Source organism: Aurantimonas sp. A3-2-R12, assembly GCF_036016755.1.
Taxonomy (GTDB): domain Bacteria; phylum Pseudomonadota; class Alphaproteobacteria; order Rhizobiales; family Rhizobiaceae; genus Aurantimonas; species Aurantimonas coralicida_A.
On the sequence record NZ_JAYXIH010000006.1, the window covers coordinates 110,712 to 151,667 of the forward strand.

39 protein-coding genes and 1 tRNA gene (1 of these 40 cut by a window edge) are annotated in these 40,956 nt (G+C 64.4%); 34 read left to right on the forward strand and 6 right to left on the reverse strand.

From position 1 onward, the window contains the following. On the reverse strand, positions 1-995 hold the 5' portion of the coding sequence (locus VSX60_RS05245; RefSeq protein WP_327623096.1) for an NAD(P)-dependent alcohol dehydrogenase. Its footprint begins 88 nt before the window's first position; 995 of the gene's 1,083 nt are visible here — the first part of the coding sequence; it begins with the start codon at positions 993-995; its stop codon lies beyond the left edge, outside the window. A gap of 151 nt (positions 996-1,146) precedes the next feature. On the opposite strand from VSX60_RS05245, the gene VSX60_RS05250 reads away from it, so the two are divergent. From VSX60_RS05250 to VSX60_RS05260, 3 genes are all read left to right on the forward strand, one after another. Next, positions 1,147-2,310 (forward strand): isovaleryl-CoA dehydrogenase, encoded by a 1,164-nt coding sequence (locus tag VSX60_RS05250; protein ID WP_327623097.1) that lies wholly within the window; start codon positions 1,147-1,149, stop codon positions 2,308-2,310. 71 nt (positions 2,311-2,381) lie between these two features. Then, positions 2,382-3,137, forward strand: coding sequence for a flavodoxin family protein (locus VSX60_RS05255; protein ID WP_327623098.1), 756 nt, complete (start codon positions 2,382-2,384; stop codon positions 3,135-3,137). A 68-nt stretch (positions 3,138-3,205) separates the two neighbouring features. Continuing rightward, entirely contained in the window at positions 3,206-4,813 is a 1,608-nt protein-coding gene (locus VSX60_RS05260) for a carboxyl transferase domain-containing protein (protein ID WP_327623099.1), read from the forward strand. 48 nt (positions 4,814-4,861) lie between these two features. Here the strand turns inward: VSX60_RS05260 and VSX60_RS05265 are convergent, their stop codons facing one another. After that, positions 4,862-5,719, reverse strand: a complete 858-nt coding sequence (locus VSX60_RS05265) for a DMT family transporter (protein WP_327623100.1) — start codon at positions 5,717-5,719, stop codon at positions 4,862-4,864. A gap of 275 nt (positions 5,720-5,994) precedes the next feature. On the opposite strand from VSX60_RS05265, the gene VSX60_RS05270 reads away from it, so the two are divergent. Genes VSX60_RS05270 through VSX60_RS05285 form a run of 4 tightly spaced genes read left to right on the forward strand, consistent with a single transcriptional unit; the run spans position 5,995 to position 9,368 of the window. Beyond that, positions 5,995-6,258, forward strand: a complete 264-nt coding sequence (locus VSX60_RS05270) for a type II toxin-antitoxin system RelB/DinJ family antitoxin (protein ID WP_327623101.1) — start codon at positions 5,995-5,997, stop codon at positions 6,256-6,258. Between the two features lie 34 nt (positions 6,259-6,292). Beyond that, positions 6,293-6,526, forward strand: coding sequence for a type II toxin-antitoxin system YafQ family toxin (locus VSX60_RS05275; protein WP_442873055.1), 234 nt, complete (start codon positions 6,293-6,295; stop codon positions 6,524-6,526). A 23-nt stretch (positions 6,527-6,549) separates the two neighbouring features. Next, positions 6,550-8,574: an acetyl/propionyl/methylcrotonyl-CoA carboxylase subunit alpha gene (locus tag VSX60_RS05280; RefSeq protein WP_327623136.1), complete on the forward strand. Its 2,025-nt coding sequence runs from the start codon at positions 6,550-6,552 to the stop codon at positions 8,572-8,574. Next, positions 8,571-9,368, forward strand: coding sequence for a crotonase/enoyl-CoA hydratase family protein (locus tag VSX60_RS05285; protein ID WP_327623103.1), 798 nt, complete (start codon positions 8,571-8,573; stop codon positions 9,366-9,368). The genes VSX60_RS05280 and VSX60_RS05285 overlap by 4 nt, the downstream gene beginning before the upstream one ends. A gap of 48 nt (positions 9,369-9,416) precedes the next feature. Here the strand turns inward: VSX60_RS05285 and VSX60_RS05290 are convergent, their stop codons facing one another. Next, positions 9,417-10,364 (reverse strand): zinc ABC transporter substrate-binding protein, encoded by a 948-nt coding sequence (locus tag VSX60_RS05290; protein ID WP_327623104.1) that lies wholly within the window; start codon positions 10,362-10,364, stop codon positions 9,417-9,419. Positions 10,365-10,487: 123 nt separating this feature from the next. Between VSX60_RS05290 and VSX60_RS05295 the strand changes: the two genes are divergently transcribed. The 7 genes from VSX60_RS05295 (at position 10,488) to VSX60_RS05325 (ending at position 15,862) form a co-directional block, all read left to right on the forward strand. Next, entirely contained in the window at positions 10,488-11,393 is a 906-nt protein-coding gene (locus VSX60_RS05295) for a metal ABC transporter ATP-binding protein (RefSeq protein WP_327623105.1), read from the forward strand. Next, positions 11,383-12,210, forward strand: a complete 828-nt coding sequence (locus tag VSX60_RS05300; RefSeq protein ID WP_327623106.1) for a metal ABC transporter permease — start codon at positions 11,383-11,385, stop codon at positions 12,208-12,210. Before VSX60_RS05295 ends, VSX60_RS05300 begins: the two co-directional genes overlap by 11 nt. Next, positions 12,207-12,617: a Fur family transcriptional regulator gene (locus VSX60_RS05305; protein ID WP_327623107.1), complete on the forward strand. Its 411-nt coding sequence runs from the start codon at positions 12,207-12,209 to the stop codon at positions 12,615-12,617. Before VSX60_RS05300 ends, VSX60_RS05305 begins: the two co-directional genes overlap by 4 nt. Before the next feature lie 166 nt (positions 12,618-12,783). Further along, positions 12,784-13,764 (forward strand): TRAP transporter substrate-binding protein, encoded by a 981-nt coding sequence (locus VSX60_RS05310; protein ID WP_327623108.1) that lies wholly within the window; start codon positions 12,784-12,786, stop codon positions 13,762-13,764. Between the two features lie 78 nt (positions 13,765-13,842). Then, positions 13,843-14,376 carry a TRAP transporter small permease gene (locus tag VSX60_RS05315; RefSeq protein WP_327623109.1) on the forward strand — a complete coding sequence of 178 codons (534 nt, stop codon included), beginning with the start codon at positions 13,843-13,845 and terminating at the stop codon, positions 14,374-14,376. Positions 14,377-14,385: 9 nt separating this feature from the next. Then, a complete protein-coding gene (locus VSX60_RS05320) occupies positions 14,386-15,657 on the forward strand; it encodes a TRAP transporter large permease (RefSeq protein WP_327623110.1) in 1,272 nt (423 codons plus the stop codon). Between the two features lie 128 nt (positions 15,658-15,785). Then, positions 15,786-15,862 (forward strand) — tRNA-Pro (locus VSX60_RS05325). 44 nt (positions 15,863-15,906) lie between these two features. Here the strand turns inward: VSX60_RS05325 and VSX60_RS05330 are convergent. Further along, positions 15,907-16,107, reverse strand: coding sequence for a hypothetical protein (locus VSX60_RS05330; RefSeq protein ID WP_327623111.1), 201 nt, complete (start codon positions 16,105-16,107; stop codon positions 15,907-15,909). A gap of 11 nt (positions 16,108-16,118) precedes the next feature. Between VSX60_RS05330 and VSX60_RS05335 the strand changes: the two genes are divergently transcribed. Beyond that, positions 16,119-16,367 (forward strand): hypothetical protein, encoded by a 249-nt coding sequence (locus VSX60_RS05335; RefSeq protein WP_327623112.1) that lies wholly within the window; start codon positions 16,119-16,121, stop codon positions 16,365-16,367. 47 nt (positions 16,368-16,414) lie between these two features. Here the strand turns inward: VSX60_RS05335 and VSX60_RS05340 are convergent, their stop codons facing one another. Next, on the reverse strand, positions 16,415-17,233 hold the full coding sequence (locus VSX60_RS05340; RefSeq protein WP_327623113.1) for a ferritin-like domain-containing protein: 819 nt from the start codon (positions 17,231-17,233) through the stop codon (positions 16,415-16,417). Between the two features lie 321 nt (positions 17,234-17,554). Between VSX60_RS05340 and VSX60_RS05345 the strand changes: the two genes are divergently transcribed. Genes VSX60_RS05345 through VSX60_RS05375 form a run of 7 tightly spaced genes read left to right on the forward strand, consistent with a single transcriptional unit; the run spans position 17,555 to position 26,429 of the window. Beyond that, a complete protein-coding gene (locus VSX60_RS05345; RefSeq protein WP_327623114.1) occupies positions 17,555-19,786 on the forward strand; it encodes a 4Fe-4S binding protein in 2,232 nt (743 codons plus the stop codon). A 23-nt stretch (positions 19,787-19,809) separates the two neighbouring features. After that, positions 19,810-21,735, forward strand: a complete 1,926-nt coding sequence (gene nosZ, locus VSX60_RS05350) for a TAT-dependent nitrous-oxide reductase (RefSeq protein ID WP_327623115.1) — start codon at positions 19,810-19,812, stop codon at positions 21,733-21,735. Positions 21,736-21,739: 4 nt separating this feature from the next. After that, a complete protein-coding gene (locus VSX60_RS05355) occupies positions 21,740-23,116 on the forward strand; it encodes a nitrous oxide reductase family maturation protein NosD (protein ID WP_327623116.1) in 1,377 nt (458 codons plus the stop codon). Continuing rightward, positions 23,116-24,036, forward strand: a complete 921-nt coding sequence (locus tag VSX60_RS05360) for an ABC transporter ATP-binding protein (protein WP_327623117.1) — start codon at positions 23,116-23,118, stop codon at positions 24,034-24,036. The genes VSX60_RS05355 and VSX60_RS05360 overlap by 1 nt, the downstream gene beginning before the upstream one ends. After that, complete coding sequence (locus VSX60_RS05365; protein ID WP_327623118.1) at positions 24,033-24,860, forward strand: ABC transporter permease subunit; 828 nt, start codon at positions 24,033-24,035, stop codon at positions 24,858-24,860. Before VSX60_RS05360 ends, VSX60_RS05365 begins: the two co-directional genes overlap by 4 nt. After that, complete coding sequence (locus VSX60_RS05370; protein WP_327623119.1) at positions 24,857-25,381, forward strand: nitrous oxide reductase accessory protein NosL; 525 nt, start codon at positions 24,857-24,859, stop codon at positions 25,379-25,381. Before VSX60_RS05365 ends, VSX60_RS05370 begins: the two co-directional genes overlap by 4 nt. A 43-nt stretch (positions 25,382-25,424) precedes the next feature. Beyond that, complete coding sequence (locus VSX60_RS05375; protein ID WP_327623120.1) at positions 25,425-26,429, forward strand: FAD:protein FMN transferase; 1,005 nt, start codon at positions 25,425-25,427, stop codon at positions 26,427-26,429. Here the strand turns inward: VSX60_RS05375 and VSX60_RS05380 are convergent. Next, positions 26,394-26,822, reverse strand: a complete 429-nt coding sequence (locus VSX60_RS05380) for a hypothetical protein (protein ID WP_327623121.1) — start codon at positions 26,820-26,822, stop codon at positions 26,394-26,396. The two genes, VSX60_RS05375 and VSX60_RS05380, sit on opposite strands and share 36 nt — an antisense overlap. A gap of 265 nt (positions 26,823-27,087) precedes the next feature. On the opposite strand from VSX60_RS05380, the gene VSX60_RS05385 reads away from it, so the two are divergent. From VSX60_RS05385 to VSX60_RS05445, 12 genes are all read left to right on the forward strand, one after another. Further along, a complete protein-coding gene (locus VSX60_RS05385; RefSeq protein ID WP_327623122.1) occupies positions 27,088-28,215 on the forward strand; it encodes a transporter substrate-binding protein in 1,128 nt (375 codons plus the stop codon). Continuing rightward, positions 28,212-28,826 carry an ANTAR domain-containing response regulator gene (locus VSX60_RS05390; protein WP_327623123.1) on the forward strand — a complete coding sequence of 205 codons (615 nt, stop codon included), beginning with the start codon at positions 28,212-28,214 and terminating at the stop codon, positions 28,824-28,826. Before VSX60_RS05385 ends, VSX60_RS05390 begins: the two co-directional genes overlap by 4 nt. After that, positions 28,804-29,715: an ABC transporter permease gene (locus VSX60_RS05395; protein ID WP_327623124.1), complete on the forward strand. Its 912-nt coding sequence runs from the start codon at positions 28,804-28,806 to the stop codon at positions 29,713-29,715. The genes VSX60_RS05390 and VSX60_RS05395 overlap by 23 nt, the downstream gene beginning before the upstream one ends. After that, positions 29,712-30,632, forward strand: a complete 921-nt coding sequence (locus tag VSX60_RS05400; protein WP_327623125.1) for an ABC transporter permease — start codon at positions 29,712-29,714, stop codon at positions 30,630-30,632. The genes VSX60_RS05395 and VSX60_RS05400 overlap by 4 nt, the downstream gene beginning before the upstream one ends. Positions 30,633-30,679: 47 nt before the next feature. Then, positions 30,680-32,380 carry an ABC transporter substrate-binding protein gene (locus VSX60_RS05405; protein ID WP_327623126.1) on the forward strand — a complete coding sequence of 567 codons (1,701 nt, stop codon included), beginning with the start codon at positions 30,680-30,682 and terminating at the stop codon, positions 32,378-32,380. Beyond that, on the forward strand, positions 32,370-33,314 hold the full coding sequence (locus tag VSX60_RS05410) for an acetamidase/formamidase family protein (RefSeq protein ID WP_327623127.1): 945 nt from the start codon (positions 32,370-32,372) through the stop codon (positions 33,312-33,314). Before VSX60_RS05405 ends, VSX60_RS05410 begins: the two co-directional genes overlap by 11 nt. Before the next feature lie 56 nt (positions 33,315-33,370). After that, complete coding sequence (locus VSX60_RS05415; RefSeq protein ID WP_327623137.1) at positions 33,371-35,134, forward strand: ABC transporter ATP-binding protein; 1,764 nt, start codon at positions 33,371-33,373, stop codon at positions 35,132-35,134. Next, positions 35,131-36,153: an ABC transporter ATP-binding protein gene (locus VSX60_RS05420; RefSeq protein WP_327623128.1), complete on the forward strand. Its 1,023-nt coding sequence runs from the start codon at positions 35,131-35,133 to the stop codon at positions 36,151-36,153. Before VSX60_RS05415 ends, VSX60_RS05420 begins: the two co-directional genes overlap by 4 nt. Next, the gene (locus VSX60_RS05425; RefSeq protein ID WP_327623129.1) at positions 36,153-37,274 is read left to right on the forward strand and encodes an ABC transporter ATP-binding protein; all 1,122 of its coding nucleotides are present in this window, start codon (positions 36,153-36,155) and stop codon (positions 37,272-37,274) included. Before VSX60_RS05420 ends, VSX60_RS05425 begins: the two co-directional genes overlap by 1 nt. Before the next feature lie 2 nt (positions 37,275-37,276). Further along, entirely contained in the window at positions 37,277-38,782 is a 1,506-nt protein-coding gene (locus tag VSX60_RS05430) for an ABC transporter substrate-binding protein (protein WP_327623130.1), read from the forward strand. A gap of 222 nt (positions 38,783-39,004) precedes the next feature. Next, a complete protein-coding gene (locus VSX60_RS05440) occupies positions 39,005-39,889 on the forward strand; it encodes an ABC transporter permease (RefSeq protein ID WP_327623138.1) in 885 nt (294 codons plus the stop codon). 1 nt (position 39,890) lies between these two features. After that, the gene (locus tag VSX60_RS05445) at positions 39,891-40,799 is read left to right on the forward strand and encodes an ABC transporter permease (RefSeq protein ID WP_327623132.1); all 909 of its coding nucleotides are present in this window, start codon (positions 39,891-39,893) and stop codon (positions 40,797-40,799) included. Positions 40,800-40,956: the final 157 nt, after the last annotated feature.

Sequence of the window (40,956 nt, forward strand, 5' to 3'; positions counted from 1 at the left end):
AAGGTCCGGGTAATCAGCGGCGCGACGTCGATCGTTCCCGAAGCCAGCATCGCGACGCAGCGGTCGAAGACATGGGCATAGCGGAACACATGCTCGACCCGCGCTTCGCGCAGCATCGCCGCCGCGACATCGTAGGCGGCGGGTTTCAGCGGAATGCCGACGAAGACCACCGTACCGCCCGGACAGAGCGGCTCGAAAATGCCGGCGATCGCCCGCTCCGCGCCGGAGCATTCGTAGATGACGTCCGCACCCCAGCCGCCGGTCTGGGCCATCACCGCCTCGACGAGGTTGTCCCGCGCCACATTGACGGTTGAGACCGGTCCGAGCGTGCGGGCAAGGTCCAGCTTGCTATCGTCGATATCGCTGACGATCACATGGGCGCAGCCGGTGGCGAGAGCGGCGAGCACGGTGACCAGGCCGATCGGTCCGGCGCCGATGACGATGGCGACATTGCCGGGCGCCGCGCGCGCCTTGGTCACGGCGTGGACGCCGACGGCCAGCGGCTCGACCATGGCGCCGGCGGCGAAGGAGACATTGTCTGGCAGCTTGAAGGTGAACGCCTCCGGATGAACGACGCTGGATCTCAGAACGCCATGCACCGGCGGCGTCGCCCAGAAGCGCACGGCCGGATCGAGATTGTAGAGCCCGAGGCGCGTTGCGCGGCTGTCCAGGTCGGGGATGCCGGGTTCCATGCAGACGCGGTCGCCGATTTGGAGCGTTTCGACCCGATCGCCGACTTCGGTAACGATGCCCGATGCCTCGTGGCCGAGGATCATGGGGGCCTTGACCACAAAGGGGCCGATCGCGCCATGCGTGTAATAGTGGACGTCCGAGCCGCAGATGCCGACGGTGTGGATAGCGACCCGCACGTCGCGGCGACCGAGTGGTTCGTCGACCGGCATCTCGCGAAGCGAGAGTTCGCCCTTTTTCTCCAGCACCAGGGCCCGCCGCTCGCCTTGGTCGGAAGCTTGGGGTTTGATCGCTGCCTGGCTCATCTCATCCTCCGGACTTTCAAGGCTCTTCGATCGCCAGACTAGCCCTTTGATCATCATTCGGCGATGCTGCGCGGGTCTGGGGCCGGAAATAATGTTGCCGGTTATCCCCGATGTCGCCAAATTGGCTCCGGCGGGATTTTAAGGAGCAGACATGTTCGACAAGGGGATGAATTTCGCGCTTGGCGAGGAGATCAACGCGCTGCGCGAGATGGTGCACCGCTTCGCGCAGGAGACGATCGCGCCGCGCGCTGCCGAGATCGACCGCACCAACGAATTCCCGAACGAGCTCTGGAAGGAACTGGGCGCGCTCGGCCTGCTCGGGGTGACGGTCGAAGAAGAGTATGGCGGCTCGGCCATGGGCTATCTGGCGCATTGCGTCGCAATCGAGGAGATCTCGCGTGCCTCGGCTTCGGTGGGCCTGTCCTACGGCGCCCATTCCAACCTTTGCGTCAATCAGATCCGTCGCAACGGCACCGAGGACCAGAAGCGGAAATACCTGCCGAAGCTCGTCTCCGGCGAGCATGTCGGCTCGCTGGCGATGTCGGAGAGCGGCGCCGGGTCGGACGTCGTCGGCATGCGGCTCAAGGCCGACAAGCGCAACGACCGCTTCGTCCTCAACGGCACCAAGATGTGGATCACCAACGGCCCGGACGCCTCGACACTGATCGTCTACGCCAAGACCGACCCGGACGCCGGGCCGCGCGGCATCACCGCCTTCCTGATCGAGAAGCAGATGGCGGGATTCTCGACCGCGCAGAAGCTCGACAAGCTCGGCATGCGCGGCTCGAACACCTGCGAGTTGGTCTTCGAGGATTGCGAGGTGCCTTATGAGAATATTCTCGGTGAGGAGGGCGGCGGCGCCAGGGTGCTGATGAGCGGCCTCGATTACGAGCGGGTGGTGCTGTCGGCCGGCCCGCTCGGCATCATGGCCGCCTGCCTGGATGTGGTCGTTCCCTATGTCCATGAGCGCAAGCAGTTCGGCCAGCCGATCGGCGAGTTCCAGCTGATGCAGGGCAAGCTCGCCGACATGTATGTGACGATGAACGCCTGCCGGGCCTATGTCTACGCGGTGGCGGCGGCCTGCGACCGCGGCGAGACCAGCCGCAAGGATGCCGCCGGCTGCATCCTCTACGCCGCCGAGAAGGCGACGCAGATGGCGCTGGAAGCGATCCAGGCGCTCGGCGGTAATGGCTATATCAATGACTACCCGACCGGACGGCTGTTGCGCGATGCCAAGCTCTACGAGATCGGCGCCGGCACCAGCGAGATCCGGCGGATGCTGATCGGCCGCGAGCTGTTCCACGAGACGGGTTGACCTTGCGGGCGGATGCCCGATTTTCCGCGTTCCGCGCAGTTGCGCGAAAACTGTGACCGAAAGGAACTCCCATGCCCCTCAATGACCGCCAGGAAGCGCTCTGCAAGGGGCATGATTTCGACTTCAGCGATTTGAAGGCGGTGATTATCAATTGCACGCTGAAGCGCAGTCCCGAGCGCTCGCATACGGACGATCTGCTGTCGGTTCCGCATCAGATCATGGAGCGAAACGGCGTCGCGGTCAGCCAGTTCCGCCCCGTCGACCATCCCATCGCCTACGGGGTCATGCCCGACATGACCGAACACGGCGCTGCGACGGATGCCTGGCCGGAACTCTGGGAGACGGTGAAAGAAGCAGAGATCCTCGTTCTCGGCACTCCGATCTGGCTTGGCGAGGAAAGCTCGGCCTGCCGGCTGGTGATCGAGCGGCTCTACGGCATGAGCGGGCTGAAGAACGACAAGGGTCAGAGCTTCTTCTACGGCAAGACCGGAGGTTGCGTCGTCACCGGCAACGAGGACGGCATCAAGCATGTCGCGATGACCTGCCTCTACGCCCTCGGCCATCTCGGCTACACGATTCCGCCGCAGGCCGATTGCGGCTGGATCGGCGAGGCCGGGCCGGGGCCGAGCTACGGCGACGAGACGGACAACGGGCCGCTGGGATACGACAATGATTTCACCCAGCGCAACGCCACCATCATGACCTGGAACCTGATGCACATGGCGCGGATGCTGAAGGATGCCGGCGGCCTGCCACGGCACGGCAACGACCGCGACGCCTGGGAGGCCGGCTGTCGGTTCGATCATCCCAATCCGGACTACCGGTAGCAGGGCAGGGACTTCTATGGCTATGGTCCGGGACGACCGCGTCGCCCGCAGCCAATCTTGAGCACCTCATGTCCGTCCTGACCTCCGCCATCTCGCCCCGCTCCGAGAGCTTTTCCGAAAATCGAGCGGCGATGGTCCGGCAGATGGAAGCGGTCGAGGCGGCCGCCGAAGCCGCGATGGCCGGGGGCGGCGAGAAGGCTCGCGAACGGCATCTGTCGCGCGGCAAACTCTTACCCCGCCACCGCGTCGAGGGGCTGCTCGATCCGGGTTCGCCGTTTCTCGAAATCGGCCTGTTCGCGGCGAACGGGATGTATGACGACGCGGTGCCGGCGGCCGGTCTGATCGCCGGCATCGGCCGGGTGTCGGGCCGCGAGGTGATGGTGCTGGCCAACGACGCGACGGTGAAGGGCGGCACCTATTTTCCGTTGACGGTGAAGAAGCATCTCCGCGCCCAGGAGATCGCCGCCGAGAACCATCTGCCTTGCGTCTATCTCGTCGATTCCGGCGGCGCCAATCTGCCGAACCAGGACGAGGTGTTTCCCGACCGGGACCATTTCGGCCGCATCTTCTACAATCAGGCGCAGATGTCGGCCAAGGGCATTGCCCAGATCGCCGTCGTCATGGGCTCCTGCACCGCCGGCGGGGCCTATGTGCCGGCGATGAGCGACGAGACCATCATCGTCGCCAAGCAGGGCACGATCTTCCTGGCCGGCCCTCCGCTGGTCAAGGCCGCGACGGGCGAGGTGGTCAGCGCCGAAGATCTGGGCGGCGGCGACGTCCATACGCGGCTGTCGGGCGTCGCCGATCATCTGGCCAAGGACGATCTGCATGCGCTGGCGCTAGCCCGCCACGCCGTCGCCCATCTCAACCGGGACAAGCGGCCGGCGGTGGAGTTCCAGACGCCGGAAGAGCCGGCCTACGACCCGGATGAAATCCTCGGGATCGTGCCCGCCGACGCCAAGACGCCCTATGACGTGCGCGAGGTGATCGCCCGCATCGTCGATGGGTCGAGGTTCCACGAGTTCAAGGCGCGCTACGGCCCGACGCTGGTCTGCGGCTTCGCCCATATCCGCGGTATGCCGGTCGGAATCATCGCCAACAATGGCGTGCTGTTTTCCGAAAGCGCCGTGAAGGGCGCGCATTTCGTCGAGCTCTGCTCGCAGCGCAAGATCCCGGTGGTGTTCCTGCAGAACATCACCGGCTTCATGGTCGGCCGGCAATATGAGGCGGGCGGCATCGCCAAGCACGGGGCGAAGCTCGTCACCGCCGTCGCGACGACGGCCGTGCCGAAGATCACCATGCTGATCGGCGGCTCCTACGGCGCCGGCAATTACGGCATGTGCGGGCGGGCGTATTCGCCGCGCTTCCTGTGGACCTGGCCGAACAGCCGTATCGCGGTGATGGGCGGCGAGCAGGCGGCCGGGGTGCTGGCGAGCGTCACGCGCGACGGCATCGAGCGGCGCGGCGGCGAGTGGTCTGCCGAGGAGGAAGCCGAATTCAAGCGCCCGACGATCGCGATGTTCGAGCGCCAGAGCCACCCGCTCTATGCCTCGGCGAGGCTGTGGGACGACGGCATCGTCAACCCGGCCAAAACCCGCGATATTCTGGCGCTGTCGCTCGCCGCCGCGCTGAACGCGCCGATCGAGGACACACGGTTCGGGTTGTTCCGCATGTGATGAAATCGGCCTCTGAGCAGGCCAAGGAGCTATCACGCGAGCCGCTCCTCACCCTGTGGCCAGCAGGACCACGCCGCCCAAGATGACCGCCGCCCAGAACAGACGATGCCGTAGCTGACCCTCCCGCAAGAGCAGGCTGCCCATCAGGACGGTGAGGACGACGCTGAGTTCACGGGTCGGTGCCACATAGATGATAGGCGTGAAGGTGAGGGCGTAGAGCACCAGAATGTAGGCGAGCGGGCTGAGAACGGCGATCGCAATGACGCTCCCCCGGTGGTGCGTCCAAAGCGCCGTCACCATCGCTCGGCGTCGCAGCGCGTAGGGCGTGAGCAACATCACCCGGCCGATACTGGAGGCATAGTCGAGCAGCAGCGGTGGAATCAGCAACGCTGTGACGGCATAGGCGTCCCAGACGGTGTAGCTGGCGATCAGCAAGCCGACGCTGACGCCGAACAGGATCGAGGCGGTGACGCTCTTGGAGCCACGCTTGAGCCCGCCCGACAGAAACAGGACGCCGGCGATGATGACGATCGCGCCGAGGGCGATCTGCCACGTCAGCGGTTCCCCCAGCATCGTGACGGCGAAGATCGTGGCCAGGAATGGTCCGGTGGCGCGAGCGGTCGGATAGACGATCGACAGATCGCCGTCGCGATAGCCGCGCTGCAGCAGCAGAATATAACCCAGATGCAGCCCGGTACTGCCGAGGATGAAGCCGATTTCCCATGGACCGAAATCGGGTGGGTTTGTGGCAACGACATAGACGGCGGGCGGCAGATAGAGGACGAGCGTAACCACCGTGAAGAGCCAGATCAGCTCGGGGCCGCCCCGGATTTTCTTGACCAGGAAGTTCCATGTCGCGTGGCAGAACGCCGCCGCAAGCACGAGAACAAAACCGGAAACTGTCATGAGGGCCCCTGAAGACGATGAGGATGAAACAGGCGCGCGCCAGCGCACCCAGCCATCCCCCCTAGTTTTTTCGTCTTTCAGGTGTCTGCCGTACACGGCTCGTAACGGCGCTCGGACCAGCTTGCGAAGGCAACGGAACCCTAGCCGCACATGGATGGGTGGAAATCACATTAGACCGGTCTCGACACGCGTGGAAGGATAAGGTTCCACCCGAATGGAGCGACCCTCGAATCCGATTGCCCAGTGTGCTACATTGTAGCCCAAAGGAGCGCATCATGGCCGAAAATGCCGTCGTTAGGGCCCGTATCAGCAAGGAAACCAAAGAAGAGGCCGCCGCGGTCCTCGCGACGATGGGGCTTTCGGTATCCGACGCATTTCGTATGCTGATGGTACGGGTGGCTAGGGAGAAAAGACTGCCCTTCGCGCCCTTCGTTCCGAATGCCGAGACAATCGCGGCTATTGAAGAGGCCCGCCGAGGCGACGGGGAGAAGTTCGACAGCATCGACGCCCTCATGGCCGATCTGAATGCGGACGATTAGACGTACGGCTCGCTTCCGACGAGACTACAAGCGGATGGCAAAGGGGCGGTACGGCGCAATATTGGATACCGAGTTGCGAACCGTGCTCGCGTTACTCATCGAGGACAACGATCTGCCGGAGACCTATCGCGACCATGCGCTGACGGGCGATTGGAACGGCTATCGCGATTGCCATCTGAGGCCGGATCTCCTGCTCATCTATGCTAAGCTGTATGATAAGGAACTGACCCTGGTGCGGCTGGGCTCGCACAGCGACCTCGGCTGGTAGGCATGGCACAGCATCGTCAACGACTGTTCACCACTCTGCTCATCGCCAATCGTGGCGAGATCGCCTGCCGGGTCATCCGCACGGCGAAGCGGCTGGGCATTCGGACCGTCGCGGTGTTTTCCGATGCCGACGCGCAAGCGCTGCATGTCGAAATGGCCGACGAGGCGGTGCATATCGGCCCGGCGCCGGTCGGCGAGAGCTATCTCAAGGGCGAGCGCATCATCGCCGCGGCGAAGCGGACCGGCGCGGAGGCGATTCACCCCGGCTACGGCTTCCTGTCCGAGAATCCGGATTTCGTCGCGGCGGTCGAAGCGGCGGGGCTGATCTTCGTCGGCCCATCGGCTTCGGCGATTCGGGCGATGGGCCTGAAGGACGCCGCCAAGAAGTTGATGCACGCGGCTGGTGTGCCGGTCGTTCCGGGCTATCACGGCGACGAACAGAATCCCGATTTCCTCGCCGGCGAGGCCGGTAAGATCGGCTATCCGGTGCTGATCAAGGCCCGGGCCGGCGGCGGCGGCAAGGGCATGCGCCGCGTCGACGATCCGGCCGCGTTCGCCGCTGCGCTGGAAGGCGCCCGGCGCGAGGGCGCGGCGTCCTTTGGCGATCCGCACTGCCTGATCGAGAAATATGTCGAAAAGCCCCGGCATATCGAGATCCAGGTGTTCGGCGACTGCCACGGCAACGCCGTGCATCTGTTCGAGCGTGACTGTTCTTTGCAGCGCCGCCATCAGAAGGTGATCGAGGAAGCGCCGGCGCCCGGCATGACGCCCGAAATGCGCGCCGCCATGGGCGAAGCGGCGGTCACCGCCGCCAAGGCGATCGGCTATGCGGGGGCGGGGACGATCGAGTTCATCGTCGACGCCTCCGATGGTCTCAGGCCCGACCGCTTCTGGTTCATGGAGATGAACACGCGGCTGCAGGTCGAGCACCCGGTGACCGAGGCGATCACCGGCCTCGATCTGGTCGAGCTGCAATTGCGCGTCGCGGCCGGCGAGGCGTTGCCGTTCACGCAGGAGGATCTGGCGATCCACGGCCATGCCTTCGAGGCGCGAATCTATGCCGAGGATGCGGCCCGCGGCTTCTTGCCGGCGACCGGCACGCTGACCCATCTCAGCTTCCCGAAGGGCGAGGGGGTTCGGATCGACACCGGCGTTCGCGCGGGCGACCGGATCACCCCGCACTACGACCCGATGATCGCCAAGCTGATCGTCCACGGCCCGGACCGCCCGTCGGCGCTCCGGCTCTTGCGCCGGGCTTTGGCCGGGACGCATATCGCCGGCTCGGTGACCAATGTCGCGTTTCTCGGACGGCTCGCGGCGCATGAGGGCTTTGCCGCCGGCGATGTCGACACCGGCCTGATCGGCCGCGACCAGGAGGCGCTGACGGCAAACGCGCCGGCCCCGCCGGAAATCGTGGCGACCGCTGCGCTGGCGCAACTCGGCCATCTGGAGGAACCTGTCCCGGTCAAGGCCGGCGACGATCCCTGGGCGCGTTTGCGCGGCTTTCGGATCTGGGGCACCGCGCGCCAGACGGCGCGGTTCGAGGCGGACGAGGGGGGGCGACGTGACGTGGCGGTCGCCGATCGCGGCGGCGGCCGTTTCGCCGTGGATGCCGGAGAAGAGCCGCTGAATCTTGCCGTCGTCGCGGTCGCTGGCGACGCTGTGCGCCTGTCGTTCGACGGCCGCATTTTCGGGGTGACGCTGGCGTGGGAGGTCGAAGCGGTCACGGTGTTCGCCAACGGTGCGGCGCATCGCTTCGCGCGCTGGAGCGCCAGCGCCCATGCCGAGGAAGGGGCTGGCGGCGACAGGATCGCGGCGCCGATGCCGGGCCTGGTCAAGCTGGTTCTCGCCAAAGCCGGCGACGCGGTGGAGAAGGGCGAGGCGCTGATCGTGCTCGAAGCCATGAAGATGGAACACACGCTGAAGAGCCCGCGCGACGGCATCGTCGCCGAGATTCTGGTTTCGCCCGGCGATCAGGTCGAGGACGGCGCGCTGCTGCTGGCGTTGCAGCCGGAGAGCGCCGCCGGGACGGCGGGGAGGGGCGAGTGACCGGGACGATCCGCATCGAGACCGACACGCGCGGCGTGGCGACGCTGACGCTGGCGCGGCCGGACAAGCACAATGCCATGAACGCGGCGATGATCGCCGACCTCACGCGGGCGGCCGAAGAGTTCGGCGCCGACCCCACCGTGCGTGTCGTCGTCCTCACAGGCGAAGGCCGGAGCTTTTCCGCCGGGGCGGACCTTGCCTGGATGAAGGCGCAGTTCGCGGCCAGCCGCGAGGAGCGCATCGCCGAGGCGACGGCGCTGGCGCGGATGCTCAAAGCCCTCAACGAGATGCCGAAGCCGCTGATCGGCCGCATCCAGGGTCAGGCCTTCGGCGGTGGGCTCGGGCTGATCGCGGTCTGCGACGTGGCCGTCGCGAGCGATGCGGCGCGCTTTGCCTTTACGGAGGCAAAACTCGGCCTGATCCCGGCGACGATCTCGCCTTACGTGCTGGCCCGGATGGGCGAGGGACGCGCCCGCCGCGTCTTCATGTCGGCGCGGCTGTTCGACGCCGATGAGGCGGTATCGCTCGGCCTTCTCGCCCAAGCGATACCGGCGGATGATCTCGACGCCGCGGTTGAGGCGGAGATCGCGCCCTATCTTGCCTGCTCGCCGGCGGCCGTCGCGGCGTCGAAGGCGCTCGCCCGCTCGCTCGGCCCGATCATCGACGAGGCGACCATTGCCGACACCGCCCGGCGCCTCGCCGATATTTGGGAGACGGCCGATGCCCGCGAGGGCGTTGGCGCCTTTTTCGACAAGCGCTTGGCCGCCTTTGTTGCGGCGGGGGACGAGGGCTGAAATTGCCCGGTGGCGGACGGAATGCTGCAGCGTTCCGCCTCAGTTTTCCTACGAAAGACAGTCTTTCAGCGACGCCGCGAGGTTGCCGATCAGTTCGAAATAGAGCTCCGGCCCATCCTTTAGCGCCGCGCCTTCTGGATCGAGCACGCCCGCCTTCGCCTCGGTGCCCTCGATGACCACATCGACGAGCGCCGGCTCGAATTGCGGCTCGGCGAAGACGCAGGTCGCGCCGACCGCCTTCACCTTGGCCTGAAGTTCGGTGATCCGCCTCGCGCCGGGGGGCGTCTCCGGGCTGACGGTGATCGATCCGGCGGCTGGCATGGCGAAGCGGCGCTCGAAATACTGATAGGCGTCGTGGAAGACGATGTAGGGCCGGCCCTTCACGCCGGCGAGGTCGGCCTCGATTGTGGCGATCAGTCCGTCCAGCCGTGCCTCGAGCTTGTCGGCGTTGGCCGCGTAGGTTTCTGCATGGGCCGGGTCGGTGGCGGCGAGGGTCGCCTCGATCGCGCCGACCATCGCCTTGGCGTTCACCGGGTCGAGCCAGACATGTGTGTCGAAGGTGCCGCCATCGTCTTCGTGCGCGGCCTCGCTGGCGGTTTCGTCCTCGTGCGCGTCGGCCTCGAACGCTCCGCCCTCGCGCAGCGGCAGCCTCTCGACGCCCGGCGCATCGACCAGCTCAACGCTTTTCGCCTTCGCTCCGAGCGTTGCGAGCGGCTTGACCAGAAACGCCTCCAGATAGGCGCCGGCCCAGAAGACGACATCGGCGGATTGGAGCGCCGCGGCCTCCGACGGCTTCATCCGATAGGTGTGCGGCGAGCCGGCCCCCTGAACGATCAGCATCGGTTCGCCGACACCCTCCATGACACCGGCGACGAGCGAATGGATCGGCTTGATCGAGGCGACCACGGCGGGCGTGGTGTCCGCGTCGGCTGCCTGGGCGGAAGAAGTCAGGACAGACAACGCGGCGGCGAGGAGCAACGAGCGGGTTGTCGGCATGCACAAATCCTTCGGCTCTGAATGACGCGGCGCCCATTGGCGCTAAATTGATATGTTATGTCATTACAATGATGTGCTATAGCGAGTGACATACGCTGCTGCAAGCGATGGTCCGGATAGCGAATGACCTCTTCCTCTTCTCTCGTAGACAATGTCCTCGTCGCAATGCGCGGCGTCGGTGTGCGGCGTTCCGGGCGCTGGCTCGTGCGCGGCGTCGACCTGACCTTGCGCCGGGGCGAGATCGTCACGCTGATCGGCCCCAATGGCTCCGGCAAATCGACAACCGCCAAGACCGCGATCGGAATATTGAAGCCCGACGAGGGAACAGTCCGCCGGGCGAACCGGCTGACGGTCGGCTACGTGCCACAGCAGCTGAGCATCGACTGGACGCTGCCGCTCAGCGTCGAGCGGCTGATGACGTTGACCGTGCGGGCTTCGCGCGCGGCGGTCACCGAGGCGCTGCACCGCGTCGGCATCGCCCATCTGGCCAAGGCCGAGGTGCATCGTCTGTCCGGCGGCGAATTTCAGCGGGCGCTGCTCGCCCGCGCGATGATCCGCAAGCCCGATCTTCTTGTCCTGGACGAGCCGGTCCAGGGCGTCGATTTCAGCGGCGAGATCGCGCTTTACGACCTGATCTCCGATATCCGTGATGCCGAAGGCTGCGCGGTGTTGTTGATCTCGCACGATCTGCATGTGGTGATGGCCAAGACCGATACGGTGATCTGTCTCAACGGCCATGTTTGCTGCGAGGGGACGCCGCAATCGGTTGCCAATTCGCCGGCGTATCAGCGCATGTTCGGCCCGCGCGCGGCGGAGACCCTGGCGATCTATTCGCACGATCACGATCACACCCATCTGCCGGATGGGCGGGTGCGTTTCGCCGACGGCACGATCGGCGACGAATGCAGTCCCCCGAAAGGCGGTGACGGGCACGATCATGATCACGGTCATGACCATGACCATGACCATGACCATGACGAACATCGTTCCGATCGTCCGAAGGACCGGGAGCCCGCCGATGTTCGATGACTTCTTCGTCCGCGCCATTCTGGCCGGCATCGGCATCGCGCTGGTCGCCGGCCCGCTCGGCTGCTTTGTTGTGTGGCGGCGCATGGCCTATTTCGGCGATACGATGGCCCATTCGGCGCTGCTCGGCGTGGCGCTGTCGACAGCCTTCGAGATCGACCTGATGCTCGGCGTCTTCGCAGTGGCCGCGGTGGTCGCCGTTGCCCTCGTCCTGCTCGAGCGGCGCGGCGCGCTGTCGACCGACGCGTTGCTCGGCATCCTTTCCCATTCGACCCTGGCGCTGGGACTGGTCATCATCGCCTTCATGACCTGGGTGCGGATCGACCTGATGGGTCTCCTGTTCGGCGACATCCTGGCGGTCTCCCGCATCGACCTTGTCGCGATCTTCGGCGGCGGCATCCTCGTCCTCGCCGGTTTGGCCGTGCTTTGGCGTCCGCTGCTCGCCGCGACCGTCAGCACCGAACTCGCAGAAGCCGAGGGGCTTCGGCCGGAACGCTCACGATTTCTTTTCATGCTGCTGATGGCGGTGGTCATCGCCATCGCCATGAAGATCGTCGGCATTCTCCTGATCACCGCGCTGTTGATCATCCCGGCGGCGACTGCGCGGCGCTTCGCTTCGACGCCGGAGATGATGGCGCTCCTCGCCGCGTTCATTGGCTCTGTCGCCTCGACCGGCGGCCTCTTCGCCTCGCTGAATTTCGACACGCCGTCCGGCCCGTCGATCGTCGTCGCCGCGCTTGCGCTGTTCCTTGTCAGCCTGCTGCCGATGCCGGCATTTGCCGACCGCCGGGCCGAACCTGCTGAAAAGGCACCGCGATGATCGCCGCGCCGAAACTGACGCGCAACCAGAGCCTCGTCTTCGACGCGCTGAAGGCGGCGGACGAGCCGCTGAGCGCCTATACGATCCTCGACCGGCTCCGTGACGACGGATTTCGCGCGCCGCTGCAGGTTTATCGCGCTCTCGATACGCTTCTCGATCGTGGTCTCGTCCATCGGCTCGATAGCCTCAAGGCGTTCGTGCCCTGCGCCCATCCCCACGATCATCACGAGAGCGCGACGATCGCCTTCGGCATCTGCGGACGCTGCGCGCGGGTCTGGGAGTTTTCCGACGCGGTGGTCGAGGAGCGACTGCGCGGCTGGGCTAAATCCGAGGGATTCTGCCCGCAGCGCACCGCGATCGAAATCAGCGGCCTGTGCGCCGACTGCGTCCGCGCCGGCGCTGCGTGACATCACCATCCGTCTCGGCTTACGCTGCCTTCGCCGCTTCGCGGCAACTGCCACCGCGCATCGCCTTGACAGGGTAAGGCATTCTCCCGCAAATCCGCTTCATCATGCGGCCTTACGGACAAGGGAGGAGCCCTTTTCGACGGTTGCCGCCATGTCGGGAGGAATCATGACCATCAGAACGCTCACCGCTGCCGGTCTCGCCGCGCTATTTGCCGGGTGGACCGTTTCAGCGGCCAATGCCGTCGAGTTGAAGCTCGGCTACTCGCTGTCCGAAACCTCACATTACGGCGTCGGCGCCACGGCGATGGCCGAGGAACTCGAAAAACTCACCGACGGCAAATTCACCATCAAGCAGTTCCCGGCGAACGCCCTCGGCGGCGAGCGCGAGATGGTCGAGGGTGCGCAGCTCGGTACGGTCGATCTCGTCATCACCTCGACCGGTCCGGTCGGCAATTTCGTGCCGGAGACACTGATCACCGACATTCCGTTCCTGTTCCGCGACTACGATCACGCCCATGCAGTGCTCGATGGCCCGATCGGCCAGGCATTGCTGGACAAGTTCCCCGAGAACGACCTGATCGCGCTCGCTTGGGGCGAGAACGGCTTCCGCAACCTGACCAATTCCAAGCGGCCGGTGAAAGAGCCCGCCGATGCCGAAGGCCTGAAGGTCCGCACCATGGAGAACCAGGTGCATATGGAGGCGTTCTCCGAACTCGGCGTTCTGCCGACGCCGATGGCCTTCCCGGAGCTGTTTACCGCGCTCCAGCAGGGTACCGTCGACGGCCAGGAAAACCCGATCGGGGTGATTCTCTCGGCCAAGTTCGCGGAGGTTCAAAAGTACCTCTCGCTGACCAACCATGTCTATTCGCCGGCCCTGTTTCTGATGTCGCCGACGGTCTGGGACGGCTTGAGCGATGAGGAGAAAGAGGCCTTCCGCGAAGCCGCCAAGGCGGGCGCCGCCGCGATGCGCGAGAAGGTTCGCTCCGACGCCGATTCGGGCGTCGCCACGCTGAAGGAGGCGGGCATGGAGGTGACCGAGGACGTCGACCGCGCCGCCTTCGAGAAAGCGCTGGAGCCTCTGATGGCCAAATACGCCGAGCAGTTCGGCCAGGACAAGCTGGACGCAATCCGCGACACCGGCAAGTGACACACTCGTAAGACGACGACAGGGCCGGGCGGCGACGTCCGGCCCTGTCGACTTCGCCACCAGCAACAGGGGCCATCGATGCTGACTGTCCTGCGCGCCATCGATCGCTGGGTCCTGCGCCTGTCGCTATGGACCGCCATGGCGCTTCTCGCGCTCATGTCGGTCATCACCTTCTGGCAGGTTCTGACCCGCTTCGTGCTGGAGCGCCCGTCCACCTGGTCCGAGGTGACGGCGCGCTCGCTGATGATCTGGATGGTTTATCTCGGCCTGGTCGCTTGCCTGCGCTCCGGCGCACTGATTTCGGTGGACCTTTTGATCGCGCGCGTGCCGCCGTCTGCGCGTAAATTTCTTGCCGTTCTCCTCGCGGGCCTGACGCTCGGCGTTCTCGGAGTCATGGTCTGGTACGGCTGGGCGATGACCGAGCGAACCGCACGGCAGACGATCGCCGGCGTCAGCGATCCGTTCTTCGGCCAGAAGATATCCATTGGCTTCATCTACGCGGCGATTCCGGTCGGAGCGGCGCTGTCGATCGTCGCGACGCTGGCGCGCCTCTTCGAGGAACTGGCAGGCATCCTGGTTCACCGGCAGGGCCCTGCCACCCACGACGTCTGAGGAGCATCGATGTCCAGCTTCATGCTCCTCGCCCTCGTCGGCTTCTTCGCGCTCGGCCTGCCGATCGCGATCGCGATCGCGGCCGCCTCGATCGGCGGCCTGGTCTTTTTCACCAGCCTGCCGCTGCTCGTCGTCGCCCAGCAGCTGATGACCAAGTTGGACTCCTTCCCGCTGATGGCGGTGCCGTTCTTCATCCTTGCCGGCAATCTGATGGAGGCCGCCGGCATCTCCGGCCGCCTCGTCGAATTCGCCAAGACCATGGTCGGCGGGGTGCGGGGCGGGCTTGCCTGCTCCTGCGTCCTGACCTGCATGATTTTCGCGGCGGTTTCGGGATCCTCGGTCGCGACGACCTTCGCGATCGGCGCGATCGTCATTCCGGCGATGACCAAGCACGGCTATCCGACCGGCTTTGCCGCCGCGCTGCAGGCGACGTCGGCCGAGCTGGGCGTCATCATCCCGCCGTCGATCCCGCTGATTCTCTACGGCGTCAGCGCCGAGGTCTCGATCGGCGATCTGTTCATCGCCGGCCTTGGACCGGGGCTGCTCATCGGGCTGGCCCTGATCCTTTTCGTCTACGTCTATTGCCGCAAGAACAAATGGGGCGAGCGCGACCACGAGGGCCGCCTGCCGTTCTGGCAATCGCTGAAGGCGGCGTTCCTCGCCCTGCTGATGCCGATCGTCATCATCGGCGGCATCTATGACGGCATCTTCACGCCGACCGAGGCCTCGGTCATCGCGGTGTTCTACGCGCTGTTCATCGGCATGGCGGTCTACCGCACGATCAGCCCGCGCGATCTTCTGCCGGTGCTGCACCGTTCGGTGATCTCCTCGACGATCATCCTGTTCGTGATCGCCGCCGCCGGCCTGTTCTCGTTTCTGATCACCCGTGCCGGCGTGCCGGCCGCGATCGGCGAGTGGCTGGGCAGCGTGATGGAAGACCCGCTCTACTTCCTGCTCGCGGTCAACGCCTTCCTGTTCATTGCCGGCATGTTCATCGAGACCTCGGCGGCGATCATCGTCCTGGCGCCGATCCTCGCGCCTGTCGCGGTCTCCTTCGGCATCGATCCGGTGCATTTCGGCCTGATCATGGTCGTCAACCTCGCGCTCGGCATGATCACGCCGCCCTTCGGCGTCAATCTCTTCGCCGCGTGCCAGGTTGCCCGTATCCCGTTCGAGCAGATCGTCCCGCGGCTGTTGCCCTTCGTTCTCGTCATCATCGCCTGCCTGCTGGTGATCAGCTACGTGCCGGCGATCTCCGTCGGGCTGCTGACGCTGCTGTAATGGCGAAGATGCGCCGCGCGTCCACGCGCGCCCGCAGCGCTCCAGCGCAAATGCCGATCGCTCCGATGAAATCGCAATGATCGCTTGCGGCGCCGGGTCCGCCCCGTTATATACCGCGCCGCAGGTCACGGAGTGTAGCGCAGCCTGGTAGCGCACCTCGTTCGGGACGAGGGGGTCGCAGGTTCGAATCCTGCCACTCCGACCAGCAAAACAAGGGTTTCCCGAAAACCCGAATTCTCCCGACGATAACTACGACACCGCCGAGGCCATCGATCTCATCCATGAGGTCTTCCCGCGCTCGACCGTCGAGATCATACCGGCCAGCGGCGTCCCTGTCGGCTGGATGACCGGATGCCGCCGACGCTCGTTGGCAAACTTCGTGACCAGGCAAAGCCGCGACGGGAATTCTCGGCCGAAATCCAGAAACTCGTCGCGGAAGTCGCGGAACATGTCGTCGCCTGTTGCCGGCCATCACCGACGGCAAACCCAACGACATCGATCGTTACGAAGGTTGCTACGGCATCGAGGATACGCTGATGGCGATCCGAGAAGCTCGGATGTCTAGCCTGCGTATCTTCCGGGTAACGGTTGACGAGGACGCCGGCGACGACGTGCCATTCATCTTTGGCCGCGGCGCCTACGCGATCTTCCCCAATCTGTCTCGACTGCCTGTGGCGCTCCCGGCGATCTATCGCCAGATCACGCGTTAAACCATAGAGAGCGGTTGACCAGCGTTCCGCATTCAGGCCAATCGGGACTATGCCGAGGCGGAGCGGATTGCCGCGAGACAATGGACGGCGCCCGCCGCAAACTCCTGCGCCCGGTTTCGCTCTTTTTCGTCGGCCAACCGGTCGCCGAAGTCGAGATAGCAGTCCAGAAGCAGCTCGCAGAGCGGCGCCATCCGATCCGCGGTCACCGCGGGGGCCCGCTGCAACAGCAGCGAGTCGCCGAAGGGCGCTTGGGAAAGATCGTCCGCGCGGTCGCCTGCCTCGCGCGCCAGCTTGTTCAACGATTCAGCGCCATCATCGCCGGCGATCGCGGCCGCGTTCGCGAGTTGATCAGACAGCCGCCGTTCGAGGATGGCGAGGCTCCAATTCTCCTTCCCGGCGGAAGATGCCGCCCTTTGCGCGTGGAACGCCTGCCTTCGTTCGCGCCGCAGCGTCGCGACGTGACCGAGCTCTTCCCTAGCCATCTGCTCCGCCGCCTCTCGCAATGCGTCCGAAGGCGCGAGCGCCGCGACATAGGTCCAGAAAACGAAAGCGCGTTCCTCGTTGCGAACCGCCATCGAGAACGCCCGGTAGGCGCTCAGCAACTCGGGTGCGATAGTTCCCGCTCCCTCGTCGTCGAAAGTCTCGGTCGGTTCCCAGTGGGTCGTCGAGAAATCCGGCGATGTCGCGCCGATCCTCTCGGACCAGTGCATGACGTTTTCAAGATGCTGACTCTCTTCCCCGACGAGTCGATCGAATACGGCGGCGAGTGACGGCTGGTTTTCCCGGCGCATCCGTTCGGCCAATTCCGAATATCCGGCTATCGCCTCGCGCTCCGTCGCATAGGCGAGGGAAAGCAAGTCACCCATGGACTGCACGGCAACAAATGGCTCGAACTTTCGATCCGGCAATTGAGGTCCTCCCAGCATGGCCGCCGGCAGCGTCGCATTTCATGCGAGCAAAGCGTTTGCGCTAGATCAATGATGCCTGCCGGCAAGCCGCTACGGTCCATCCCGATCTGATGTCTCGAGCCGCTCCGATGATTCGGCGCCCCATAACACTTCCCTGCAACTCTCCAATCGCCTGAGGGAACCGGTAGGTCCACATTGAACTGCGCCCATCTCCCCATGTTCCGAGGCTTTATCGCCAGAGCCGGGTCGGCTGTCCTTTTGGCGACCGCGGCGCTCGCCATGCTCCTGGCGATTTCGTTTCAGGCGTCCGCCGCAGGGCGGCTCGCGGAATTTCTTCCGAAAGCGAAACCCGCCGAAATTTTCGAAGGCGCTGACCGGTTCGGCGAGCTTCAAAGCGATCCGCCGATTGTGCCCGTCTACCGCGGCGATGAAATCGCTGGATACGTCTATCTCAATTCCGATTTCACCAGCGCCATCGGCTATTCGGGCAAGCCGATCCAAATCCTTGTGGGGATCGACGGGCAGGGCGTGATTCGGGGCTTCAAGCTCGTCGAACACAAGGAGCCGATCGTCTTGATCGGCATCCCAGAGGCCAAGGTCATCGCGTCGCTGAATTCGCTGATCGGCAGGGATATGGGCCGCGTGGCAGCCGGGTCCGAACGCCCCCCGCAGGTCGATATCGTCAGCGGCGCAACGGTCACCGTGCTCGTCATGGGTGACAGCGTCGTGCGATCCGCCGTCCGGCTGATCCGCAGCGGCCGCCTCGGCGGAGCTGCCGCCGAGGCCGGGGTCACAGCAGCCGCAGCGGAGGAGAGGACGCTCGACCTCTCCAAATCCGAGATCCGCGACTGGGAGGCTTTGGTTGGCGATGGGTCGGTGAGAAGCCTTCGCCTCACCGTCGGCGAAGTCTCTGAAGCCTTCGCGCAAGCGGGCCAGAGCCAGGCGGCGGACCGGCCCGAGACGAAAGACCCCGCCGATCGCTTCATCGAACTCCATGTCGCGCCGGTCAGTGTGCCGTCGATCGGCCTCAGCCTCCTCGGGCAGCGTGGTTACGAGCGGCTGCAGAAAAAACTGAAGCCGGACCAGCAGGCGATCGTCGTCGCTGGCGACGGAGCCTATTCCTTCAAGGGCTCGGGCTATGTGCGGGGCGGTATCTTCGATCGGATCGAGTTGCTCCAGAACGGGCAGGGCGTCCGGTTCCGCGACCGCAATCATACGCGGCTGGGCGACCTTGCCGCGAAGGGTGCTCCGAAGCTGCGCGAAATCGCGCTGTTCCTCGTTCCTGATGATTTCAACTTCGACGTTACCGAGCCGTGGGAACTCCAGTTGCTCGTCCAGAGAAGCTTCGGCGCGCGAGAGAAGGCGGTGCTTCCCTTCGAACTGGGCTACACCCTGCCGGACCAGTATGTGACGGTTGTAAAGACGCCGGTTCCGGAACCGAAAGCACAAACGGAAATCTCCGACCCCGTTCAGGCGAAGGCTGGCGAAACCACCGGATTGTCGCCGTTTGCCGACGACGAACCTCTCTGGATCAGGATGTGGCAGATGAATGCGGTGTCGATCGGCATCGTCGCTGTCGCGCTTCTCGTTCTCACGGCGATCTTCTTCTTCCAGGATTGGCTGGTGAGGCGTCCGGTCCTCTACACTTGGGTGCGGCGGGGCTACCTCGTTTTCACCCTGGTTTGGCTCGGCTGGTATGCCAACGCGCAATTGTCGGTGGTCAACGTCTTGACCTTCGCGAACGCGCTGATGACCGATTTCAACTGGGAATTCTTTCTCTCCGCGCCGCTCGTGTTCATCCTGTGGGCGACGCTGGCGGCCGGGCTGCTGTTCTGGGGGCGCGGACCCTTCTGCGGCTGGCTGTGTCCGTTCGGCGCCCTTCAGGAACTCACCAACAATCTGGCGCAGTGGCTGAAAGTGCCGCAGATCAAGGTTCCCTGGGCTCTGCACGAGCGGCTGTGGCCGATCAAATACATCATCTTCCTGGGACTTTTCGGCCTGTCGCTCTATTCGGTAGCGCTGGCGGAGATGTTTGCCGAGGTCGAGCCGTTCAAGACGGCGATCATCCTGAAGTTCGCTCGCGAATGGCCCTTCGTGATCTTCGCGCTGACGCTTCTCGCGGCCGGGCTGTTCATCGAGCGGTTCTATTGCCGCTATCTCTGCCCGCTCGGCGCGGCGCTCGCCATTCCCGGCCGCATGCGGATGTTCGAATGGCTGAAGCGCTGGCCTGAGTGCGGCTCGCCCTGTCAGCGCTGCGCCAACGAATGCCCGGTGCAGTCGATCCATCCCGAGGGCCAGATCAACGTCAATGAATGCATCTACTGCATGCATTGCCAGGAACTCTACCACGACGATCACCGCTGCCCGCATATGATCCAGGTGCGGTTGAAGCGCGAGAAGTTCGCGGCGCTGTCCTCCCCGTCCATGCGAGGGAAAGAGCCCGCCAAACCCGTCATCTCCCACAAGGGAGTGCCCGTCGAACGGCCCGGCAGGGTCGAGACGACGCCGTAGTCAGGCGATCATAGGAGACCGATATGTCGCAAGAAGAAACCAAACATGGATTGAACAGGCGCCAGTTGCTGGGCACCACTGCGGTAGCCGCGGCCGCCGGAGCCAGCGGGGTCGGCGGAGCGCTGACACTCGCCGGGTTGGGAGCAACGCCGGCCGCGGCGCAGGATACGTCGGCCGCGGGCAACACTTACGAGGTGAAGCCGGGCGAACTCGACGAATATTATGTTTTCTTCTCCAGCGGTCAGACTGGCGAGATCCGCATCGTCGGCGCGCCGTCGATGCGTGAGATGATGCGCATTCCGGTGTTCAACCGCTGCAGCGCCACGGGTTGGGGACAGACCAACGAAAGCCGGAAGGTGCTGACCGAGGGCCTGTTGCCCGAGACCAAGGAGTTTCTCAAGGACCGGGGCGACATCTATCTCAACGGCGACCTGCACCATCCGCATCCGTCCTTCACGGACGGCACCTATGACGGCCGTTATCTCTACGCCAACGACAAGGCCAACACGCGCGTCTGCCGCATTCGTCTCGACGTCATGAAATGCGACAAGATCATCGAGTTGCCGAATCAGCACACGGTACACGGCCTGCGCGTCCAGAAATATCCGAAGACCGGCTATGTCTTCTGCAATGGCGAAGACCGCGTTCCGATCCCGAACGACGGCAAGATACTGGACGACAAGTCGCAGTATCACGCGATCTTCACGGCCGTCGACGGCGAGACGATGCAGGTCGCCTGGCAGGTGAAGGTGGACGGCAATCTCGACAACGTCGATGCCGACTACCAGGGCAAGTATTGCTTCGCCACCTGTTATAATTCGGAAGAGGGCGTCAACCTCGCCGAGATGATGGAGAAGGAACAGGACTGGGCCGTCATCTTCAACATCAAGCGCATCGAAGAAGCCGTCGTCAATGGGGATTACGAGGAGATAAACGGGGTGCCCGTTGTCGACGGCCGGCACGGCTCCCCCTTCACCCGATACGTTCCGGTTCCCAACAGTCCGCATGGCATGAACACCGCGCCGGATGGCATCCACGTCGTGGCCGCCGGCAAGCTGTCGCCCACGGTGACGGTGTTCGACGTGCGCAAGTTCGACGATCTGTTCGACGACAAGATCGAGCCCCGTGACACGGTCGTGGCCGAGCCGGAACTGGGGCTTGGGCCATTGCACACGGCCTATGACGGTCGCGGCAACGCCTATACGACGCTGTTTATCGACAGCCAGATCTGCAAGTGGAACATCGAAGACGCCAAGCGGGCGTTCCTGGGCGAGGCTGTAGACCCGATCAAGCAGAAGCTCGATGTCCACTATCAGCCGGGCCATAATCACACTTCAATGGGGCAGACCAAGGAAGCCGACGGCAAGTGGCTGATCTCGCTGAACAAGTTCTCCAAGGATCGCTACCTGAACGTGGGACCGCTCAAGCCCGAGAACGATCAGCTAATCGACATCTCAGGAGACGAGATGGTGCTCGTGCATGACAATCCGACCTTCGCGGAGCCGCACGACGCCACGCTCGTGCATCGCTCCAAGATCGACCCGGTGCATGTGTGGAGTCGCGACGATCCGTTCTTCGCCGACGCGGTGAGCCAGGCGGAAGCTGACGGCGTTGATCTGATGGGAGATTCCAAGGTCGTCCGCGACGGCAACAAGGTCCGTGTCTACATGACCTCGACTGCTCCCGTATTCGGCCTGGAAAGCTTCACCGTCAAGCAGGGTGAGGAAGTCACCGTCTATATTACCAATATCGATGACGTGGAGGATCTCACTCACGGCTTCGCCATCGTCAACTACGGCATCAACATGGAAGTCGCGCCGCAGGCGACCGCATCGGTCACTTTCATGGCGAGCAAGCCAGGCGTCTACTGGTACTATTGTTCCTGGTTCTGCCACGCCATGCACATGGAAATGAAGGGCCGCATGTTCGTTGAGCCGCAGGGCGCCTGAGCCGATGGCACGAACAAGTATAGCGATACTGGGGATGGCGGCCGTTCTGGCTGCCATCCTGGCACTGCCGGCAACGGCGGCGCGGATCGTCGCGCCCGCAGGGAATGCCGATCTTCAAGTCATACTGGATTCGGCGTTGCCGGGAGACGTGATCGCGCTCGAGAGCGGCGAACACAAAGGGCCGGTCACGATCGACCGGGCACTGACGATCGAAGGCGAGCCGGGCGCGGTGCTTCGCGGCAATGGCCTCGGCCATGTCATTACGGTCGAAGCGCCCGACGCGGTGGTGCGCGGCCTCGAGATCAGAGGGTCCGGAACCAACCTGGAAACGATGGATGCCGGCGTGTTCGTGACCAAGACCGCGCGGGCGGCGCGCATCGAGGACAATACGATCGTCGGCAATCTCTACGGAATCTTCTTGCATGGGGCCGAGGATTCCGTTGCCAAAGGCAATCGCATCATCGGCATTCGCGTTGGCCGCACCAACGAGATGGGGAACGGCGTCTCGGTTTGGAATGCGCCGGGCGCCAAGGTTATCGGCAACGACATCAGCTTCGGCCGCGACGGCATTTTCACCAATGCCAGCAAGCGCAACGTCTTCAGCGGCAATCGCTTTCGCGATGTCCGCTTTGCCGTCCACTACATGTACACCAACGACAGTATTATCAGCGACAATGTTTCGGTCGGTAACGCCATCGGCTACGCGATCATGTACTCCAACAATCTGACCGTGACCGGCAATGTGTCTGACGGCGATCGCGACAGCGGGCTGCTCATCAACTATGCGAATGGTTCGGAATTCGCCGGCAATGTCATTCGCGGTCGTCCGCAATCGATCGAGCGATGGAAGACGGCCGGCAGGCACGACGCGGCAGACGGCGCGTCGGTGCCGAACGACGCCAAGGCGCCGCGAGTCGCGGGTGCCACGCGCATCGGTCCGGAGAAATGCGTCTTCATCTACAACGCCAACAAGAACAGCTTTCGCGACAATTGGTTCGAGGGTTGCGAGATCGGCGTCCACTTCACCGCCGGTTCCGAGGGCAACACGATGACCGGCAACGCCTTCGTGAGAAACCGCAATCAGATCAAATATGTGGGCACCCGCCATCTCGACTGGTCGACCGAGGGGCGCGGCAATTACTGGAGCGACAACCCGGCCTTCGATCTGAACGGCGACGGCATCGGCGACGGCCCCTACCGGCCAAACGGTCTGGTCGACAGGGTGCTGTGGACGGCGCCCCAGGCCAAGGTTCTCGTCAACAGCCCGGCGGTTCAGGTGATCCGCTGGGCGCAGGCCCAGTTCCCGGCTTTGCTGCCCGGCGGCGTGGTGGACAGTCACCCGCTGATGGCGCCGCCCGAAACGATGCGAACGGAGCGATAATGGCTGAAACGGTTCGTGTTGAGCGGGTGGCCAAATCCTATGGCGGGATCGAGGCCGTCAGCGACGTGTCCTTTGCGCTGAACGAAGGCGAGACGGTTGCGCTCGTCGGCCACAATGGTGCCGGCAAGACGACGCTGATCAAGTTGATGCTCGGGCTGATCCGGCCCAGCGCGGGAACGGTGCGCGTGCTCGGCGAGTCGCCCGCCGCCGGGGAGTTCGCGGCGCGCAAGCGGCTTGGCTATCTGCCGGAGAGCGTTTCCTTCAACATGGCTCTGACGGGGCGCGAAACTCTCACCTTTTATGCCAGGCTCAAACGCGCGCCGCGTGCCCTCGTTGCCGACCTGCTCGATCATGTGGGGCTGACCGACGCGGCCGACCGCCGCATCGGCGCCTATTCCAAGGGAATGCGCCAACGTCTCGGCCTGGCGCAAGCGCTGCTAGGCGACCCGAAGGTGCTGCTTCTCGATGAGCCGACGACCGGGCTCGACCCGGCGCTGCGGCGCAGCTTCTACCGCATCGTCGACGAATTGCGGTCACGGGGCGCGACGGTTCTGTTGTCCTCCCACGCCCTCACGGAACTCGAAGGCAAGGCGGACCGGATCATCATCGTTAACCGCGGCATCAAGATCGCGGATGGGACGATCGAGGAGCTGCGCGGCATCGCCCGGTTGCCGACGCGTATCCGCGTGCGGCTCAAGGATGACGATGCCGGCCGGGCGGAAGACTGGATGAATCAAACCGGCGGATGGCGAAGGATCAACGGTCATGTGCTGGAGATCGACGCCTCGCCGGAAGACAAGATCATGCTGCTGCGCAAGGCGGCCGCGAGCGACGCGCCGGTAACCGATCTGGACGTGATTCCGCCGACGCTCGACGAGCTTTATGCCCATTTCCTGGGTGCGCAGGAGGTTGTCGAATGAGGAACGTTCTCATTATTGCCGGCAAGGAAATTCAGGAGGGCATGCGCAACCGTTGGGTGCTCGCCACGTCGCTGCTGCTTGCCGCGCTGGCGCTGACGCTGACCTTTCTCGGCAGCGCGCCTACCGGCGATGTCGGCGCCGGGGCGCTCGACGTGGTGATCGTGAGCCTGTCCAGCCTGACCATCTTTCTGGTGCCGCTGATCGCCCTCCTGATCTCGCACGATGCCGTCGTCGGCGAGATGGAGCGCGGCACGATGCTTCTGCTGCTCAGCTATCCGATCGGCCGCTGGCAGGTGATCCTCGGAAAATTCGTCGGGCATCTGGCGATCCTGGCATTCGCCACGCTGCTCGGCTACGGGGTAGCGGCCGCCGCGCTCGCGGCAACGGGCGCCGCGATCGACGCAGAGAGCTGGTCGGCTTTCCTGTCCATGATCCTGTCCTCAATCATGCTCGGCGCGGTGTTCATCGCCATCGGCTATCTGGTGAGCGCGCTGGTCGGCGAACGCGGCACCGCCGGCGGAATCGCCGTCGGCGTCTGGCTGCTGTTCGTGCTTATCTATGACATGGCGCTGCTCGGCATTCTGGTCGTCGATCAGGGGCGGACGATCACGGCCGATCTGCTGAACATTCTCCTGCTGCTCAATCCGACCGATGCCTATCGGTTGCTGAATCTCGGTTCGGGAAGCGCCGGGGCCCTCTCCGGCATGGGGGGCATTGCCGAAAATGTCGCGTTGAGTCCGGGCATGCTGACCGGTGCGCTCGCTCTGTGGACGCTCGTGCCACTGACGGCGGCGGTGCTGGTGTTTTCGAGGAGAGAATTATGAGGATCGCGGTTCTCGCCGGACTCGTGGCTTTCGTCCTGACCCTCGCCGGCTGCGGCGGCGAGGGTCAGGCAGAGGCGCCGGCGCCCTTCGCGCTGACGGAAAGCGCCATCGGTCGCTATTGTGGGATGAACGTTCTGGAACATCCGGGACCGAAAGGGCAGATCATCCTGGCAAAGGTGCTGGAACCGATCTGGTTCTCCTCGGCGCGCGATACCGTGGCCTTCACCCTGCTGCCCGAGGAATCCAAGAACATCGCGGCGATCTACGTCTCGGATATGGCCGTCGCCGAGACCTGGGACGCGCCTGGAGCGGAGAACTGGGTCGACGCCAGACAGGCGTTCTTCGTGATCGGCAGTTCAATGAGCGGCGGGATGGGCGCGCCGGAGACGGTACCCTTTTCGACGGAAGTCGCGGCGCGACGCTTTGTCGAGGACAATGGTGGCGAGATCGTCGGATTCGCCGATATTCCCCCCGATTATGTGCTCGGAAGCGCGCCGAACGAAATCGAATCCAACAAGTAATCGCCTTGGCCTTTCGGGCCGCCGGACCATCAGGATGTTTCTCATGACCGACCCCCTCGACCGGCGCCGTGTCATCGCCATAATGGGCGCCGCCGCCGGCCTGGGTCTCATCCCGTTCGGACGCGAGAGCATGGCCGAAGCCCATGCCGTCACCTGGCGCGGACAGGCGCTGGGGGCACCGGCGTCGCTCACCCTGCATCACCATGACCGGGCCGAGGCCGAGCGATTGATTGACGGAGCCGTGGCCGAAGTCCGACGCCTGGAGCGCGTTTTCAGCCTCTATCGGGACGATTCCGCGCTGGTCGAATTGAACCTGACGGGCGCTCTCGTCGCTCCGCCCGCGGATATGGTGACGCTGCTGGAAGCAAGCCGCGCTTTCCGGGATATCAGCGAAGGCGCGTTCGATCCAACCGTTCAGCCCCTGTGGATGCTGTATGGCGAACATTTCGCGGCGCCTGGGGCCGACCCGTCCGGTCCATCCGAGGAGCGGTTGCGGGAGGTGGCGACTCTGGTGGGGCTCGATGGCGTCAGGTTCAGCCGCGACCGGATCGCCTTCGCCCGCCATGGGATGGCGCTGACCTTCAATGGCATCGCGCAAGGGTACATCACCGACAAGGCGGTCGAATTGCTGCGAAGCGGCGGCATCACGAAAAGCCTTGTGGACATGGGCGAAATTCGCGCGCTCGGCACGCGCCCGGACGGTTCCCCCTGGCGCGTCGGTGTCGCAGCCTTGCAGGATGCGAGGGAACCTGAGGCGGTCCTCGAGATCGTCGACAAGGCGGTGGCGACCTCGAGCGGGGGAGGATTTCACTTCGATGGGGCAGGGCGGTTCAACCATCTGCTTGACCCGCACGACGGCCGACCGGCCCGGCTCTATCGGAGCGTGACGGTGGTCGCGCCGAAGGCCACCGAAGCCGATGCCCTCTCGACCGCCTTCAGCCTGATGGAGCGGACGTCGATCGAACGCGTTCTAAAGACCCGTCCCGAGTTGGAGGTCCATTTGACCGCGCGTTCAGGCGACCGTTCGCGCCTTCATGGGAACGCATGAACGGTTCGTGAGGAACGCGGCTTCGTTGGTAGCTGGCGCCGGGGTGAGATCGGCCTTGACGGCGTCGCGGTCTTTCATCCGGCTCGATGGGTCCCACTCCGCGCCCGCTTGTCCGAACAGGAAGCCGTTGGCGAAGCGCCGTTCCGGCGCCCAGACCTCGATGTCGACGCCATATCCTGCCCCGGCAGCCGCCAGCGTCGCGACGGACGCGAAGGCGAGTTCGGGCGGCAGGCAAAACGATATTCCCCCGCGCCGGGCAAGAAAGCCCAGCGTGCCCTTGTTGTAGATATTGACCAACGGGCCTACCGTGAAGGGCGTACCCGGCGCGAGATGGCGCAACGCCGTGAGATCATTGACCTCGACCGGCAGGCCGGACTCGGCCAATTCAGCCAACATCCTCCCACTTAGTTGCCGCCGCGACCTTCAGCCGTGATTCCCCATTATCGGCGTTTGCCGAGGGGGGCACGGAGCTCGCCAGACGCTTGCTGCTTAAAAAATGTGCATGTAAAAAACAAATGCAGGTTGATTGACATTGAAAGGCGCGCTGATACGCTTCTCGCTCAAATACCGGCCCTGACCGCCGGACGGCATTCGAGCCCCGCGCGCCAAGATCGACTGATCGACCCTGGCGCGCGGGGTTTTTTGTTTGAGGCTTGTGGTGAAGCAGCGCATCGAAATCGGCATCTTGTACTCACGCTCGGGCAACTACCGCCTGTTGTCGGAGGCATGTCGTGACGGTGCGATGCACGGTATCGCCACGGTCAACGCCGATCCGGCGTCCGGCGTGGAGTTCGTTCCGGTGGAGCGTGATCCAGGAGGACAGATCGATCGCTACGCGCCTCTATGCGAGGACATCCTGCGGACTACGACGGCGCGCCACGTCGTCGGCTGCATCACGTCCTGGAGCCGCAAGGAGGTGATTCCGGTTCTGGAAAAGACCGGAGGGACGTTGTGGTATGCTTGCCCCTATGAGGGCTTCGAGTCGAACGAACATGTCGTCTACATGAACGCCTGTCCGAACCAGCATCTGGTTCCGCTACTCGGCTATATCGTGCCGCGCTTCGGCCGCAACGCGTTCCTCGTCGGCTCGAACTACATCTGGGGGTGGGAAACCAACCGGGTGGCGCGCGACCTCGTCGGTGATGCCGGTGGCCAAATCCTCGGCGAACGCTACCTGCCGCTCGGCGATGTCGATGTCGGCCGGCTGATCGACGAAATCCGGGCCACCCGCCCCAGTTTCATTCTCAATCACCTGATCGGGCCGTCCTCCTACGCGTTCTTTGCGGCTTATGAACAACTGACGCGGGACGACCCATGGTTTTCCGCTGAGACCTGCCCGATCCTGTCCTGTAACCTGACCGAGATCGAACTGCCGGCGATCGGCGACGCCGCACAAGGGCACATCGCCGTCGGCCCGTTCTTCGATGACGGGACAACCCGGTGGCCGCAGGGAACGGCGAGTTCGGAACAGCCCGTTCAGCCCCGTCCGTCCTCCTTCTTCGTTTCGGCCTTCAGTTCGGTCATCGTCCTGGCCGACATGCTGTCGGCCGGCGAAAACGAAGGCAATCTCGATTTTGCCGACCGGACGTTTGCGACGCCGTTCGGATCCATCGCGATCGATCCCCAGACGCAGCATGCCAGCCTGCCGGTCAAGATCGGTCGCGTCGCCGGCCGGGCTTTCGACGTGATTGAAGAGGTCGCGGAGCGGATCGATCCCGATCCCTATTTGTCACGCTACGATCCGCTCGCCACCTTCGGCCGCCCGAACCTGCGGGCCGTGTCATGACGCGCCGCGATCGCATCCCCAATCTCGGCGGCGCTACGGCCTACATCCTGCATCGCCCGCATGGCGCGACCGCGGCTCTAGTCCGTCAGTTGATCGCCATCGGCCTGTCGCCGGTCGAGTGCTGGCCGGATCTACCGCCCGAAGCGCTCGGTGCCGATTTCGTGTTCTTCGACGCGGATATGGGCTTCGACGCGCAATTCGCCTGGGCGCCTGGCGAAGCCCCCATGCCGATGATCGCGCTGATCGGCTCGGAAGCGCCGGGCCGGATCGAATGGGCCCTGTCGCACGGCGCCGACTCCCATTTGGTGAAGCCGGTTGGCAATTCCGGCATCTACAGCGCGTTGCTGATTGCCCGCCAGGGCTTCGAGGCGCGCCGCAGTCTGGCCGACGAGGTGAGGGGCCTCCAGGCACGGGTCGCCGAGCGCCAAACCATCGTCCGGGCCGTGGTCGCGCTGGCGGCCGATGGCGTCGGCGAGGATCGAGCCTATGCGCAATTGCGGGTCTTGGCGATGAACTGGCAGACGACCATCGAGGAAGCGGCGCGGAAATTCCTTTTGCTGGGACAGGACCGGGAACCGGGGGAGCGCGATGAGCGATCAACTGGTTTCTGAACCGCTGCGGCCGGATGCCGTTCCAAGGCTGAGGCGCAAGGGCATCCTAGCGCAACTCCTCGCCCGACCACTCGCGGTTGTTGGACTGGCGATCATCGTCGTGACCGTTGCGGGCGCGCTGCTCGCGCCCTGGCTCACTCCCTACGATCCGAACGACCAGCTCTTCGATGGTCTGACGCTGGAAGGTGCTCCGATGGCGCCAGGCGGCGCCTTCGCGCTCGGCAGCGACCTTTTAGGGCGCGATCTTCTGACGCGCATCCTCTACGGCGCGCGCACCTCGCTCATCATCGGCATCGCCGCCAACGGCGTCGCGCTGCTGATCGGCACGCTGGTCGGCGTCACTGCCGGGTTCTTTCGGGGATGGACCGGGACGATCCTCATGCGCTTCACCGACCTGATGATGGCGTTTCCGGCTCTCCTGCTGGCGATCTGCCTTGCCGCGGTGCTGTCGCCGAGCCTTTGGATCGTCGCGCTGGTGATCGCGCTGGTCAATTGGGTGCAGACCGCCCGTGTCGTCTACACCGAGACGAGTTCGCTGGCCCAGCGCGAATTCATCGAGGCTGAACGCGCGATCGGTGCCGGCACGCTACGCATCCTCTTTCGCCACATCCTGCCGCATCTCCTGCCGACGATCATCGTCTGGGGAACGCTCGGCATCTCGACGACCGTCCTCCTGGAAGCGACGCTCTCCTATCTCGGGGTCGGCGTGCAGCCGCCGACGCCCTCCTGGGGCAACATCATCTTCGAGAACCAGACCTACTTCCAGGCCGCGCCCTGGCTGGTGTTCTTTCCCGGCGCGGCGATTCTGACGCTGGCGCTGGCCTTCAACCTCGTCGGCGACGCGATGCGCGACATCCTCGACCCGACGCAACGGGGGAGACTGTCGTGATCGCCTATCTCGCCCGGCGCCTCTTCCAATCCATCCTGATTCTCCTCGGCGTCTCGCTGATTACCTTCGCGCTCTTGTATCTGCTGCCGGCCGACCCCGTGCGCCAGATCGCCGGGCGCAGCGCGACGCCGCAGACGGTGGAGAATATCCGCCGCGAACTGGGCCTCGACCAGCCGTTCCTCGTCCAGTATGGCCGCTATCTCCTAGGCCTCGTCCAGGGCGATCTCGGCCGGTCCTATCTGCAGCGCTCGGAGGTGACCACGCTGGTCATGGCGCGGCTGCCGGCGACCCTGCTGCTGATGGCTGGCGCGATCGCCTGCGAGCTCGCACTCGGCTTGACCATGGGCCTGATCGCCGCGGTCAAACGCGGCACGGCGACCGATCAGGCACTGATGGTCGGGTCCTTCATCGGGGTCTCCGCGCCGCAATTCGTCGTCGGTCTCCTACTCCTTTACGTCTTCGCAGTGCGGCTCGACTGGTTCCCGATCGGCGGCTACGGCACGTTTTCGCATCTCGTCCTGCCGTCCGTCACGCTCGGCATTCTCGGAGCCGGCTGGTACTCGCGGATGATGCGTTCGTCGATGATCGACGTCCTGCGCCAAGACTATATCCGCACCGCACGCGCCAAGGGTCTGGCGCGTTCCACGGTGCTGTTCCGGCATGCGCTGCCGAATGCGATCCTCCCGGTGATCGCCATGATCGGCATCGACATCGGCCTGTTCATGAGCGGCATCGTCGTCGTCGAAAGCGTCTTCGGCTGGCCGGGCATCGGTCAACTCGCCTGGCAGGCGATCCAGCGCGTCGACATCCCGATCATCATGGGCGTGACGCTGGTGTCTGCCTGCGCCATCGTGCTCGGGAACCTCCTCGCCGACATCGTCACGCCGTTCATCGACCCGCGCATCAAGCTGCGCTGATCCGCACCCTTCGCCCATCCTCTCGAAGCAAGAAAAGGACTGACCCGATGAAAGCATGGCTCACCTCCACGGTCGCCGCCTCGGCGCTCGGCCTCGCGCTGGCAACCATTCCTGCCGCCGCCCAGGACAGTTCGGCCAAGGCACCGGACGCAACCAGCGCTGCAGCGGTCACCGATGTCGCCTACACGCCCGATCCAGGCGCCAAGCAGGGCGGCGCGATCGTCATCACCTACAAGGACGATGTCGCAACGCTCGATCCGGCGATCGGCTATGACTGGCAGAACTGGTCGATGATCAAGAGCCTGTTCGGCGCGCTCATGGACTATGTGCCGGGAACGACCACCCTCCGTCCGGGCCTTGCCGAAAGCTACGACATCTCGGAAGACGGAACCGTCTTCACCTTCCATCTGCGCAAGGGCGTCAAGTTCCACAATGGCCGCGAGATGACGGCGGACGACGTGAAATATTCGCTGGATCGCGTGACCACCCCGAAGACCCAGAGCCCCGGTGCCGGTTTCTTCGGCTCGATCAAGGGTTACGACCAGATGGCCGACGGGAGCGCTGAATCCCTCGAAGGCGTGACCACCGTCGATCCCTTGACCGTGAAGATCGAATTGTCTCGGCCGGACGCGACCTTCCTGCATGTCATGGCGCTGAACTTCTCCTCCATCGTCCCGAAGGAGGCGGTGGAGGAATACGGCGCCGATTTCGGCAAGCACCCGGTCGGGACCGGCGCGTTCAAGCTGGCGGAATGGACACTTGGCCAACGCCTCGTGTTCCAGAAAAACCCCGACTACTGGCGCGACGGCGTTCCCTATCTCGACCAGATCACCTTCGAAATCGGACAGGAGCCGATCGTCGCGCTGCTGCGCCTTCAGAGCGGTGAAGTGGACATTCCCGGCGACGGCATTCCGCCGGCGAAGTTCCAGGAGGTCATGAACGATCCCGAGCAGAAGGCCCGGGTGGTCGAAGGCGGCCAGTTGCAGACCGGCTACATCACCATGAACACGCAGATGGAGCCTTTCGACAAGAAGGAGGTCCGCGAGGCGGTCAACATGGCGATCAACAAGGACCGCATCGTCCAGATGATCAACAATCGGGCGCTACCGGCCAACCAGCCGCTGCCGCCGTCGATGCCGGGCTATGACAAGAGCTTCGAAGGCTATCCCTACGATCCGGCGAAGGCCAAGGAGATGCTGGCCGAAGCCGGCCTTGCGGACGGTTTCCAGACCGAACTCTTCGTCATGAACACCGATCCGAACCCACGCATCGCCCAGGCGATCCAGCAGGATCTGTCGCAGATCGGCATCAAGGCCGACATCCAGGCGCTGGCCCAGGCGAACGTGATCGCCGCCGGCGGCGAGAAGGACGGTGCGCCGATGATCTGGTCGGGCGGCATGGCCTGGATCGCCGACTTCCCGGATCCGTCGAACTTCTATGGACCGATTTTGGGTTGCGACGGCGCGGTGCCGGGCGGCTGGAACTGGTCCTGGTACTGCAACGAGGAACTCGACAAGAAGGCTGCGGCGGCGGACGCGATCGTCGATCCGGCGAAAGCCGAGGAACGCGCCAAGATGTGGAGCGAGATCTACGGGGCGATCATGGCCGATGCGCCGTGGGTGCCGGTGTTCAACGAGCAGCGCTTCACCATGAAGTCGAAGCGTATGGGCGGCGCCGACAACCTGTATGTCGATCCCGTCCATATCCCGATCAACTACGATTATGTGTTCGTCACCGATGTGCAGTAACTGCGACTACACGATCCACGCCCGGCAGCATCATTTCGGCTGGGACAATTCGTTCGAACCGGTCGCGCGTGTCGCGCCCGGTTCGACGATCGAATTCGAATGTCTCGACTCCTCGGCCGGGCAACTGACCCCGGATTCGACGGTGGAAGACGTGAGGACTCTCGACTTCGGCAAGATCAACCCGGTCAACGGGCCGGTCTTCGTCGAGGGGGCCGAGCCCGGCGACGCGCTGAAGATCACCATCGACACGTTCAAGCCGTCCGGCTTCGGCTGGACGGCCAACATTCCGGGCTTCGGCCTCCTCGCCGACGACTTCAAGGAGCCGGCGCTGACGATCTGGAAATACGATCCGGCCAGTCTTGAGCCGGCGCTTTTCGGCAGCCAGGGCAGGGTGCCGCTCAAGCCCTTCGCTGGAACGATCGGCAACGCCCCGGCAGAGGATGGCCACCACTCGATCGTGCCGCCGCGCCGGGTCGGCGGCAATTTGGACATCCGGGATCTTGCCGCTGGCACGGTATTGTACCTGCCGGTCGAGGTCGCGGGCGCATTGTTCTCGGTCGGCGACACCCACGCGGCACAGGGCGACGGCGAGGTCTGCGGCACCGCCATCGAAAGCCCGATGAACACGGTGCTGACCCTCGATCTGGTCAAGGATGCGCGGCTCAAGATGCCCCGCTTCACGACGCCCGGACCGGTCACCCGTCATCTCGACGCCAAGGGCTACGAGGTGACGACAGGGATCGGCTCCGACCTGATGGAGGGAGCGAAAGCCGCCGTCTCGCAGATGGTCGATCTGCTGGCCGGGCGTTACCAGATCGATCCGGTGGACGCGTATATGCTGGTCTCGACCTGCGGCGACCTGCGGATCTCGGAGATCGTCGACATGCCCAACTGGGTCGTCTCCTTCTACTTCCCGCGCTGCGTCTTCGAATGAGACTCGCGGGACGCCACGAACGGTCCGGGGCGTTCTTCGCCCCGGCTGGTACGAAGATGGGCGGGGAGGCGGCGGCGGCACCCGTGCTGATCGTCGACAGACTAACCGTCGTGGTGGGCGGCGAGGGCGGTCCACGGCCTGTCGTATCGGAGCTCGCCTTCACGCTCGGTCGCGGCGAAACGCTCTGCATCGCTGGCGAATCCGGCTCCGGCAAGTCGATGACGGCGCTGGCAATCATGGGGCTCCTGCCCAGGCCAGGGGCGCGCATCGAAGCCGGCACGATCCGGTTCGGCGACACCGACCTGGCCACGCTGGACGAAGCAGCGATGCGGCGCGTACGCGGCGACCGGATTGCGATGATCTTCCAGGAACCGATGACCTCCCTCAACCCGGTGCTGACCATCGGCCGGCAACTGGTCGAGGCGATCGAGGCGCATGAACGGGTCTCGCGCGTGCAGGAGCGGCGCCGGGCGATCGAAGCGCTGACGGCGGTACGCATCCCGGAGGCAGCCAGCCGCATGACCCAGCATCCGCACGAGTTGTCGGGCGGCATGCGGCAACGCGTGATGATCGCCATGGCGCTGGCACTGCGGCCCGACGTGCTCATCGCCGACGAGCCGACGACCGCGCTCGACGTTACCGTGCAGGGCGAGGTGCTCGAGCTGCTGCGCCAGCTCCAACGCGACCTTGGCACGGCGATCATCCTGATCACCCACGACATGGGAGTGGTCGCCGAAATGGCGGACCGCGTCATCGTCCTGCGCGAGGGCCGTATGGTGGAAGCGGGCGCGGCGGAGGCGATCTTCGCCGATCCACAGGCCGCCTACACGAAGGAATTGCTGGCAGCGGTTCCCCGGATCGGCGGTGGGGCCGGGCGTGTCGTGACGCGACCCACAAGCAACGCCGCAACGCCTTCGGTGGTCTCAGTGCGCGATCTCGCTGTCCATTTCGACCTTCACGGGGGCTTTCTCGGTCGGGTCGACCGCCGGGTTCACGCGGTGGAGGGCGTTTCCTTCGAGGTCGGCGCGGGCGAGACGCTGTCGCTGGTCGGCGAATCGGGCTGCGGCAAGTCGACCACCGCCAAGGCCCTGGCCGGATTGGTGCCCTACAGCGGCGACATCGTCGTCGGCGGGCGCAATATGGCAGGCCTCGCCCGCCAGGACGCCAAGGCGATGCGTCGCGATATCCAGATGATCTTCCAGGATCCCTTCGCTTCGCTCGATCCGCGCATGACCGTCGGCGACCTTGTGGCGGAGCCGATGGTGATCCACGGCATCGCGACGGGCGCGGAACGCCGTGAGCGAGTCGCCGGCTTGTTCGAACGCGTCGGCCTGTCGCCGGATCAGATGAGCCGCTATGCGCACGAGTTCTCGGGGGGGCAGCGCCAACGCATCTGCATTGCCCGAGCGCTAGCACTGCGGCCGAAGCTGATCGTCGCCGACGAAAGCGTCTCCGCACTCGACGTCTCTGTGCAGGCGCGTGTGCTCGAACTTCTGCGCGAATTGCAGGCCGACTTCGGCATCGCGTACCTGTTCATTTCCCATGACATGGCAGTGGTCGAGAACATCTCCGACCGCGTCGCGGTCATGTATCTCGGCCAGATCGTCGAGACAGGGACTCGTGATCAGATTTTCTCCAACCCCCGGCATCCCTATACCCGTCGGCTGATCGAAGCAGTCCCGGTGCCGGATCCGACGCGGCGGCGGCCGCATTTTCCTCGCCTCGACCAGGAGATCCCGAGCCCCGTGAGGAAGCTGGGCGATGCGCCGGCGCGATTGGTGCTGGTCGATCGCGGCGCCGGCCATCTGGTGGCGGCATGAGCCAGGCCGGCGCCATGTCCTTGGCAGACGCCGAGACCGTCCTGACGCTCGAAAACTTTGCGCTGCGCTTCCAACCGGGCAAGAACCTTGTCGACGGTGTCGGCTTTTCCGTCCGCCGCCGCGAGACGCTGGCGATTGTCGGCGAATCCGGCTGCGGCAAGAGCGTCACGGCGCTCGCCTTGATGGGGCTTTTACCGGTGCCGCCAGCTCAAATCGTCTCGGGAACTGCGCTGTTCGAGAACAAGGACCTGTTTGCGATGGGCTCAGCCGAACGGGCTAATCTGCGGGGCAATCGCATTTCGATGATCTTCCAGGAGCCGATGACCTCGCTGAACCCGGCCTTCACTGTCGGTGATCAGATCATCGAGGGCATCCGTCGGCATCGAAAAATCGGCAAGGCAGCGGCGCGGCAGGTCGCGCTGGAGATGCTGCGCAAGGTGCGCATTCCGGCGCCCGAAAGCCGGCTCAATGCCTATCCGCACCAACTCTCCGGCGGCATGCGCCAGCGCGTGATGATCGCGATGGCGCTCGCTAATGCGCCGCAGCTTCTCATCGCCGACGAGCCGACGACGGCGCTCGACGTGACCATCCAGGCGCAGATCCTGGCGCTGATCGACGAGTTGCGGCGCGAAACCGGCACGGCGGTGATCCTGATCACCCACGATCTCGGGGTCGTTGCCGAAAGCGCGGACCGGGTGGCGGTGATGTATGCCGGTCACGTCGTTGAGACCGGCCCGGTCGCCAAGGTCTTCGGCGATCCGCAGCATCCCTATACGATTGGCCTCATGGGGGCGATCCCGTCGTTGGGCACCCGCGTTGCACGTCTCGCAACGATTCCCGGCACCGTACCGTCGATCGAGCACATGCCGGACGGCTGCCGCTTCGCGCCCCGCTGTCCATTCGCGCAAGAGCGCTGCCGTGCCGCCCCGCCGCCGCTCAACGTCGTTGGTGGAAACGATGACCACAGAGCCGCCTGCTTCTTCGCGCCGATCGAAAACCATTTCGCGGAGGTCGCCTGATGGCCGGTGTCTCTCCCATCCTGGAAACCACCGACCTCGTGAAACATTTCGGCGGGGGACGGCAATGGTTGAAGCGCTCACCGCTGGTGCAAGCGGTGAACGGGATTTCGATCCGCGTCTTCGAGGGAGAGACCCTGGCCGTCGTCGGTGAATCCGGTTGCGGCAAGTCGACACTCGGCCGTCTGCTCATCCGTCTCCTGTCACCGACCTCCGGCGACGTGATCTATCGCGGGCGCAATCTCGGCAATCTGTCTTCGACCGAGATGCGCAACCTGCGTCGCGAACTGCAGATCGTCTTCCAGGATCCGTTTGCCTCCCTAAACCCGAGAATGAGCGTTGCCGACATCGTCGGCGAGCCGATCTGGCTGCACGAGACCCTGTCCACGGCCGAACGGCGCGACCGTGTGCTGGAGATATTCGAGATCGTGGGCCTTCGCCCCGACATGGCCGACCGCTATCCGCACGAATTCTCAGGCGGCCAGCGCCAGCGCATCGGCGTCGCACGGGCATTGGCGGCGAAGCCCACGCTGATCCTTGGCGACGAGCCGCTCTCGGCCCTTGACGTCTCGATCCAGGCGCAGATCGTCAATCTGCTGGAAGATCTGAAGGATCGGCTGAGGCTGACGCTGGTCATCGTCGCTCACGACCTCGCGGTCATCAAGCATATGAGCGATCGGGTCGCGGTGATGTATCTCGGCGAGATTGTCGAGCTCGCCACGACCGACGAACTCTACGCCGACCCGCTCCACCCCTACACGCGGGCACTGCTGGCGGCGATCCCGCAGGCGAGCGCGGCGGCCAGAGGAACGATCGAGCCGCTGGAAGGCGATGTTCCGAGTCCGACGGCGCCTCCCTCCGGTTGCCGGTTCCACACTCGCTGCCCGCATGCGCGCCCGGTCTGCTCGGTGGAATCGCCCGTCCTCGAAGCCGTCGGCGTCGGCGCCGGCGAGCGCCGGGTCGCTTGTCATTTCTGGAAGGAGATTCAGGACGCTGGCGGCAGCCCGCGGATCATCGCACGGCAAAGCGAGCCCCTGAAGCGACGACTTGCCCTCTTCACCGCGTGCCAGTCCAGCCGCGCTGAACTGACCACCCCTCTTACCGCAACCGAACAGGGAACCTGACCATGAAGACCTCGATGAAACTGGCGCTGTTCGCCACGGCGTTGTTGACGTCGACCTCCGCCTACGCCCAGGCGTTTCGCATAGGTCTGGCGGAAGATCCGGACGTGCTCGATCCCGACCGCGCCCGCACCTATGTCGGCCGCATCGTCTTCACTTCGCTCTGCGACAAGCTGGTCGACATCACGCCGAAGCTGGATTTCGTGCCGCAGCTGGCTACGGAATGGTCGTGGAACGACGACAAGACGGCGCTCACCTTCAAGCTGCGCGACGGCGTCACCTTCCACGACGGCACGACATTCGATGCCGAGGCGGTCAAGGCGAATATCGAGCGCTCGACGACACTCTCGGATTCAAACCGCAAGAGCGAACTGAACGCGGTCGAGAGCGTCACCGTCGACGACCCGCTGACGGTAACGATCAATCTCAAGCATCCCGACGCGCCGTTGCTCGCCACGCTTTCGGACCGCGCCGGCATGATGATGTCGCCGCAGGCCTTCGCCGAGGGCAAGGAATTCTCGCAAGCTCCGGTGTGCTCCGGACCTTACGAGTTCGTTCGCCGCGTCCAGAACGACCGGATCGAGCTGAAGAAGTACGAAAACTATTGGAACGCCGCCGAGTATCCGATCGAGGCCGTAACCTTCCAGCCGATCACCGACGCTACCGTGAAACTCGCCAATCTGCGCGCCGGCGACCTCGATATGCTGGAGCGCCTCGCTCCGTCGGACGTGCCGTCGGTCAAGGACGATACGAGCCTGCAATTCGTGCCGGTCACCGGCCTCGGCTACGGGTCGATCCGCTTCAACGTCAACAATGGCGATAGGGCGAAGCAACCGATCGGCGCCGACAAGCGGGTGCGCCAGGCGTTCCAATACGCCGTCGGCCGCGACATCATCGATCAGGTCGCGGGCAATGGCATCTTTCCCCCGGCCCAGCAGCCGTTCCCGCCGTCGAGCCCGTTTCTTAGCGACAAGTTCCCGGTCACCGAGCGCAATCTCGACAAGGCCAAGGAACTGCTGAAGGAGGCGGGCGTCGAGAATCCGTCCTTCGAACTCGTCTTCGGCACCGGCTCGGCCAACCAGCAGCTCGCCGAGCTGATCCAGGCGATGGCGGCGGAAGCGGGCTTCCAAATCAATCTGCGCGCCACCGAGTTCGCGGCCATGCAGCAGGAGATGGAGCAGGGCAATTTCGATGCGGCGATCATCAACTGGTCCGGCCGCGTCGATCCGGACGGCAATATCTACACATTCGTTGCCTGCGACGGAAATCTCAACGACTCGAAATACTGCAACGAAGAGGTCGACAAGAATCTCAACGCGGCACGACTCGAGACTGACGTCGCCACGCGAAAGCCGCTCTACGATGCCGCACAGGCGATCCTGCAGGAAGACCTGCCGCTGATGTACACCTACTATCAGCCCTGGCCCTTCGTGCTGGCCACGAACGTCAAGGGGTTCGAGCCCTATCCCGACGGCATGATCCGCCTGAAGGGCATGAGCGTCGAGAAGTAGGCCCAGGCACACAGCGACCGGCGGCGGGCGAGGGTCGCCCGCCGCCTCTTTCATGGAGCTTTTCATGGGCCAGTTGATCCTCAGGCGCATCCTCGTCGCCATCCCGACGATCATCATCGTGTCGATGCTGGTCTTTGCCCTGCAGAAGCTTCTGCCGGGCGACCCGGCGCTGATGATCGCCGGCGAGGAACGCGATCNATCCCGACGATCATCATCGTGTCGATGCTGGTCTTTGCCCTGCAGAAGCTTCTGCCGGGCGACCCGGCGCTGATGATCGCCGGCGAGGAACGCGATCCCAAGGTGGTGGAGTTCATTCGCGAGAAATATCGCCTCAACGACCCGCTGCCGGTGCAGTATGGCGCCTGGGTGACGCAGATAGCGCAGGGCGATTTTGGCAGGTCGCTCCGCACCGACGTGCCGGTGACGACGCTGATCGCCCAAAAGCTGCCGGTAACCATCCAACTCGCCGTCATGGCGATGATCGTCGCGATACTGGTCGGAGTTCCCGCCGGCATATTGGCGGCCGTCAAAAAGGGCACGATTACCGACTATCTCGCCAACTTCTTCGCCTTGTCGGGCTTGTCGATTCCGAACTTCTGGCTCGGAATCCTCCTGATCTTTCTGGTCTCGGTGCAACTCGGCTGGCTACCGGCGTCCGGCTATGTTTCGCCGGCGCGCGATCTCTGGCTGTCGATCAAGACCATGCTGATGCCGGCGTTTGTCCTGGGCACGGCACTTGCCGCGACCTTGATGCGCCACACGCGCTCGGCGATGATCGAGGTTCTGGGCGCCGACTACATCCGCACGGCGCGGGCCAAGGGTCTTTATGAGCGCACCGTGATCATGAAGCACGCGATGCGCAACGCCCTGGTGCCGATCGTCACCTTGATGACGTTGCTCTTCGGCGAACTCCTCGGCGGCGCTGTGCTGACCGAGCAGATCTTCTCAATCCCCGGCTTCGGCAAGCTGGTCGTCGACGCGGTGTTCACGCGCGACTATGCCGTCGTCCAGGGTATTGTCCTGTGCACCGCGATCGGCTTCATCGTCATGAATCTCCTCGCCGACGTCGTCTACATTCTGATCAACCCTCGGTTGAGGGGCGCCTGACATGTCCGATGCGCTTCCGATCAGGGCCGCAGACGTCAAGGTGCCGGAGGTAAATGTCCCGGACGCGGCGTTGCCGAAGGCCGGAAACAGGGCACTGAAGAAATTCCTTGCCAGCAAGGCGGCGATCTTCGGCGGCCTCGTCGTCCTTGTCTTCGTAGCCGTCGCGATCCTCGCGCCGCTGATCGCCACCGACGACCCGTTGAAGACGAGCTTCCTGACGATCCGCAAGGCGCCATCGCTGGCCAATTATTTCGGTACCGACGAACTGGGGCGCGACGTCTTCAGCCGCATGGCCTTCGGCGCTCGGGCGTCGTTGCTGGCAGGCGTCGTGTCCGTGGCGATCGCGGTGATCGTCGGGGTGCCCTTGGGCATCCTTGCCGGCTTCTTCGGCGGCTGGACCGACATGGCGATCTCGCGGGTCGCCGACGCGCTCCTGTCGATCCCCTTCCTGATCCTCGCCATCGCGCTCGCCGCCTTCCTGGGACCGAGCCTCACCAATGCGATGATCGCTATCGGCTTCTCGCAGACGCCGATCTTCATCAGGTTGGCGCGCGCGCAAACGCTGTCGGTCAAGTCTGAGGACTATGTCGAGGGTGCCGAGGCGATCGGCTTGCCGAATCGGTGGATCCTGATCCGTTACGTCTTCCCGAACATCCTGCCGCCGCTGATCGTCCAGGCGACGCTGACCATCGCGACCGCCATCATCGCCGAAGCCAGCCTGTCCTTCCTGGGGCTCGGCCAGCAGCCACCAGACCCGTCTTGGGGTTCGATGCTCAACACGGCGAAAAACTACATGGGCCAGGCGCCCTGGATGTCGATTTTCCCCGGCATCGCCATCTTCCTTCTTGTCCTGGGCTTCAATCTCCTCGGGGACGGTTTGCGGGACGCGCTCGATCCGCGTCAGAGCTGATCAGCCTTTATACCAACCTGCGGTGATAGGAACCCATTCGACGGGACGATCGCCGCAGGTTGGTATTAGAGCATCCGGCGAATAATTTGAATCGACGGGTTCCCATTTGATGTTCGGTTTGATTCTCTGTGAGCAGGAGGTGCTTCATGGGAAAGGC

Excerpts from the sequence above, each read along its gene's own strand:
- VSX60_RS05295 (WP_327623105.1), top strand. The coding sequence starts at position 10,488 with ATGACCTCTTCCTCTTCTCTCGTAGACAATGTCCTCGTCGCAATGCGC.
- nosZ (WP_327623115.1), top strand. The coding sequence starts at position 19,810 with ATGTCGCAAGAAGAAACCAAACATGGATTGAACAGGCGCCAGTTGCTG.
- VSX60_RS05250 (WP_327623097.1), top strand. The coding sequence starts at position 1,147 with ATGTTCGACAAGGGGATGAATTTCGCGCTTGGCGAGGAGATCAACGCG.
- VSX60_RS05315 (WP_327623109.1), top strand. The coding sequence starts at position 13,843 with ATGCTGACTGTCCTGCGCGCCATCGATCGCTGGGTCCTGCGCCTGTCG.
- VSX60_RS05275 (WP_442873055.1), top strand. The coding sequence starts at position 6,293 with ATGGCAAAGGGGCGGTACGGCGCAATATTGGATACCGAGTTGCGAACC.
- VSX60_RS05420 (WP_327623128.1), top strand. The coding sequence starts at position 35,131 with ATGAGCCAGGCCGGCGCCATGTCCTTGGCAGACGCCGAGACCGTCCTG.
- VSX60_RS05355 (WP_327623116.1), top strand. The coding sequence starts at position 21,740 with ATGGCACGAACAAGTATAGCGATACTGGGGATGGCGGCCGTTCTGGCT.
- VSX60_RS05265 (WP_327623100.1), bottom strand. The coding sequence starts at position 5,719 with ATGACAGTTTCCGGTTTTGTTCTCGTGCTTGCGGCGGCGTTCTGCCAC.
- VSX60_RS05375 (WP_327623120.1), top strand. The coding sequence starts at position 25,425 with ATGACCGACCCCCTCGACCGGCGCCGTGTCATCGCCATAATGGGCGCC.
- VSX60_RS05260 (WP_327623099.1), top strand. The coding sequence starts at position 3,206 with ATGTCCGTCCTGACCTCCGCCATCTCGCCCCGCTCCGAGAGCTTTTCC.
- VSX60_RS05365 (WP_327623118.1), top strand. The coding sequence starts at position 24,033 with ATGAGGAACGTTCTCATTATTGCCGGCAAGGAAATTCAGGAGGGCATG.
- VSX60_RS05430 (WP_327623130.1), top strand. The coding sequence starts at position 37,277 with ATGAAGACCTCGATGAAACTGGCGCTGTTCGCCACGGCGTTGTTGACG.
- VSX60_RS05410 (WP_327623127.1), top strand. The coding sequence starts at position 32,370 with ATGTGCAGTAACTGCGACTACACGATCCACGCCCGGCAGCATCATTTC.
- VSX60_RS05310 (WP_327623108.1), top strand. The coding sequence starts at position 12,784 with ATGACCATCAGAACGCTCACCGCTGCCGGTCTCGCCGCGCTATTTGCC.
- VSX60_RS05300 (WP_327623106.1), top strand. The coding sequence starts at position 11,383 with ATGTTCGATGACTTCTTCGTCCGCGCCATTCTGGCCGGCATCGGCATC.
- VSX60_RS05305 (WP_327623107.1), top strand. The coding sequence starts at position 12,207 with ATGATCGCCGCGCCGAAACTGACGCGCAACCAGAGCCTCGTCTTCGAC.
- VSX60_RS05320 (WP_327623110.1), top strand. The coding sequence starts at position 14,386 with ATGTCCAGCTTCATGCTCCTCGCCCTCGTCGGCTTCTTCGCGCTCGGC.
- VSX60_RS05445 (WP_327623132.1), top strand. The coding sequence starts at position 39,891 with ATGTCCGATGCGCTTCCGATCAGGGCCGCAGACGTCAAGGTGCCGGAG.
- VSX60_RS05345 (WP_327623114.1), top strand. The coding sequence starts at position 17,555 with ATGCTCCTGGCGATTTCGTTTCAGGCGTCCGCCGCAGGGCGGCTCGCG.
- VSX60_RS05290 (WP_327623104.1), bottom strand. The coding sequence starts at position 10,364 with ATGCCGACAACCCGCTCGTTGCTCCTCGCCGCCGCGTTGTCTGTCCTG.
- VSX60_RS05390 (WP_327623123.1), top strand. The coding sequence starts at position 28,212 with ATGACGCGCCGCGATCGCATCCCCAATCTCGGCGGCGCTACGGCCTAC.
- VSX60_RS05395 (WP_327623124.1), top strand. The coding sequence starts at position 28,804 with ATGAGCGATCAACTGGTTTCTGAACCGCTGCGGCCGGATGCCGTTCCA.
- VSX60_RS05270 (WP_327623101.1), top strand. The coding sequence starts at position 5,995 with ATGGCCGAAAATGCCGTCGTTAGGGCCCGTATCAGCAAGGAAACCAAA.
- VSX60_RS05330 (WP_327623111.1), bottom strand. The coding sequence starts at position 16,107 with ATGTTCCGCGACTTCCGCGACGAGTTTCTGGATTTCGGCCGAGAATTC.
- VSX60_RS05340 (WP_327623113.1), bottom strand. The coding sequence starts at position 17,233 with ATGGGTGACTTGCTTTCCCTCGCCTATGCGACGGAGCGCGAGGCGATA.
- VSX60_RS05255 (WP_327623098.1), top strand. The coding sequence starts at position 2,382 with ATGCCCCTCAATGACCGCCAGGAAGCGCTCTGCAAGGGGCATGATTTC.
- VSX60_RS05370 (WP_327623119.1), top strand. The coding sequence starts at position 24,857 with ATGAGGATCGCGGTTCTCGCCGGACTCGTGGCTTTCGTCCTGACCCTC.
- VSX60_RS05415 (WP_327623137.1), top strand. The coding sequence starts at position 33,371 with ATGGGCGGGGAGGCGGCGGCGGCACCCGTGCTGATCGTCGACAGACTA.
- VSX60_RS05360 (WP_327623117.1), top strand. The coding sequence starts at position 23,116 with ATGGCTGAAACGGTTCGTGTTGAGCGGGTGGCCAAATCCTATGGCGGG.
- VSX60_RS05405 (WP_327623126.1), top strand. The coding sequence starts at position 30,680 with ATGAAAGCATGGCTCACCTCCACGGTCGCCGCCTCGGCGCTCGGCCTC.
- VSX60_RS05440 (WP_327623138.1), top strand. The coding sequence starts at position 39,005 with ATGCTGGTCTTTGCCCTGCAGAAGCTTCTGCCGGGCGACCCGGCGCTG.
- VSX60_RS05425 (WP_327623129.1), top strand. The coding sequence starts at position 36,153 with ATGGCCGGTGTCTCTCCCATCCTGGAAACCACCGACCTCGTGAAACAT.